Origin of the sequence: Nocardioides perillae, from assembly GCF_013409425.1 — a bacterium.
In the GTDB taxonomy this organism is placed as follows: domain Bacteria; phylum Actinomycetota; class Actinomycetes; order Propionibacteriales; family Nocardioidaceae; genus Nocardioides; species Nocardioides perillae.
On the sequence record NZ_JACCAC010000001.1, the window covers coordinates 799315 to 855673 of the forward strand.

Consider the following 56359-nt stretch of genomic DNA (forward strand, 5'->3'; position numbering starts at 1 on the left):
GGTCGAGAGCTTCCTGCTCGCCCTGCGCGCCATCGCCCGCGAGGGCGACGGCGGCAGCGCGGTCTCGCTGCTGCTGCTCGAGGTCTCGCAGGTGCTGCTGGCCGGGGCGCGGCTCGGGGTGCTGCGCGACTTCACCCCCGACGAGGAGTTCCAGCCCGACGCCGGCCCCGACCCCGACCTCGACGAGCTGCGGCTGCGGCTGGCCGAGACGCTCGACGGCGTCGACCTCTACGTCGAGGTGCTCGACCCCTACGGCGAGCCCGAGGTCGTGCCGAGCACGCTGTCCGACGACCTCGCCAGCACCGCGGCGGCCCTCGCCCACGGCCTGCGCCACCACCGCGCCGGGCGGGTGCTCGAGGCGCTGTGGTGGTGGCAGTTCAGCTACGTCGCGAGCTGGGGCACCGAGGCATCCGCGGCGCTGCGTGCGCTGCAGTCGGTCGTCGCCCACGACCGTCTCGACGACGACCGGATGCTCGACGCCGAGCAGGTCCTGGCCGCCGGTGAGATGCTCGCGGGGCAGCGGACGGCGCGCCGGTAGGATCGGCGGCGGCCGGCACCGCGCGACGAGGCGCGAGCACCACTCATCGCACACCCCGGAGGTCTCCGTGGGCATCGTCGTCCAGAAGTACGGCGGCTCGTCCGTGGCGGACGCGCAGGGCATCAAGCGCGTCGCCCAGCGCATCGTCAAGACGCGCAAGGCGGGCCACGACGTCGTCGTGGTCGTCTCCGCCATGGGCGACACGACCGACGAGCTGCGCGACCTCGCCGAGCAGGTGACGCCGCTGCCGCCGCCGCGCGAGCTCGACATGCTGCTCACCGCGGGCGAGCGCATCTCGATGGCGCTGGTCGCGATGGCGATCGCCCAGCTCGGACACAAGGCACAGTCCTTCACGGGCTCGCAGGCGGGCGTCATCACGGACTCCTCGCACGGCAAGGCCAAGATCATCGACATCTCGCCCGGCCGCATCGAGGCCGCGATCGCCGACGGCTCGATCGCGATCGTGGCCGGCTTCCAGGGCGTCTCCCAGGACACCAAGGACGTCACCACGCTCGGTCGCGGCGCCTCCGACACGACGGCGGTCGCGCTCGCCGCCGCCCTCGGCGCCGACGTGTGCGAGATCTACAGCGACGTCGACGGCGTCTTCACCGCCGACCCGCGGATCGTGCCGACGGCCCGCAAGCTCGACCGCGTCTCCACCGAGGAGATGCTCGAGATGGCCGCCTCCGGCGCGAAGATCCTGCACCTGCGGTGCGTCGAGTACGCCCGCCGCTACGACATGCCCGTCCACGTGCGCTCCTCCTTCTCCGAGAAGGAGGGCACCTGGATCCTCCCCGACCACTCGAAGGAGTCCGCCATGGAGCAGGCGATCATCGCCGGTGTCGCCCACGACCGCAGCGAGGCCAAGATCACCGTGGTCGGCGTGCCCGACAAGGTCGGCGAGGCCGCGCGCATCTTCGAGGCCCTCTCGGCCGCGGAGGTCAACATCGACATGGTCGTGCAGAACGTCTCCGCCGCCGCGACCGGCCGCACCGACATCTCCTTCACGCTGCCCCGCGAGGACGGGCAGGGCGCGATGACCGCCCTCGCCCGCCTGCAGGACGAGGTCGGCTACGACAAGCTCCTCTACGACGACCAGGTCGGCAAGGTCTCGCTCATCGGCGCGGGCATGCGCAGCCACCCCGGCATCACGGCGAAGTTCTTCGCCGCGCTGGCCTCGGCCGGCGTCAACATCGAGATGATCTCGACCTCCGAGATCCGCATCTCGGTGATCGTCGACGAGGCGCAGATCGACACCGCCGTGCGCGCCACCCACACCGCCTTCGACCTCGACGCCGACGAGGTCGAGGCGGTCGTCTACGGCGGGACCGGCCGATGAGCGCCCGCGACGGACTGCGCATCGGCATCGTCGGCGCCACCGGGCAGGTCGGCGTCGCCATGCGCCAGATCCTGCTCGAGCGCGGCTTCCCCGCCGCGGAGGTGCGCTTCTTCGCCTCGGCCCGCTCCGCCGGCACCGTCCTGCCCTTCGGCGACCGCGAGGTCACCGTGGAGGACGCTGCCACCGCCGACCCCTCCGGGCTCGACGTCGCCCTCTTCTCGGCGGGCGCCACGACCTCGCGCGCCCTCGCGCCGGCCTTCGCCGAGGCGGGGGTCATCGTGGTCGACAACTCCTCGGCCTTCCGTCGCGACCCGGCGATCCCGCTCGTCGTCTCGGAGGTCAACCCCGAGGCGGCGCGGCCGGTGGTCGAGGCCGGCCACGGCATCATCGCCAACCCCAACTGCACGACGATGGCCGCGATGCCGGTGCTCAAGCCGCTGCACGACGAGGCCGGCCTGGTGCGCCTGGTCGCCTCGACCTACCAGGCCGTCTCCGGCTCCGGCGTCGCCGGCGTCGAGGAGCTCGCCGGCCAGGTGGCCGCCGCGGGCGACAAGGCCCGCGAGCTGGCCTACGACGGCGCGGCCGTGGCGTTCCCCGAGCCCGCGACCTACGCCCGCACCATCGCCTACAACGTGCTGCCGCTGGCCGGCTCGATCGTCGACGACGGCCTCGGCGAGACCGACGAGGAGCAGAAGCTGCGCCACGAGTCGCGCAAGATCCTCGGTCTGCCCGAGCTGCGCGTCTCCGGCATCTGCGTGCGCGTCCCGGTCTTCACCGGCCACTCGCTGGCGGTCAACGCGGAGTTCTCGCGCTCCCTGCCGGTCGAGCGGGCCCGTGAGCTGCTCGCCGGTGCCCCCGGCGTCGAGCTCACCGACGTGCCCACGCCGCTGCAGGCGGCCGGCAACGACCCGTCGTACGTCGGTCGGATCCGGCAGGACGAGGGCGTCGACGACCAGCGCGGGCTGGCGCTCTTCATCAGCAACGACAACCTGCGCAAGGGCGCGGCGCTCAACACCGTGCAGATCGCGGAGCTGGTCGCCGCCGCCCGCTGACGGCCCTGCCGGAGTCACCGGCTGACCGGTGACTCCCTCACTGGTGGCCCGAGGACTCCGGGCACCGGTGCAGGACTCGGGTCCCCCGTGGCCGGCCGGCGGGGCCCGACGGCCGGTCGGCGCGGCTCAGGCGTCGGCGGACTCGGACTCGGACTCGGCCACCTTGGTCGTCACCCAGTGGGAGACGCCGAAGGCCGCCAGCGACACGAGCGGCACCACGACGACCATCGCCCAGCTGAGGATGACGTCGATCAGCACGGTCAGGGCGACGACCACGACGAGGCCGACCGCGAGGACGGCGGTCGACCCGGAGTCGCGCACCTGCCAGGCGTCGAGCAGGGCACGCCCGAGCAGCGCCATCACCAGCACGATCGCCCCGAGCACCAGGAAGCCCGCGTCGCCGCAGGACGAGGTGCCGCGGAGGGCCTCGCAGGTCGCGGTCGAGGCGAGGGTGAGCAGCACACCGACGACGCCGACGACGAGCCCCGTCACGAGCGCAGCGGCGCTGCCGCTCAGTGGCGGCAGCGCCGGCACTCCCGGCAGGGACAGGCGCGGGCGGGGTCGGCGAGGACGCGCCGGTGCGGTGGCGGCGGGCACGTCGGCGGCCGACGCCTCGGCGTGCGCTGGGTGCGCGGCCGGGTCAGCGACGACCGGCTCGGGCTGGGCAGGCGTGACCGGCGCTGACGCCACGGTGGGCGACGCGGGCCGGGCGGGCGCAGCCGCCGGCGGGGCTGGCGGCGCGGCCGGCGGCGGGGCTGCCGGGGTGCGCTGGCCGGTGGCGGGCTCGGCGGGCGGCTCGGCGGGCGGCTCGGTGGGCGGCTCGGCGGGTGCCGTCTCGGCCCGGGGGGCCTCGGTGGCAGGCGCCTGGCTCCGGCGTCGTCGGCGCAGCCCGAAGGAGGGCAGCTCGAGGGACGCCTCGGTCTCGCGGGCGTCGTCCGGGTGCGGCTCCCGGTGCTCGTCGGCCATGGGCGGGAGTCTGCCAGACCGGGCACGACGTCTCAGCCGGACGGCGCAGTCGGCGACCCGTCGGTGGGCGAGGACCGGCCCTGCAGGAACGGGGTCCGGGGCATGGGGGAGGGCGGCCCAGGGGTACCCGTCGGGGTGCGCTCCCCGACCGACCTCCTCCACGCGGCAGCCGCGCGCGGTCTCGACCGTGGGCGGGCCGCGCTGGCCGTGCGCGCCGCCGTGGCGGCGGCCGCCGCGTGGCTGGTGGTGTGGCCGCTGGGCGGCCTCGCCGACGAGTACCCCTACTACGCGCCCTTCGGCGCGGTCGTGGCGGTGACCGGGACCGTCGCGGTCTCGGCGCGGGCGAGCCTGGGGGCGGTGGCCGCCATCATGGTCGGGTCCGCCGTGGCGCTCGGCTTCGCGGCCGCGCCCCTGCCGGAGGCGGTGGCGCTGGCCGCGGCCGTCGGGGTCGGCACGCTGCTGGCCGGCTGGACACCGTTGCGGGCCTCGGCGAGCTGGGTGCCGATGGCGGCCGTCTTCGTGCTCGAGCTCGGCGGCCAGGAGCCCTGGGAGTTCGCGACCGCCTACTTCGCCCTGACCGCTCTCGGTGCCCTCGTCGGCACGGCGGTCGACCTCGCCTACCCCGCACTGCCGTGGCGCGAGACCGACGACTCGCTGCGCGGCCTGCGCCGCAGCCTCGCCGACCAGCTCGACGCGGTCGCCGACACCCTCGGCTCCGACGACCCGCCCGACCCCGACGTCTGGGTGCGCACCCGCACGCCCGTGGTCGACCGGTCGGTCACGGTCGACGCCACGGTCGCGGAGGCCGCGGTGGCGCGACGCGCGAACTGGCGCGCGCGGGGGTGGTGGCACGTGCCCGAGGCCCAGCAGCGGCGCGCCGAGACGTTGCGGCACCTCGCGATGCTGGTGCAGGACCTGCGCACCATGCTCGAGGCCCACGAGCACCGTGACGTCACCACGCCGGCGCTGGGGCCGTCGCTGCGCCGCCCTGCGGCCGAGGCGGCCCGGGCGGTGGCCGCGGCGCTGCGCTCCGCCACCCCGGCGAGCGAGGCCGGCGAGGGGGACGCCGACGAGCTCGACGACGAGCAGCGCCGCGACCTCGAGGTCGCCGTCGCCGCCCTGCGGGCGCTCGAGGAGGAGGTGCGGCGCAACCGTCGCGAGACGCAGGCCGACCTCTTCGCCGCAGCCAGCGCCGTCACGACGCTGTGGCGCGTGCTCGCGACGGTCGTGCCACCCGCGCTGCGCGAGGAGCTCGCCCCGGGCTGGTGACCGGCCGAGCCCGCCGGGCCGACCCCGCCCGCCGGTCGCAGGGCCGGCCCTGCCCGGCGGGCCCCGACGCCTTCACGCCCGACGGCTAGATCGTGTGCCCGCCGTTGACGGTGATGCGCTGACCCGTCACGAAGCCGCCGGCGTCGGAGACGAGGTGGGCGACGACCGCGGCGACGTCGTCGGGCGTGCCCATCCGGCCCAGCGGCACGTCGGCGACGTAGGACGCGGTGTCGAGGCCGGCGTGGCGCTCGACCGGGATCCACCCGGGCTGCACCAGGTTGACGGTGATCCCGTCACGGCCGAGCTCCTTGGCCCACACCTTGGTGAGCCCGACCTGGGCGCTCTTCGCCGCGACGTACGCCGAGGTGCCGGGCAGGGCGCGGTCGACCGAGTCCGACCCGATCAGCACCACCCTGCCGCCGCCGGCGGCGCGCATGGTCGGCAGCGCCGCCTGCACGAGCAGCGTGGGGCTCTTGACGAAGAAGTCGAGCTGGTCGAGGTGGGCTCGCCAGGTCAGCTCCTCCACCCCGGCCTCGGGCTGCGGCCCGGTCGCGTTGGCGACGACCACGGTGACCGGGCCCAGGGTGCGCGTGACGTCGGCGACGAGGCCGGCGACGCCGTCCTCGTCGACCACGTCGGCCCCGAAGGCCTCCGCCACCCCGCCCGCCGACCGGATGCCGTCGACGACGGTCTGGGCGGCGTCGTGCCCGTGGCGGTAGCCGACCGCGACGGCGAGCCCGTCGGCCGCGAGCCGGGTGGCGATGCCTGCGCCGAGCCCCCGGGAGGCCCCGGTGACCACCGCGACCCCCCGTCGGGCGGGCCTCGCCGCCTCAGACGCTGTCACGGCGCACCAGCTCCGGCACGAAGACGACCCGGCGCGGGGCGCCGCGCCCGCCGTGGTCGATGGCCTCGAGCAGGATCCGGACGGCCTCGGTGGCCATCTCGCCGATGGGGTTGCGCAGCGTGGTGAGGGGCGGGCGGGTGCGCTCGGCGACGCCGAGGTCGTCGTAGCCCACGATCGCCACGTCGTCGGGCACGCGGATGCCGCGGGACTCGAGCTCCCGCATGGCACCGAGGGCCATGAGGTCCGACGCGGCGAAGATCCCGTCGAGGTCGCCGGCGGCGTCGAGCAGCTGGGCGCACGCCGCGGCCCCGCTGTCCTCGGTGAAGTCGCCGAAGGCCACGAGGCTGCTGTCGAGGCCCGCCGCCTCGAGCTGCTGGCGCCACCCCTGGAGCCGGTCGTGGCCCGCGCGCATGTCGCCGGGGCCCGCGATCGTGGCGATCCGGCGCCGGCCGCTCTCGAGCAGGACGCGCACGGCCTGCGTCGCGGCGCCCGTGTTGTCGCTGTCGACCACGGAGACGCGCTCCCCGCCCGTCCAGGGCGCCCCGATGAAGACGCACGGCAGCCCGACGTCGGACAGGTGCTCGGCCAGGTGGTCGTCGCGGTGGTGCGACGCGACGACGGCGCCGTCGACGTAGCGCCCCCGCAGGTAGGTGAGCAGGCGGGTCTCGTCGCCCGGCTGGGCGAGCAGCAGCACCAGCTGCAGGTCGTGCTCGCGCAGCGAGCGGGCCACCTGGTGCAGCAGGCGGGCGAAGAACGGGTCGGTGAAGACGCGCTCGTCGGACTCGGGGAGGATCACCGCCACCGAGCCGGTCCGCCGCGTCACGAGCGAGCGGGCCGCCCCGTTCGGCGTGTAGCCGAGCTCGCGCACGGCGTCGAGCACCGCCGCCTGCGCCTGCGGGCTCACCTTGTGCCGGCCGTTGATGGCGCGCGAGGCGGTCGCCTTGCTCACGCCCGCGAGCGCGGCCACCTCACCGAGCGTCGAGGCGTGCCCGTTCGTTCCCACCCACGTCACGCTACTGGCAGACGGTTCTGGGTGATCACGTCCGCGTACCACCGCGCGCTGTCCTTCGGCGTGCGGACCTGGGTGTCGTAGTCGACGTGGACGATCCCGAAGCGGTGGGCGTAGCCGTAGCTCCACTCGAAGTTGTCCATCAGCGACCACACGAAGTAGCCGTCGACCTGGACGCCCTGCTCCAGCGCGTCGAGGGTCGCGTGGAGGTGCTGCTCGAGGAACTGCTGCCGTCCGACGTCGTGGACGGCGCCGTCCTCGAGCACGTCGTGGGCCATCGCGCCGTTCTCGGTGATGTAGATGGGGGGCGCGTCGTACTCCTCCCGGAGACGGACGAGCAGGCGGGTCAGCGCCGCGGGGTCGATCTCCCAGTCGCGGTCGGTGGTGGGGCGGCCCGTCCGCGGGAAGACGAAGCCGTCGCCGGGGTAGGGCGACTCGCGGTGGCGCGGCGAGTGCTCGATGCGGCTGCCGAGCAGCTCGTCGGGCTCGACGTCGAAGGGCACCGCGGCCGGCAGGTCGCCGTGGTAGAAGTTCACGCCCAGGAAGTCGGTCGGGGCGCTGATCAGCTCGAGGTCGCCGTCGAGGACGAACTCCTCCCACTGCCTGCACTGGAAGAGCATGCCCTCGGTGTCGCGGGAGAGGTCGTCGGCGTACTTGCCGTGGAAGAGCGGCTCGAGGAAGACCCGGTTGTGGAAGCCGTCGAGGCGGCGCGCCGCCTCGACGTCGGCCTCGCGCGCGGGGTCGAACGGGTCGGCCACCGTGGGGTTGAGGGTGATGCCCACCGCCTTGCCCTGCTCGGGCGTGCCGCCGCGGCGACGGAACTCGTCGACGAACAGGCCGTGGCCGAGCAGCAGGTGGTGCGCGGCGACGACGCCGGCGACCCCTTCGCTGCGCCCGGGCGCGTGGCCGCCGCTGGTGTAGCCCAGGAAGGCCGAGCACCACGGCTCGTTGTGGGTCGTCCACGCGTCGACGCGGTCACCCAGGGCGTCGTGCACCGCCAGGGCGTAGTCGAGGAAGCGGTAGGCGGTGTCGCGCTCGGTCCAGCCGCCGCGGTCCTCGAGCGCCTGGGGGAGGTCCCAGTGGTAGAGCGTCAGCCAGGGCTTGATCCCGGCCTCGAGCAGCTCGTCGGTCAGCCGGCTGTAGAAGTTCAGTCCGGCCGGGTTGACCGGTCCGCCGTCGGGGCACACGCGCGGCCAGGCCACCGAGAAGCGGTACGACGCGAGGTTGAGCTCCTTCATCATCGCGACGTCCTGCGGCATCCGGTGGTAGTGGTCGCACGCGACGTCACCGGTGTCACCGCCGAGGACCGCGCCGGGCTCGCGGCAGAAGGTGTCCCAGATGGACGGTGTGCGTCCGTCGGCCTCGACGGCGCCCTCGATCTGGTACGAGGCCGCAGCGGCTCCCCAGAGGAAGTCGGTGGGGAAGTGGCGGGTGGTCGTCATCCCTTGACGGCTCCTTGCATGATGCCGGCCACGAGCTGGCGGCCGGTCGCGATGAACAGGACGAGGAGCGGGATCGTCGCCAGCAACGTGCCTGCCTGCAGCAGGGCGATGTCGGCGATGCCACCCGCGGGGGCGATCTTGAGCTGGTCGAGCGCGGTCTGGAGGGTCTGGACGTCGGAGCCCTGCAGCACCAGCAGGGGCCACATGAACTCGGTCCAGGTCTGCATGAAGGTGAAGAGCGCGAGGATCGCCATGGCCGGTCGGGCGGCGGGCACCGCGACCGTCCAGAAGGTGCGCAGCTGCGAGCAGCCGTCGACCCGGGCGGCCTCGATGAGCTCGTCGGGCACCGCGTCCAGGAGGTACTGGCGCATGAAGAACACGCCGAACGCGGTGACGAGGAAAGGCAGGACCACCGCGGTGCGGGTGCCGTCGAGCCCGAGGTTGCTGAACTGCTTGAGCAGCGGCACGAAGGCCAGCTGGGTGGGCACCGCCATCGTGGCCACGACGAAGGCCATGGCGACGTTGCTGCCGCGGAAGCGGAGCTTGGCGAAGGAGTAGCCGGCGAGGGTGGCGAAGAAGACGACGGAGACCGCCGACACCGCCGAGATGATCACCGAGTTGCCGAGCGCCGCCCAGAAGTCGATCTGGTCGAACACGCGGCGGGCGTTGTCGAGGAAGTGGCCTCCGGGCCACAGCGGCAGGGGGCTCTGGATGGCGCGCTCCTTCGTCACCGAGCCGATGACGAACGACCAGTAGAGCGGGAAGGCCGAGCCCAGCACGAAGGCGGTCAGCAGGCCGTAGACGAGGAACCCCGGACGCCGGCTCACCGCTCGCTCCTGCGCTGGACCTGACGGGTGACGAGGTAGTTCACCAACGCGATGGCGACGATGATCAAGACGATGATCCACGTCGCGGCCGCCGCCCGCGGGTAGGGGTCGGTGCCGCTGTTGGAGGTGTTGAACACGTACATCGTGAGCGTGAGGTACTGGTAGTCGGCGCCGCCCTGGAACTGCAGGTTGGTGTCGAAGAGCCGCGGCTCGGTGAAGATCTGCATCCCGCCGATGGTCGCGGTGATGATGACGAAGAGCATCGTGGGCCGGATGGACGGCAGGGTGACGTGGAAGAACTGCTCCACCCGGCTGGCGCCGTCCATGGCCGCTGCTTCGTAGAGCTGGCGCGGGATGGCCTGGAGCGCGGCCAGGATGATCAAGGTGTTGTAGCCGGTCCAGCGGTAGTTGACCATCGTGGCGATCGCCGTCCAGCTGGCGAACCGGTCGGAGTGCCACTCGATGCCCGAGAGCCCGACGGCGCGCAGCAGCTCGTTGGCCAGGCCCGTCCGGTCGGCGAAGATGCTGCCGAAGATGAGGGCGGTCGCCGCCGGCGCGACGACGAAGGGCAGCAGGACGCTCATGCGCCACCAGGTGCGGCCCCGCAGCGGGGTGTCGAGCATCGCCGCGATCACGGTGGCGATGACCACCTGGGGCACCGACGAGAGCAGGAAGATGCCGACGGTGTTCCAGAAGGCCTTGTGGAACACCGGGTCGGTCAGCACGTGGGCGTAGTTGGCGAACCCGACGCCCTCGCCGTGGGTCACGCCGTAGCGGGGCCAGGAGAAGAACGAGAGGTAGCCCGAGTAGACCATCGGGTAGAGGCCGACGGCCGCGAAGAGCAGGAAGAACGGCAGGACGTAGAGGTAGGGCGACCAGCGGAAGTCCCACTGCGAGAGCCGCTGCCGCCACGTCGGCCCCGCCGGCGGGACCGGGGTGCCCGTCGGTCGGGGGGCGGTGTCAGCCGACCTGCTGGCCTGGATGGTCGTCATCGCGCTCCTCCTCTCGTCGCTCGGTCGGTGCCCCAGGGCCGGGGAGGTCACGTGGACCTCCCCGGCGGGGGCGGTGCGGGTCGCTCATCGCTCAGGAGAGGCTCTCGACGGCCTGGGTGAAGGTCTCCCAGGACTCGTCGGGCGCGGCACCCTCGTCGACCCGCTGGATCGCGGTCTGGAAGAGGCCGAGGATGTCGGAGTACTTGTCGCCCTTGTAGGGCCGGCCGGGCTCGACCGCGGCGGCGCGGTCGGCGAGGATCACCGCGGTCGGGGCGTCGTTGAAGTAGGGGTCGGTCGCACCCGCCTCGGCGAGGCTCTGCTGGGCCTCGACATTGGCGGGGTAGTTGCCGGCGGCCTCGAAGGCGGCGAGCTGCTGCTCGGCGTCGGTCAGCCAGTCGGCGAACTGCTTCGCCTCCTCCTGGTGCTGCGACGTGGCGGGCACGGCCAGGTAGGAGCCGCCCCAGTTGCCGCCCCCGCCGGGGAAGGCGTTGACGATGTCCCAGCCCTCCACCTCCGGCGCGTTCGACTTGATGTTGGAGAACATCCAGCCGGGGCAGGGCATGGTGGCGAACCCGTCGTTGGTGAAGTTGGCCGTCCAGTCCTCCTTCCACTGCACGACGCGCGGCGAGAGCGTGGAGGAGTAGGAGGTGACGGTGTCCCAGACCAGCTCGAGCTCGGGGTTCTCCACGTCGACCGTGCCGTCCTCGGTCTGGAAGGGGAACTCGGCCTGGTTCAGCATCGCCTGGGCGATGGAGCCGCTGGAGTCGTACCACTTCGTGCCGGGCAGCGCTGCCGTGAGCTCCTCGCCGGCGGCGAAGTAGGAGTCCCAGGTCTCGAAGATCGCCTCGACCTCCTCGCGGTCCGAGGGCAGCCCCGCCTCCTCGAAGAGGTCGGCGCGGTAGCAGAAGGCCTCCGGGCCGGCGTCGGTCGGGTAGCCGACCTGCTTGCCGTCGGCGGTCTGGCCGTTCTGGTAGGCGTACTCGACCCAGCGGTCCTCGACCGAGGGGTCGGCGAGGTCGACGAACTGGTCCGAGGCACCCTCGGAGAGGAACTGCGGCATCGCGTCGCCCTCGACGGCGACGATGTCGGTGAGCCCGGACCCCGCCTGCAGCTTCTGGGTCAGCGCCTGCTTCCACGGGTCCCAGTCGGCGATCTTGGTCATCTCGACGGTGAACGGACGCTCGGGGTCGGCGTTCCACTGCTCGATCAGCTGGTCGTAGCCGAAGTCGCTGAAGGTTGTGATGGTGAGGACGTCGTCCTGACCGAGCGGCGTCTGGGCGGCCTCCGACCCGCCGCCGCAGGCGGCGGTCAGGCCGGTGACGAGCGCCAGGGCGGCACCGACGGTGACCCCCCGTCGAGTGGTGAACTGTCGCATCTGGGTGCTCCTGCCGATCGAACCGTGGTGGAACCGTTTCCACCCCTGTGGCCGTCAACGTATGACCGGCGTCACAGCGGCGTCAAGGGTCTCGCTGAAAGTAGAGGACTCCGAGGGCTAGGGTGCGGTGCAAACGTTTCCACGAGAGAGCGTCGACGCGGGCGCTGCCGGACCGGATCGCAGGAGGTCGCCATCGACGCGCACCAGCTCACCGACGTCGTCACGCACCACGGGGAGGGCATCTGCTGGGACCCCGTGGCTGCCCGGCTGCGGCTCGTCGACGTCTTCGCCGGCGACCTGCTCACCCTCGGCAAGGGCAACAGCAACGGCAACGGCAACGGCAACGGCGACGTCGCGTCCCGCTGGCACGTCGGTGCCGTGGTCGGGGCGTGGCGGCCGCGCACCGGCGGCGGGGTGGTGGTCGCCGTCGACGCGGGCTTCCGCCTGCTCGACGCCACGGGACGGGTCGAGTGGGCCTCGTCCGCGGTCCTCGGCCCGGGCCTGCGCTGGAACGACGGGGGGTGCGACCGGGACGGCCGGTTCTGGTGCGGGTCGATGGATGTCGAGGCCCGCGCCGGGCGCGGCACGCTGTGGCGCCTCGACCCCGACCGCGAGGTCGCGCCGACGCTGACGCACCTCACCGTCCCCAACGGGCTCGTGTGGTCCGTCGACGGGAGCCGCGCCTTCCACGTCGACACCCCCCGGGGCACCGTCGACGTGCTGGCGCACGACCGGGGCGCCGGGACGCTCTCCGGCCGGCGCCCCCTCGCCCGGGTGTCCGGCGGGCACCCCGACGGCATGGCCCTGGACGCCGACGGCGGCCTCTGGGTGGCGCTCTGGGGCGGCGCGGCGGTGCACCGCTACGCCGCCGACGGCCGCCTCACCGCGGTGGTCGAGGTCGACGCCGTCCAGGTCTCCTCCTGCAGCTTCGGCGGCCCGGGCGACACCCGCCTCTACGTCACGACGTCGCGGCAGGGGCTGGGCGAGACCGAGGACCCCCGGGCGGGTGCGGTGTTCGTCGTCGACGTGGGCGTCGAAGGGGCCCCGGTCGCGACCTGCGGCTCCTGACCCTGCGGCTCGTGACCCTGCGACGGGTGACCCGGCGGCGGGCAGGAGCACGACAGCCGGACCCGAGGGGGTCCGGCTGCCGGTGACGCGAACGTCGTGGGTCGGGCTGACAGGATTTGAACCTGCGGCCTCCTCGTCCCGAACGAGGCGCGCTACCAAGCTGCGCCACAGCCCGATCGTGACCGTCCAGGCTCACGAGCACGGCGAGCATACCCGAGCGGTGCCGGGCCGCCACATCGGCCCCCGGTGCGTGGTCAGGCGTCGCGGGGCACCCAGGTCATCAGAGTGGCCTCGGGGCGGCAGGCCACCCGGAACCGCACGTAGGGGCTCGTGCCGAGGCCGGCCGAGACGTGCAGCCAGCTCGACCCCGGGGCGCCGGGCGGCGCGTCCGCCGGGTGCCGGTGCAGCCCCCTGGCGCGCGCGGTGTCGAGGTCGCAGTTGGTGGTGAGGGCACCGATCCCGGGCAGGCACACCTGGCCCCCGTGGGTGTGGCCCGCGACCACGACGTCGTAGCCGTCGCGCGCGAAGCCGTCGAGCACCCGCAGGTACGGCGCGTGCGCCACCGCCACGCGCACGTCGGCCGCCGCGTCGGCCGGGCCGGCGACGGCGGCGAGGTCGTCGTAGCCCAGGTGGGGGTCGTCGACCCCGGCCAGGGCGAGCTTCAGACCGCGCACGTCGAGGTGCCCGGTCGCGTTGGTCAGGTCGCACCAGCCCCCCTCGACCAGCGCGCGCGTGAGCGCGGGCCACGGCAGCTGCGGCACGTCGGTGTGGCGGGTGCCGTCGTCGGGCAGCAGGTAGCGCACGGGGTTGCGCAGCGTCGGGGTGAAGTAGTCGTTGGAGCCCAGCACGAAGACCCCGGGCACGTCGCGCAGCGGGCCGAGGCAGTCGAGCACCACCGGCACGGCGGCGGGGTGCGCGAGGTTGTCGCCCGTGCTGACGACGAGGTCGGGCGCGAGGTGGGCGAGTCCGCGCAGCCACTCCTGCTTCGCGCGCTGCCCGGGGGTCAGGTGCAGGTCGGAGAGGTGCAGGACCCGCAGCGGCTCCGCGCCAGGCGGGAGCAGCGGGACCTCCACCCGCCGCAGGACGAAGGCCCGCGCCTCCCACGCGGCGTACGCCGTCAGCGCGGCGCCGCCCGCGGCCGCCGCGCCGAGGGCGCCGAGGGTGCGGGAAACCGCGTGGGGGAGCACCCGCCCAGGCTGCCACAATGGCCGGCATGAGCGCCCTCAAGGACCGCATCCGCGCCGACCTCACCACCGCCATGAAGGCGCGTGACGACCTCACCTCCTCGACGCTGCGCATGGTGCTGACCGCCATCACCAACGCGGAGGTCGCCGGCAAGGAGGCGCGGGAGCTGAGCGACGACGACGTCGTGACGGTCCTCGCGAGCGAGGCGAAGAAGCGCCGCGAGGCCGCGACCGCCTTCGAGGACGCCGGCCGCGCCGAGATGGCCGAGCGCGAGCGGGCGGAGGCCGAGGTGCTCGCGGGCTACCTGCCCAGCCAGCTCTCCGAGACCGAGGTGGCCGACCTGGTCACCTCGACCATCACCGCCCTCGGCGTCCAGGGCGAGGGCATGAAGGCGATGGGCAAGGTCATGGGCGCGCTGCAGTCGCAGGTCAAGGGTCGCGCCGACGGCGGGGTCGTCGCGGCCGAGGTGCGGCGCCAGCTCGGCTGACCGGAGGGCGCCAGCTCGGCTGACCGGAGGCCGGGTCAGCCCCGGCCGCCCCCGTTGCCGCCCCCGTTGCCGCCGCCGTTGCCGCGGCCGCGACCCCGGCCGCCGTCGCGGTCACCGCCGCCGCCACCGCCGCCGGCACCGCCGCCCCCGCTGGGGGCGGGCTCGGGCTCGGGCACGGTGCCGGTGGACTGGTAGAGCAGGACGGTGTCGCCGCTGGAGAGCTCCTCGCCCGCCGACGGGAAGGTGAAGAGCACCAGGCCCTCGCCGAGGGTGGAGTTGCGGTAGCCGCCGAGGGAGGTGGTGAAGCCGGCCTCCTCGAGGCGGGCACGGGCCTCGTCGGCCGTCAGCCCGGCGACGTCCGGGATCGGGGTGAGCACGCCGGCGATGTCGGTGCCCGAGGGCTGCACGAAGTCCTCGTAGTCGAGCGAGTCGTCGATGGCCTGCATCGCCCCGGCCCACATCGGACCGGCGAAGCCGGAGCCCGAGGCCGAGGAGATGTAGTCGCCGCCGATGACCTGGCCCGCCAGCCCGATCGGCGAGCCGAGCTCGTTGGCGCCCGCGATCATCGCGGCCGCGGCCAGGTTGGGCGTGTAGCCGACGAACCACACGGACTTGCCGTCCTGGGTCGTGCCGGTCTTGCCGGCGGACGGCTGGTCGAGCTGCAGGCCGTTCTGCGCGCCGAAGCCGAACTCCTGCACCCCGCGCAGCACGTCGTTGACGGCGTCGGCGGTGGCCGACGGCATGACCTGCTTGCAGTCGGGGCGGTACTCCTTGAGCACGTTGCCGCGGGAGTCCTCGATCGAGGTCACGGGCTGGCTGGCGCAGTGCAGGCCGCGCCCGGCGAAGGTGGCGTAGGCCTCGGCCATCTCCAGCGGGCTCGCGTTGGCGACGCCGAGCGGGAAGCTGGGCACCAGCTCCGCGGCGTCCGGGTTGCGCGGCTGGGTGAGCTCGACGCCCATCGACTTCGCGAGCTGGAAGGGCTCGCAGATGCCGGTGCGCCGGATCAGCTCGATGTAGAAGGTGTTCACCGACTGCTGGGTGCCGCGGTAGAGGTCGAAGGTGCCCGCGCCGGTGCTGTTGCCGACGGGGTACTCGCCGAAGTAGGTGTCGCTGGGCCGGCAGCCCTCGAACTCGGTGAGGTCGAAGGTGCGCTCCTGCGGCGACTCGATCTGCGTGGTCAGCGGGATGCCCTGGTTGATCGCTGCGGCGAGCACGAACGCCTTGAAGGTCGAGCCGGCCTGGAAGCCGGCGGAGTCGCCGAGCCGCTCCGGCACGACGTAGTTGAGGAAGGTCTCGCCCTCGGCCTTCTTGCGACCCATCGGCCGCGACTGCGCGATCGCGCGGACCTCGCCGGTGCGGGGCTCGACGAGGGCCAGCCCGCCGATGGCCTGGTCACGCTGGAAGACCTGGGCGCTCACCGACTCGTCGGCCGCGCGCTGCATGCTCTGGTCGAGGGTGGTGCGGATCGTGAAGCCGCCGCGGCGCAGCAGGTCGCGGCGCTCGGCCTGCGTCTCGCCGAGCGCGGGGTCGCGCACCAGCGTCTCGATCACGTAGTCGCAGAAGAACGGCGCCACCGTGCCGACGCAGCCGTTGCTGGTCGCGGTGACGTCGAGCCCGAGGTTGCGGGCCTTCACCTTCTCGGCACGCTGCTCGGTGATGACGCCGAGCTGGGCCATCCGGTCGAGCACGACGTTGCGGCGGGCCATCGCGCGGTCGGGGGAGTTGGTGGGGTCGTAGCCGGTGGGGTTCTGCACCAGCCCCGCCAGCAGCGCGGCCTGGCGCAGGTCGAGCCGCTTCGCGTTGACCCCGAAGTAGTGGCGCGCGGCGGCCTGCACGCCGTAGACGCCGTCGCCGAAGTAGGCCGTGTTGAGGTAGCGCTCGAGGATCCAGTCCTTGGAGTAGCGCTCCTCGACGGCGATCGCGTAGCGCAGCTCGCGCAGCTTGCGGGCGTAGGTCTCCTCGGTGGCCGCCCGCCGCTCCTCCTCGGTGTCGGCCTGCTGGGCCAGCGTCAGCTTCACCATCTGCTGGGTGATCGACGACCCGCCCTGCACGACCTCGCCGCTGTTGGCCTGGTTGGTGATGAGCGCGCGCAGGGTGCCCTTGAGGTCGAGCGCGCCGTGCTCGTAGAAGCGGTAGTCCTCGATCGAGACGATCGCCTTCACCATGATCCGCGCGACCGAGCGCAGCGGCACGTTGACGCGGTTCTCGTCGTAGAGCGTGGCGATCACCTCGCCGTCGCGGTCGAGCACCTGGGTGCGCTGCGGCAGCGCCTCGGTCTCGAGCTCGGCCGGCAGCTCGTCCATGCTGCGCGCCACCTGCTGCGCGCCCAGGCCGAGCACGCCCACGAACGGGACGGCCAGGCCGGCCACGACGACGCCGAGGACGGCGGCGACGGCCAGCATGACGCCGAGGTGGGAGGCGATCCGGCCGGCGGGCAGCGGCGACGGGCCGCGGTCCGGGGAGGGGGTCGACATGCTCTCCACTGTACGAGGCGGCGGCGCGGAGTAGTCATTTGTGACTACGTCGATGCGTCCGACAAGCCGTGCCAGCAGGGGTGGCGCCGTCACTACCGTCGTCCGCAGGGGTCACCCGGGACCGGCGACATGGGGTCGCACGAGTCCCACCGGATGGATGTGGGGACATCATGTGGGTCGAGGATTGGGCCAGTGCGGCCGCGTGCCGTGAGCAGTCGCCGGACCAGCTGTTCGTGCGCGGAGCCGAGCAGAACAAGGCCAAGACGGTCTGCGCGGGCTGCCCCGTGCGCACCGAGTGCCTCGCCGAGGCGCTCGACAACCAGATCGAGTGGGGCGTCTGGGGCGGCATGACCGAGCGCGAGCGCCGGGCCCTGCTGCGTCGTCACCCCGACCGCTCGTGGCGCCGGGTCCTCGAGACCGCCCGCGAGCAGCACGCCGAGCTCAGCGTCTCCTGACGCCGACCTGAGGCGGGCGCCCTCAGGTGCCGGCGAGCAGGTCGCCGACGCGGCGCAGCCCGTCGAGGTCGTGCACGTCGCTCGCCAGCGCCGGCACGACCGCCGTCGGCACCGTCGGGTGCGCGGCGGCGAAGCGCTCGCAGAGCCGGCGCTCCCGCTCCACCGTGCGGGTGGCGTCGGCGTGCAGCCGCAGCAGCGCGGCCGCGACCGACCCCGGGTCGTCGCGCCGCAGCCGCGACGCAGCGGCGGTCGCCTCGTCGGCCGGCAGCGCGACCGCCGGTGCCGGCGTCGCCCGGTTGACCACCATGCCGGCGAGCGGCATCGCGTCGTCGTCGAGGCGCTCCACGAAGTACGCCGCCTCCCGCAGCGCGTCGGGCTCCGGCGCCGCCACCACCACGAAGGCCGTGCCGTCGGCCTGCAGCAGCTCGTAGGTCGACTGCGCGCGGGCCCGGAAGCCGCCGAAGAGGGTGTCGAAGGCGGCCACGAAGGTCTGCAGGTCGCGCAGCACCTGCGCGCCGACGATCTTGGTCAGCGCGTTGGTCACGAGCCCGAGCCCGGCGCTCACCACCCGCGCCGGCCCGCGGGCGGGGGCGAGCAGCAGCTTCAGGAAGCGGCCGTCGAGGAAGCTCGACAGCCGCTCGGGGGCGTCGAGGAAGTCCAGCGCCGAGCGCGAGGGCGGGGTGTCGACCACGATCAGGTCGTAGGTGCCGGCCACGCGCGCGTCGCGGTGCACCTGCCCCAGCTTCTCCATCGCCATGTACTCCTGCGTGCCCGCGAACGAGCTCGACAGCGCGACGTAGAACGGGTTCTGCAGGATCTGCTGCGCCTTCTCGGGGCTGGCCTGGCTCTCGACCACCTCGTCGAAGGTGCGCTTCATGTCGAGCATCATCGCGGCCAGCGAGCCGCCGGCGGCCGGGTCGACCCCGGCGACGGGACGCGGGGTGTTGTCGAGCTGCTCGATGCCCATCGACTGCGCCAGCCGGCGCGCCGGGTCGATGGTGAGCACGACGACCTTGCGCCCCCGCTCCGCGGCGCGCAGGGCGAGCGCGGCGGACGTGGTGGTCTTGCCGACGCCGCCCGAGCCGCAGCACACCACGATGCCGGTCGCGGGGTCGTCGAGCAGGGCGTCGACGTCGAGCACCGGCGCGGTGCCGGTGCCGGCGCCCGTGCCGCTGCGCACGTGCGCGCGCCGCGGCGTACGCACGCCGTCGCCGCTGCCGGAGCCCCTCGCGCGCTGCCTCACGCCATCCCCTGCTCCCGCAGCGCGGCCGCGAGCTCGTAGAGCCCGCCGAGGTCCACGCCGCCGACGAGGCGGGGCAGCTCGTACGACGGCACCCCGAGGTCGGCGACCAGCCGGCGCTGGGCGTCCTCGAGCGCCCGACGCTCCGCGTGGTCGCGGGCCGCGGACACGAGGTCGTCGACGAGGAGGTCGGGGCCACCGTCGGGCGCGAGACCGGCGCTGCGCAGCTCGGCGCCGAGGGCGTCGCGGTCGAGCGTGCCGGCGCGCGCGGCCGCCAGGGCGGACCCGGCGAGGTCGCCGGGGCGCACCAGGTTGACCACCACGCCGCCGACCGGCAGGCCCGCGACGCGCAGCTCGGCGATGCCGTCGCCGGTCTCCTGCACGGGCATCTCCTCGAGGACGGTCACGAGGTGCACCACCGTACGGCCGCCGCGGAAGAGCGCCATGACGTTGTCGGCCTGGCCCTTGATGGGGCCGACCCGCGCGAGGCCGGCGAGCTCGCCGTTGACGCCGAGGAACTGCGTGATCCGGCCGGTGGGCGGCGCGTCGAGCACGACGGCGTCGTAGTGCTGCGCGCCCTTGTTGCGCGCGTTGCGCTGGGCGGCCTCGTAGACCTTGCCGGTGAGCAGCACGTCGCGGACGCCGGGCGCGATGGTGGTGGCGAACTCGACCACGCCGAAGCGGTCCAGCGCACGGCCGGCACGACCCAGCTTGTAGTACATCGCGAGGTACTCGAGCAGCGCCGACTCCGCGTCGACGTGCAGCGCGTGCACCGTGCCCGCGCGGCCCTCGGGCCCCGGCAGGCCGGTCGCCAGGCGCCGCTCCTCGTAGGGCAGCGGGTCGACGTCGAACATCCGGGCGATGCCTTGGCGCCCCTCGACCTCGCACAGCAGCACGTGGCGGCCGTGGCGGGCGAGCGCGAGCGCCAGCGCGGCGGCCACCGTCGACTTGCCGGTGCCGCCCTTGCCGGTGACCACGTGCACCTGCGCCTTCGGCCAGTCGCTCACGGTCGCGAGACTAGCGAGCCGGTGCGCGGTCGGGTTGACCGCGGCTCGCGCGCTGGCTTGGATCGGGGGGCCCCGGCGCCGGCCGCGGGAGGGACGAGGAGGGCTCGTGGACAAGGTGGTGGCCAGCGCCGCCGAGGCGGTCGCGGACGTGCCGGACGGCGCGACGCTCGCGGTCGGCGGCTTCGGGCTGTGCGGCATCCCGTCGGTGCTGATCGAGGCGCTGCTCGCGCAGGGCGCGCGCGACCTCGAGGCGGTCTCCAACAACTGCGGTGTGGACGACTGGGGTCTCGGGCGGCTGCTGGCGGCGAAGCGGATCCGCCGGATGGTGTCGTCCTACGTCGGGGAGAACAAGGAGTTCGCCCGGCAGTACCTCGCCGGCGAGCTCGAGGTCGAGCTGACCCCCCAGGGCACCCTGGCCGAGCGGATGCGGGCCGGCGGGTCGGGGATCGCCGCCTTCTTCACCCGCACCGGCGTCGGCACGCAGGTCGCCGAGGGGGGCCTGCCGTGGCGCTACGACGACGCCGGCGGGGTCGTGGTGGCCTCGCCGCCGAAGGAGGTGCGGACCTTCCAGACGGCCGACGGGCCGCAGGAGTTCGTGATGGAGGAGGCGATCACCGCCGACGTCGCGCTCGTGCGGGCCTGGCGCGGCGACCGGCACGGCAACCTCGTCTACCGCGACTCGGCGCGCAACTTCAACCCGCTCGCCGCGATGTGCGGGCGGGTCACGGTCGCGGAGGTCGAGGAGCTCGTCGAGCCCGGTGAGCTCGACCCCAACCTCGTGCACACCCCCGGCGTCTTCGTGCAGCGGGTGGTCGCGCTCACCCCCGAGCAGGCGGCCGACAAGAGGATCGAGAAGCGCACCGTGCGCCCGCGTCCCGACACGGCCGGCGCTGCCGCGGCCGGGGCCGGCACGAGCGGGCAGGAGGCCTGAGATGGCGTGGACGCGTGAGCAGATGGCGGCCCGGGCCGCCCAGGAGCTGACCGACGGCTCCTACGTCAACCTCGGCATCGGCTTGCCGACGCTGGTGCCCAACTACGTCGCCGACGACGTCGAGCTGGTGCTGCAGAGCGAGAACGGCATCCTCGGCGTCGGCGCCTACCCGGTGGAGGGGGAGGAGGACCCCGACCTCATCAACGCCGGCAAGGAGACCGTCACGCTGCGGCGCGGGGCGTCGTTCTTCGACTCGGCCACGAGCTTCGGGATGATCCGCGGCGGCAAGGTCGACGCCGCGATCCTCGGCGCGATGCAGGTGAGCCGGGCCGGCGACATCGCCAACTGGATGATCCCCGGCAAGATGGTCAAGGGCATGGGCGGCGCGATGGACCTCGTCCACGGCGCCAAGAAGGTCGTCGTGCTGATGGAGCACGTGGCGCGCGACGGGTCGTACAAGATCGTCGAGGAGTGCTCGCTGCCCTACACCGGCAAGCGGGTGGTGCAGCGCATCATCACCGACCTGGCGGTCGTCGACGTGCTGCCCGACGACGGGGGCCTGCGCCTCGTCGAGCTCGCGCCCGACGTCACCGAGGACGAGGTGCGAGCGAAGACGGAGCCCGAGCTGGCCTGAGCCGCTGCTTGCGGGCGGCGCGCCCCCTCTGGTGGGGTGGGCGGATGGCCGACCTCGGGACCGACAGCACCAGCGACCCCGTCCGCCCCGGCGGGCCGGCCGAGGGGCCGCCGCCGCGGTGGAAGGTGGTGGGGCCCGGCCTGGTGGTCGCCGCGACCGGCGTCGGCGCCGCCGACCTGGTCTCGACGCTGGTGGCGGGCTCGCAGTACGGCTACACCCTGCTGTGGGTGGCCGTCCTCGGCACGCTGCTGAAGGTGGTGCTCGTCGAGGGCGCCGGGCGCTACTCCCTCGCCACCGGCCGCACCGTCTTCGAGGGCTGGCGCAGCCTGGGGCGGTGGACGGCGTTCTACTTCGCGCCCTACATCGTCGTCTGGGGGCTGGTGTACGGCGCGACCGCGATGTCGTCGACCGCGCTGCCGCTGGTGGCGCTCTTCCCGGACCTGTCGCTGCGCTGGACCGCGGTCGTCGCCGGGCTCGTGGGCCTGGCCCTGGTGTGGTTCGGCAGCTACCGCGCGGTCGAGGTGCTCATGGCCGTGCTGGTCGGCACGATGTTCGTCGCCGTCGTCGGCGCGGCGCTGGTGACGACGCCGAACCTCGGCGAGGTCCTCGCCGGCTTGCGTCCGGTCGTGCCCGACGGCGGGCTGGTCTACGTGCTCGGCATCGCCGGCGGCGTCGGCGGCACGATCACGCTGGCGGCCTACGGCTACTGGCTGCGCGAGCGCGGCTGGGACACCCCGCGCTTCATGCGGGTGATGCGCATCGACAACGGCGTGTGGCCTACGCCCTCACCGGCCTCTTCGTGGTCGCCATGCTCGTCGTCGGCGCGGAGCTGCTCTACTCCGCCGGCATCGCGATCGACTCCGGCGACCAGGGCCTGGTGCAGCTGAGCGACGTGCTGGACGAGCGTTACGGCCAGGTCTTCGGCACGGTCTTCCTCGTCGGCTTCTTCGCCGCGTCGCTGTCGTCGCTCATCGGCGTGTGGAGCGGGGTGAGCCTGATGTTCGCCGACTTCGTCGGCAACCTGCGGGGCCTGCCGTCGGGCCACCCCGACACCCGCACCGGCGGCCGGTGGTTCCGGGCCTACCTGCTGTGGCTCACCTTCCCGCCCATGCTGCTGCTCCTGCTCGACCGGCCCGTCGGGCTGATCCTCGCCTACGGCGCGCTCGGCGCGATCTTCATGCCGTTCCTCGCCGTCACGCTGCTGATCCTGCTCAACCGCAGCGGCGGCGGGGCGACGGCGGCCACGGAGACCTCGGTCGTGCCGCCGCAGTGGCGCAACGGCTGGGTCTCCAACGCTGGTCTGGCGCTGTGCGCCGTGCTCTTCGTCGCGCTCGCCGTCAACGAGCTGCGCGAGCTGCTGACGCCCTACGTCTGAGGCCCGCGCACGGGGTCGGGGTCGGGGTCGGGGAGGTTGCCGGAGAAGCGCTCGACGGCAACCCGGACGGCGACGCGGTCGGGGTTGGGGCGCGGCTGGCGGTAGCGGGCGGCGTAGCGCTGCTCGGCCTCGGCCACGACGGCGGGGTCGTCGCTCACCGTGCCGAGACCCTCGAGCGACGACCACCACCGGCCGTCGACCTGGCAGACCGCGACCCGGTGCTCGCCGGGGGAGGCGAGCACGCGTGCCTTCACCGAGGTGCGCGAGGTGACGCCCCACGCGAGGCCGCCCTCGGGGTCGAGCACGATGCCCATCGGCGTCACGTGCAGCGAGCCGTCGCGGCGCACCACGGTGACGGTGCACAGGTGGCGCGCGCGCCAGAAGGCGAGGTGGGCGGGGTCGTCGAGCGCGGTCGGTCGGCGGGGCACGCCCTCCAGTCTGGCGTGTGGCCTGGCACACCACCCCGCTGGTGCGGTTTCGCGACCGGGGCGCGTCCCGTTAACGTCGAAGGTCGGTCGCCGCCCCCGTCCCCTGGTGGGGTGCGCGGCCCGGCGCGCCGCCTCGACGCGACGACCTCGCCGTCCCGCCGGTGCGCCACCTCCCCTGCGACCGCACGACGGAAAGGGACACCGTGACGACCAGTCCGCCGACCAGCCCGCCCACGCCGCCCGCGCCGGGCGACCCCGGCCGCCGCCCCGCCGAGGGCGGCTCGCCCGCCGACCGCCCCTCCCGCCGTACGCCGGGGGGTGCCGGGCTGATCCGGGCACCGCGCGTCTTCGTCCCCGCCGCCGTGCTGCTGGTGGCCTTCGTGGCGGTCGCCCTCGCCATGCCGGGCCGGCTCGGCGAGGCGTTGACCGCGGCCAACACCACGGTCGTCACCGACCTCGGGTGGTACTACGTCCTGCTGGTCACGGGGTTCGTCGCCTTCGCGGCCTACGTCGCGCTCTCGCCGCTCGGCAACGTGACGCTGGGCAAGGACGACGAGGAGCCGGAGTTCGGGCTGAAGTCGTGGTTCGCGATGCTCTTCGCGGCCGGCATGGGCATCGGCCTGGTCTTCTGGGGCGTCGCCGAGCCGCTCAACCACTTCACCTCCCCGCCCCCGGGCACGCCCGCCGGCGAGCCGGCGGCCGCGCGCGCCGCGATGGACGTGACCTTCCTGCACTGGGGCCTGCACGCCTGGGCCATCTACGTCGTCGTCGGCCTCGCGATCGCCTACGCCGTGCACCGCAAGGGCCGGCCGGTGTCGATCCGGTGGGCGCTCGAGCCGCTGCTCGGCAAGCGCGTCGACGGCTTCTGGGGCGACGCGATCGACGTCGTCGCGATCGTCGGCACGCTCTTCGGCGTCGCCACCTCGCTCGGCTTCGGCGTCACCCAGGTCGCCGCCGGCCTCGGCTACCTCGACGTCGTCGACGAGCCCACCGACACGCTGCTCGTCGGCTTGGTCATCGCGATCACGGCGATCGCGATGGTCTCGGTGCTCAGCGGCGTCGACCGCGGCATCAAGTGGCTCTCGAACCTCAACATGGGCCTCGCCGCGCTGCTGGTCGGCGCCGTGCTGCTGCTCGGCCCGACGGTCTTCCTGCTCAGCGACTTCGTGCAGCAGATCGGCTCCTACCTGCAGGGCTTCCTGCGGCTGTCGTTCAACACCTACTCGTTCCAGGGCCAGGCGGGCGAGGACTTCCTCGCCGGCTGGACGACCTACTACTGGGGCTGGTGGATGAGCTGGGCGCCCTTCGTCGGCGTCTTCATCGCGCGCATCTCGCGCGGTCGCACCGTGCGGCAGTTCGTCGCCGGCGTGATGCTCGTGCCGACGCTGGTGACGATGCTGTGGTTCGCCGTCATGGGCGGCACGGCCCTGCACCGCGAGATCTTCGGCGGCGGCGGCCTCGTGGGCGAGGAGGGGGTCGACACGAACCTCGCTCTCTTCCAGATGCTCGACGGACTCCCGCTCGGCACGCTGCTGAGCGTGGTCGCGATCTTCCTGGTGGTCGTCTTCTTCGTCACCAGCTCCGACTCGGGCTCGTTCGTGGTCGACATGATCGCCTCCGGCGGCGACCTCGACCCGCCGCGGTGGAGCCGCGCCTTCTGGGCCTCGCTGCAGGGCGTCATCGCCATCGCGCTGCTGCTCGCCGGAGGGCTGTCGGCGCTGCAGACGATGGCGATCCTCGTCGCGCTGCCCTTCAGCGTCGTGATGGTGCTGATGGTGGTCTCGACGACCAAGGCGCTCAACGCCGAGCACCGGGCGGTCAAGCGCCTGGTGCGCCGTCAGCTGGTGGCCGACGTGGCCGACCGGGTCGCGGAGGAGGGCGCCGCCGACGCCGCCGCGAAGGGTGCGGCGCGCACCGGCACCCGTGCGGGCTTCCGGGCGGGCTCGGGCGGCACCGGCCCGCGCTGAGGGCCACCCGGGTCGGGCGGCGCCGCCGCGACGTGCGTCGGCGTCGCCCGGCCCGAGCAGGTCGCCCGGCCCGAGTAGGGTGCCGGGCATGCAGAAGTGGGAATACCTGACCGCCCCGATCCTCACGCACGCCGCGAAGCAGATCCTGGACAACTTCGGCTCCGACGGGTGGGAGCTGGTGCAGATCGCGCCCGGCATGAACCCCGAGAACCTCGTCGGCTACTTCAAGCGCCCGGTGGCGTGAGGCAGCCGTGAGCACCCACCCCGGCACCCACCCCGGCACCCACCCCGGCACCCACCCCGAGGAGCGGCTCGCCGCTCTCGGGCTCGCCGTGCCCGAGGTCGCCGCCCCTGTCGCCGCCTACGTCCCCGCCGTCCGCAGCGGCGACCACGTCTTCACCTCGGGCCAACTGCCCGTGCGCGAGGGCGAGCTGCTGCTGACGGGCAAGGTCGGCGGCGAGGTCAGCGAGGAGGAGGCGGTGGCCTGCGCGCGCCAGTGCGCCCTCAACGCCCTGGCCGCGGTCAAGTCGCAGCTCGGTGACCTCGCCCGCGTGCGCCGGGTGGTCAAGGTCGTCGTCTTCGTCGCCTCCACCCCCGACTTCACGGGCCAGCCGCGGGTCGCCAACGGCGTCTCCGAGCTGCTCGGCGAGGTCTTCGGCGAGGCCGGCGTGCACGCCCGCTCGGCGGTCGGTGTGCCGGTGCTCCCGCTGGACGCGCCCGTCGAGGTCGAGCTGCTGGTCGAGGTCGACCCGGCCCCGGCCGGCTGAGCCACGTGCAGATCCCGCTGCCGCCGGTGCCGCTGCCCGAGGAGGTCGCCCTCCTCGCCCAGGAGTACGCCGCGGGGCGGCGCGAGCCGGTCGAGCCCCGCGACGCCGCGACGGTGGTGCTGCTGCGCCCCGGCCGCCCGGGCGCCGCGACGCCCGGCCCCGAGGTCTACCTGCTGCGCCGCCAGCGCTCGATGGCCTTCGCCGGGGGCATGTGCGTCTTCCCCGGCGGCGGTGTCGACCGCCGCGACTTCGACCGCACGGTCGCCTGGGCCGGGCCCGGTCCCGCAGAGTGGGCCGGCGCGCTCGGCACCGACGAGGAGACCGCCCGGGCGCTGGTGTGCGCCGCGGTCCGGGAGACCTTCGAGGAGTCCGGCGTGCTGCTGGCTGGCGCCTCGCCCGACGAGGTCGTCGCCGACACCACCGGCGACGACTGGGAGGCCGACCGGGTCGCGCTCGAGTCGAGGGAGCTGGCGATGACCGACTTCCTCACCCGCCGCGGGCTGGTGCTGCGCACCGACCTGCTCGGGGTGTGGAGCGGGTGGCTGACGCCCGTCTTCGAGCCCCGGCGCTACCGCACCTGGTTCTTCATCGCGCGCCTGCCCGAGGGCCAGCGCACCCGCGACGTGTCGAGCGAGTCCTCCGAGGTGCTGTGGCTGCCGGCCCGGGAGGCCGCCGACCGCGCCGACGCCGGCGAGCTCGCCATGCTGCCCCCGACCTACCTCACCTGCCTCGAGGTCGGCCAGGCCGCCGGCGTCGACGAGGCGCTGGCGCTCGCCCACGGCCGGGCGGTCGAGATGTTCACGCCGACGGCGGAGCCGGTCGAGGGAGGCTGGACCCTCACCGTGCCCCCCGACCTGCAGGCGCTGGTCGCCGCACGGCGGGCCTGACCCGGTGGCCGGCGAGGTCGCGGCTCCGGGCGCGTGGCACGGCGGTGCCTTCGGCGAGCGCGGCCGGTGCGTGCTGGCCCCCAACGCCGACGTGATGACGCTCGACGGCACCAACACCTGGGTGCTGCGCGAGCCCGGCGCCCGCCGCTCGGTCGTCGTCGACCCCGGCCCGCGCATCCTCGCCCACCTCGACGCGGTGGCCGAGGAGGCCGGCGACGTCGCGGCCGTGCTGCTGACGCACCACCACGCCGACCACGCCGAGGCGGCGCGGGAGTTCGCCGAGCGGGTCGGCTGCGGCGTGCGCGCGCTGGACCCGGCGTACCGCCTGGGCGACGAGGGCCTCGGCGACGGCGACGTCGTCGAGGTCGACGGCCTCGAGGTGCACGTCGTGGCGACCCCGGGCCACACGGCCGACTCGCTGTCGTTCCTGCTGCCGGCCGAGGGGGCGCTGCTGACCGGCGACACCGTGCTCGGGCGCGGCACCACCGTCGTCGCGCACCCCGACGGGCAGCTGGGTGCCTACCTCGACTCCCTCGAGCGGCTGCACGCGCTGGCCGAGGCCCGGGAGGCCCGGTGGGTGTGGCCCGGGCACGGGCCGGTGCTGCCCGACGCGCTCGGGGTGCTCGAGCTCTACCGCGCCCACCGCCGCGACCGGCTCGCCCAGGTCGAGGCCGCGCTCGGCGCGCTGCAGGACGCCGCCGGCGGTGTCGAGGCGCTCGACGAGGAGACGCTGCCGCGGCGCGTCGTCGAGGTCGTCTACGCCGACGTCGACCCGGTGCTGTGGGGGGCGGCCGAGCTGTCCGTGCGGGCCCAGCTCGCCTACCTGCGCGGGCGCTGACGCGGGGCTCGACCGCCGCGGATAGCGTGCGGCCCATGTGGAACGCCACCCCGCCGCCGCCCCAGCCCAGCCTGCCGAGCGAGACCGGCTTCCTGCTGCGCGGCGCCCGGCTCGTGCCGGTCGGTGCGGGCGACGTCGTGCCCGACGCGCCGGTCGACGTGCGGGTGGTCGGTGGTGTCGTCGAGGAGGTCGGCCCGGAGCTGGAGCGGCGCCCCGGCCTGCCCGAGCTGCACGCCGAGGGCCGCTGGCTGGTGCCGGGGTTGTGGGACCAGCACGTGCACTTCGGGCAGTGGACGCTCGCCTCGCAGCGCCTCGACCTCGCCGGCGTCCGGTCGCCGGAGGAGGCCGTCGCGCTCGTCGCCGCGCGGATCGCGGAGCAGCCGGACGCACCCGTCGTCGGCTGGGGCCACCGGGCCGGCGGCTGGGAGCGCGACATGACCGTCAGCGAGCTCGACGCCGTCTCCGGCGAGGTGCCGGTCGTGCTGATCAGCGGCGACGGGCACCACGGCTGGCTCAACACCACCGCGCTCATGCACCTGGCGCTGCCGGTGCGCGACTCGGTGGTGCGCGAGACCGAGTGGTTCGCGGCCTACCCGCGCCTGGCGAGCATCGTCGGCGGCGACGGCACCTCGCCCGAGGCCTACCGTCGCGCGCTCGACGCGGCAGCCGCGCTGGGGGTCGTCGGCATCACCGACTTCGAGTTCGGCGCCGGGTGGCAGGAGTGGACCGGTCGCTGGCACGACGGCTGCGACCGGCTGCGGGTGCGCGTCGCGGAGTACGCCGCCGGCCTCGACGCCGTGCTCGACGCCGGCCTGCGCACCGGCGACGTGCTGCCCGGCGGCGACGAGCGCCTCACCATGGGGCCGCTCAAGATCATCAGCGACGGCTCCCTCAACACCCGCACCGCCTGGTGCTGCGAGCCCTACGCCGACGCCCACCGCCTCGAGCACCCGCGCGGCCTGCCCAACCTCAGCGGCGGCGAGCTGCGCGACCTGCTCGCCCGCGCGCACGCCCACGGGCTCGCGGTGGCGACCCACGCCATCGGCGACGCGGCCACCCGCGAGGCGCTGGCGGCGTACGCCGAGACGGGCGCCCGCGGCTCCGTCGAGCACGCGCAGATGGTCGGCCGCGACGACGTGCGGCGGATGGCCGAGCTCGGCATCACCGCCAGCGTGCAGCCCGCCCACCTGCTCGACGACCGCGACCTGACCGACAAGATCTGGGGCGAGCGCTCGGAGCGGTGCTTCGCCTTCCGGTGGATGCTCGACGACGGCGTGCGCCTCGCCCTCGGCTCCGACGCCCCCGTCTCGCCGCTCGACCCGTGGCTCGCGATGGCCGCCGCGGTCCACCGCAGCGCCGACGAGCGCGAGGCCTGGCACCCCGAGCAGGCGCTCACCCCGGCGGAAGCGCTGCGGGCGTCGGTCGACGGCCAGCCGACCGTGCAGGCCGGCTCGCGCGGCGACCTCGCGCTGCTCGACCGCGACCCGCTCGCGCCCGCCGACTCGGCGGCGGACGCCGCCGCGCACCTGCGCGGGACCCGCGTCGCCGCCACCTGGGTCGCGGGGCGGCTCGTGCACGAGGCGTTCTAGGGGGCCTCGCCCCGGGTCGCCGTCGCTGCGTCATGCGGAGGTGACGCGGTCGCGGGCGGACCGCATGACGCTGCATCGGGGAGGCGTGGGGGCACCGGCGTGAGCGTCATGCGGAAGCGACGTGATGGCGTGCGGAGCGCATGACGCAGGCGAGGGCGACCACCGGCGTACGGCGGCTTGCAGGTGGTGCCCGGCGCCGCGGTGGCGCTGGGGCACCGGCGTGAGCGTCATGCGGAGGCGACGCAGTGGCGTGGGAGGCGCATGACGCTGCATCGGGGAGGCGCGGGAGCACCGGCGTGAGCGTCATGCGGAAGCGACGTGATGGCGTGCGGAGCGCATGACGCAGGCGAGGGCGACCACCGGCGTACGGCGGGCCCTCAGGCGGTGGCGCCTTCGCCCTCGAGGCGGGTGAGGGTCTCGAGCACCAGCTCCGCGACGGCCCGCTGGCCCTCGGCGGTCGGGTGGTAGGCGAGCGCACGCTCCTGGTCGGTGTCGTCGCCGTTGACCCAGGGGTCCTCGGCGCAGACGTCGTGGCCCTCGCTGGCCGTGCCGACGTCGACGAAGGGGGTGTCGGTGGCGCGCGCGGCGCGGCGCAGCGCGTCGTTCAGGGCGAGGTTGACCTCGCGCACGTAGTCGTAGTCGTCCTCGGCCAGGGGCAGCCGGTCGGGGCAGGTGCCGTCCTCGGGCACGAGGACGGGGTAGCCGACGAGCAGCACGGTGGCCTCGGGGAGCCGGTCCTCGATGCCGCGCAGCACGGAGGCGACCCGGTCGCTCGTGCGGCGCAGGTCGGCGAGGAGGGCGTCACCCCCGCCGCGCTGCTGCGCGTCACGGCACGGCGACCCCTCGGGGTCGGCGTCGGCGCGGCGCACGCAGCCGGCCAGGAGGCGCGAGAACACGTCGAAGTCGTTGCCGCCGATGCCCACCGTCACCAGGTCGGTGCCGGGGGTGAGCGCGTCGAACTGCGGCAGGTTGAAGCTGCCGTTGACCGTCGGCTGCGCCCCGATCATCGAGGTGACGTCGGCGCCGGTGCAGCTGACGTCCTGCAGCTCCGCAGCGTCCACCGCCTCCGCCACGAGGCTGGGGTAGTTGCCGCTCGAGCGCAGGCACCCGCTCTGCGTCTCGGTCTCGGGCACCAGGGGTGCGGCGGTGAAGGAGTCGCCGAGCGAGACGTAGCGCTCGACGTCGAGGCCCGGCACCTCCGGGAGCGCGCCGGCGCCCTCTCCGCTGTCCCCGCCGTCCTCGCCCTCCCCGTCGCCGGGGGCGGACGGGTCCGCCGAAGGCGTGCTCGTCGTGGGCGTGGGGGAGGCGGCGGGCTCGTCGGCGCCGCCGCCGCATGCCGAGGCGAGCAGGCCGAGGGCGAGGAGGGGGGCGAGCAGAGCGAGGCGTCGCGGCGACGTCGTGGCAGGGGCGGTCACCCCGTCGAGGCTACGGCGCGGCGGGTGACGCCGCCCGCCCCGCCGCAGCCCGCCCCGCGGCCCCCGCCGTCGCGGACCCCGCCGCCGCGGCCCCGCCGCCGCGGCCGCCGCACTGCTCAGCGCGGCAGCGCGAGCGCGACGGTCAGCTCCAGCACGGTGCGCGGGTCCTCGAGCCGGTCGCCGTACACCTCGCGCAGCTGCCCCATCCGGTAGCGCACCGTCTGCGGGTGCACGAAGAGGTCGGCCGCGACCTCCTCGCGCCGGCCGTGGTGCAGCACCCAGCTGCGCAGGGTGGCCTCGAGCTTCTCCGCGGTGCTCGGGCGCAGGTCGGCGAGCGGCGCCAGGACCCGGGCGCGCAGGTCGGCGAGCGCCTCCGGGTCGGCACCGAGCACGAGCTCGACGAGGTGGTCCTCGGTGTCGACCGGCTCGCCAGGGGCGTCCTCGTGCAGGCCGGCCGCGCGCGCCTGCACGGCACGTGCGCAGGACGTGCGCGCCTCGCGCCACGGCCGCGACGGGCCGACGACGGCGTCGCGCCCGCGCAGCGCGCGTCGCAGCGCGACCCGGCCCGGGCCGTCGGCGTCGGGCACGAGCAGCACCGTCGCCTCCGCGGCGTCCGACCCGAGCGCGGCCCGCACGGCGTCGTCCTGCGTGGCGAGCGTGCGCTGGTCGACGACGCCGAGCACGCCGCCGGCCTGCGCGCGCGGCAGCACCACCGCGGTCAGCGTCCGCGGCGGCGCCCAGTCGGCCTCCTCCGCCTGCCGGTCGAGCACGACCGGGTCGGGGTCGGTCAGGAGCGTGACCGCGAGCCGGTCGAGGCGGCGCTGCCGCGCGCGACCGGTGGTGGCGAGCTCGTCGGCGTGCCCGGAGACGCTCACGGCCGAGAGCTGGTCGATGTAGTCGAAGACCAGCTCGGCGAAGCGGGCGAGGTCGGCCGCCGGCAGGCCGCCGGCCACCGCGAGGGCGGCGAGGTCGCGCCACGCCGTGCGGGCGCCGACGCGGTAGGCCGAGGCGAGCGCGTCCATCGACCGCCCGCTGCGCGCCTCGCCCTGCCCGAGGGCGTACGCCGCCTCGAAGACCGACTCGACGCGGGTGCCGGGGTCGAAGCCCCGGCGGCTCGAGGCGAGGTCGAGGAAGCCGCCCAGCGCGATGCGCACCGCGCTCTCGATCGTGCGGCCCATGCGGCCACGGAAAGGCTCGGAGTAGCTCGGGACCTCGGCGATGATGGTCTCCACGACCCGCTCGGCCACCGCCGGCAGCTGCTCCTGCAGCGTGGAGGTGACGTCGCGGGGGAGCCGGAGCCCGTCGGGTGCGGTGGGGCGTGCGCGGGCCACCTGTGCCTCCTCTTGTGCGCTGAGGACAAGAACGTAGCGCAGGTTCACGCTTGCGGGTCAGGTTGTTGCGCCTCAGGTCGGGGAACCTGGAGTCATGACCACCACCGCCGACCGACCCGCCGCGGTCGCCCCCCGGGTCGGCGCACCGGACCCCTCGCGCCGGCCGCTGGCCCGGCGCCTGGCCGAGCGCGTGCCGCCGACCGTGTCGCGCCGCGCCTGGCGGCTCGCCGAGCTGGCCGTGACGCCGCTCGTGCCCGCCGACTACCTCGACCTCGTCTCGCCGCTGCGCGCCGGCGCCGACCTGCGCGGCCGCATCGAGGAGATCACCCACGAGACCGCCGACGCGGCCACCGTCGTCATCCGCCCCGGCGCCGACTGGCAGGGCCACGTGCCCGGGCAGTACCTCCGCCTCGGCATCGACGTCGACGGCGTGCGCCACTGGCGCGCCTACTCGCTCACCCACGGTCCGCGCGCCGACGGTCGCATCTCGATCACGGTCAAGGCCGTGCCCGACGGCGTCGTCAGCACCCACCTCGTGCGCGAGGCGCGACCCGGCACGCTCGTGCACCTCGAGCAGGCCGCCGGCGAGTTCGTGCTGCCGGTCGAGGGCGGCCGCTTCCTCTTCGTCACCGCCGGCTCCGGCATCACCCCGGTGATCGGCATGCTGCGCAACCTCTTCCCGAGCACCGACGAGGGCGTCCTGCGCCCCGAGCGCAGCGCGGTGCACGACGTCGTCGTCGTCCACGTCGCGCCGACCCGGCCCGACTCGATCTTCATCCGCGACCTCGAGGCGCTCGACGCCGCTGGCGCGATCCGCCTCGTCGCGAGGTACGACGACCAGCACGGCCTGCTCGACGTCGACCGCCTCGACGAGCTGGTGCCCGACCTGGCGGAGCGCCGCACCCTGGCGTGCGGCCCGGCCGGGCTGCTGGACGCCCTCGCGGCCCACCACGAGGCCCGCGGCCTGGAGCTCGTCACCGAGCAGTTCCGCACCGCGCGCGTCGAGGCCGGCGAGGGCGGCACCGTCACCTTCGCCGACGGCACCGTCGTCGAGGCCGACGGCGCCACGCCGATCCTCGACGCCGCCGAGGCCGAGGGCGTGCTCATGCCGTCGGGGTGCCGCATGGGCATCTGCTTCGGCTGCGTCCTGCCGATGACCTCCGGCGCCGTGCGCGACCTGCGCAACGGCGCCGTCACCACCGCCGTGCCGGGGGAGACGAATCCCGACGGCGTGCCCGTCCAGACCTGCGTCAGCGCGCCCGCCGGCGCCTGCGAGATCGCGCACTAGGTCTCGACACGGGCCTGGCGGCCCTGCTCGACCACCGAACCTCTCGACCCCCGCCGCACCGCGACGAACGGAGACACCGATGACCGTCATCACGAAGAAGCCCGAGAACCCGATCGCCCACCTCACCGACGCCGACGTCGAGGCGATCGGCGCGGAGCTCGACGCGATCCGCCAGCGCGTGCTCGACTCGCGCGGCGCGTCGGACGCGGCGTACATCCGGAAGGTCGTCAAGGTGCAGCGCGGCCTCGAGCTCGGCTCGCGCGCGGTGCTGCTCGGCAGCGCCTTCCCGCCGGCGTGGGTGCTCGGCACCGTCGGCCTGAGCGTGGCGAAGATCCTCGAGAACATGGAGATCGGCCACAACGTCATGCACGGCCAGTGGGACTGGATGCGCGACCCCAAGATCCACTCCACCACGTGGGAGTGGGACAACGCCTCGACGGCGGAGGGCTGGAAGCACAGCCACAACCAGGTCCACCACACCTACACCAACATCGTCGGCAAGGACAACGACCTCGGCTACGGCATCATGCGCGTCGACGAGGACCAGCGCTGGCACCCGATGTACCTCGGCCAGCCGCTGTGGAACTTCCTCAACGCGTGCTTCTTCGAGTACGGCATCGCGGCCTACGACCTCGAGCTCGGCAAGAACCTGCGGGTGCCGAAGGAGAAGCGCTCCGAGGAGTTCCGCACCGGCGTCCGCAAGACGCTGCGGAAGATCCGCGGCCAGGCCACGAAGGACTACGTCGTGCACCCGCTGCTGTCGCTGCCGACCGGCTCCTTCCTGCCCACGCTCGCCGCGAACTTCACCGCCAACCTGGTGCGCAACGTCTGGTCGCACTCGGTGATCATGTGCGGCCACTTCCCCGAGGGCGTCGAGACCTTCGAGCGCAAGGCGATCCCGGCCGACGAGACCCGTGGGCAGTGGTACGTCCGCCAGATGCTCGGCTCGGCCAACATCTCCGGGTCGAAGGCGATGCACCTCATGACCGGCAACCTGTCGCACCAGATCGAGCACCACCTCTTCCCCGACCTGCCGAGCAACCGCTACGCCGAGGTCGCGCCGCAGGTGAAGGACCTCTTCGAGCGCTACGGCCTGCGCTACCACGAGGCGCCGCTGCCGCAGCAGGTCGCGAGCGCCTGGCACAAGGTCGTGCGCCTCTCGCTGCCGAACGGCTGGCTCGAGGAGACGACGGTCAAGAACGCGCCGCAGCAGTTGGCGAAGCTGTGGAAGATGACCACCGGCGGCCCCAAGGTCCGCCGTGCGATCGAGGCCCGCGCCCGTCAGGAGGCGCGCCGCGCCGCCCAGGCCGAGCCGGTCCGCGCCGCCTGACCCACGGCGTACGCCCGGCGCGTTGCACGGGTCCGGGCGCGCTCACCCCCCGAGGGCGGCGCTGACGAGCGCCTGGGCCTCCTGCTGCACCTCGGCGAGGTGGTCGGGGCCGCGGAAGGACTCGGCGTAGACCTTGTAGACGTCCTCGGTGCCGCTCGGGCGCGCGGCGAACCAGGCCGACGCGGTGGTCACCTTGAGACCGCCGATGGCAGCGCCGTTGCCGGGAGCCTCGGTGAGCGTCGCGGTGATCGGCTCGCCCGCGAGCTCGGTGGCAGTGACGTCGGAGGGCGACAGGGCGGCGAGGCGCGCCTTCTGCTCGCGGTCGGCGGGGGCGTCGGTGCGGGCGTACGCCGGCTCGCCGTGGCGCGCGGTCAGGTCGCGGTAGTGCTCCGAGGGCGTCCGGCCGGTGCGGCCGGTGATCTCGGCGGCGAGCAGGCACAGCAGCAGGCCGTCCTTGTCGGTGGTCCACACCGAGCCGTCGCGGCGCAGGAAGGACGCGCCGGCCGACTCCTCGCCGCCGAAGCCGAAGGAGCCGTCGAGCAGCCCGGGCACGAACCACTTGAAGCCCACCGGCACCTCCACCAGCGGCTTGCCGACGTCGGCGGCGACCCGGTCGACCATCGACGACGACACGAGCGTCTTGCCGATCGCCGCGGACCCCGGCCAGTCGGGGCGCGCCCCGCCGAAGAGGTGGCCGATCGCGACGGCGAGGTAGTGGTTGGGGTTCATCAGCCCCCCGTCGGGCGTGACGATGCCGTGGCGGTCGGCGTCGGCGTCGTTGCCGGTCGACAGGTCGTAGGCCGCCCGCTGCTCGACCAGCGAGGCCATCGCCGACGGCGAGGAGCAGTCCATCCGGATCTTGCCGTCCCAGTCGAGCGTCATGAAGCGCCACGTCGGGTCGACGAGCGGGTTGACGACGGTGAGGTCGAGCCGGTGCCGCTCGGCGACCTCGCCCCAGTAGTGCACCGCCGCGCCGCCCATCGGGTCGGCGCCGATCCGCACGCCGGCCTCGCGCACGGCGTCGAGGTCGACGACGGAGGGCAGGTCGTCGACGTAGGTGCCGAGGAAGTCGTACGCCGTCGCGGCGGCACGCGCGCGGGTGAAGGGCACGCGGCGGACCGCGCCCAGCCCGTCGCGCAGCAGCTCGTTGGCGCGTGCGGCGATCGCCGTCGTCGCGTCGGTGTCGGCGGGACCGCCGTGGGGCGGGTTGTACTTGAACCCGCCGTCGGCCGGTGGGTTGTGCGAGGGCGTGACCACGATGCCGTCGGCGAGGCCCGCGCCGGTGGTCCGGCCGCCGTTGGCGCGCAGGATCGCGTGGGAGACCGCCGGCGTCGGGGTGTAGCCGTCGCGGTCGTCGACGCGCACGTCGACCTCGTGGGCGACGAGCACCTCGAGCGCGGTGGCCCACGCCGGCTCGGAGAGCGCGTGGGTGTCGCGGCCGAGGAAGAGCGGGCCGTCGACGCCCTGCGCGCGGCGGTGCTCGCAGATCGCCTGGGTGGTGGCGGCGATGTGGGCCTCGTTGAACGACGCCTTCAGCGCGCTGCCCCGGTGGCCGCTGGTGCCGAAGGCGACCTGCTGGTCGACGTCGTCGGGGTCGGGCTGCGTCGTGAAGTAGGCCGTCACCAGGTGGGCGACGTCGACGAGGTCGTCGGGGCGGGCGGGCTGGCCGGCTCTCGGGTGCGCCATGGCGCCATGGTGCCGTCCGGACGGGTGGCGCGCACCTAACCTGTCCGGGTGCTCGCCCGCTCGCTGCCCGTCCTGCTGGGGCTCGCGGCCGTCGGGGTGCTCGTCCTGACGTGGGTAGCGGTCGGGCCGTGGGGCCTGGCCGCGCTGGTCGCCGTGGCCCTGCTGCCGCGCCTGCGCCCGGTGTGGTCGCGGCTGCGGCCGCACCGCCCGTGGCGCGCCGGCGGCCTCGGAGTCGTGGCGGCCGCGCTCGTCGCCGGCGGCCTCGCGCTGCTGCCGCACGCCTGGGTGCCCGCCGTGCCCGGGCCCGGCCTGCTGGTCACCCCGGCCTACGACGGCCGGCCGGCGCGCGAGCAGCCGCTGACCGGGCCCACCGCCGAGCCGGGTCGACCCGACCTGCCCCTCGACCGCTCCGGGCCGGTCGGTGACCTGCCGCGCACCGACGCTGCCGCGCTGGGCCGGCCCGGGCGCTCCTGCGCGCCGGTCGCGACCGACCTGCGACCGCTGGTGCTGCTGTGCGAGCCCGACGAGGAGGGTCCCGAGCTCGCGCTCCTGGACCCGGCTGCGGGACCGGGTCCCGTCGCCTGGGCCGACCTGGGGCCGCTCGTGGGCTGCGCGCCGGTGGCCGCCGCGACCTCGGCCACCACCGTCGTGGTCGTGGCGGGCACGCGGTCGCTGCCGGTGCGGGTCGAGGGGCGGCGGCTGGTCGTCGGCTCCCCCGTGCGCCTGGCGTCGGCGGTCTCTGGGGGCGACTGCGCCGTGGACGTGCAGGCCGCCGACGGTGTCGTCTGGGTGCGGACCCGCTCGGGGCGCCTGGTGCGGGTGCCGCCCGGCGCCCGGCGGGCCCGCGTCGGGCTCGACCTGCGGCCGCGGGGCGGTGACGCCGTCGGTGGGGGCCTGCTGGCGACCGGCGGCGGGGTCGGGTCCGGCCCCGGTCCCGGGTCGCTGGTGGTGGCCGCGCACGCCGGCCGGGTCACGGCCGTCGAGACGACCGGCCCGGGTGCGCCGCGCCGCCGGTGGGAGCACGACCTCGGCGGTGGGCCGGGCGGTGGGCCGGGCGCCCCGGCGCTGGTGGACGGGCGGTGGCTCGTGGTGGGGCTCGGCGACGGCCCGCGCGCGGCGGTGGTCGCCCTCGACCTGCGCACCGGCCGGGAGGTCTGCCGCGCCGCGGTCTTCGAGGACGGCGCGGGCCGGGTGTCGGGCCGCCCGGTCGCGCTCCCGGGTGCCGCGCTGCTGCGCAACGACCACCCCGACGCGGCCGACGGCGACGGGCTGGCGCTCCTGCGGCTGCCCGGCTGCGAGGTCGCGTGGACCGACGGTGCCCCGAGCGTCGCGCCCGTGACCGTGGCCGCCGCGACCGGTCTGGCCTACGTCGTGCAGCGCGCGTGGAGCCCGTGGCTCGTGCCGGTCACGCGCCTCGCCGCGCTCGACCCGTGGACCGGGCGGCAGGCCTTCGCGACCCGCGTGGCCACCGGCCTGCTGGGTGCGCCGGTCGGCGCGGGCGCGGCGCTGGGGCCGCACGCCGCGGCGTACGTCGTCGTGCGCGGTGGGCTCGTCCGCGTCGCGGACCGCGAGGCGGGCGGCCTCAGGGCCAGGTGAGCCCCACGGTGCGCTCGCTCAGCTCCCACAGGGCGCGCGCGGCCTCGGCGTCCTGGGCGAGCGCCGAGCGACCCACGAGTCGGGGTGGGCCGGCGAGCTCGCGCGGGCCCGAGGGTCCGCAGAAGCTGTCGCCGGGCAGGTCGGCCGTGGCCGCCATCAGGGTCGGCAGGGCGCCCGCGGCCGGGGACTGCGACACCGCCCCGACCGCCGCGTGGAGCACCGAGGCCCGCACGCCGTGGGTGGTGCCGTAGCGGCCGTTGGCGGCGAGGTGGGTGGCCGCGATGCCCGGGTGGGCAGCGGTGGCGGTCAGCGGCAGGCCGGCCGCGCGGGCGCGGCGCTCGAGCTCGGCGGTGAAGAGCAGGTTGGCCAGCTTGGTGCGGGCGTAGACGGGCCAGCGCTGGTAGCGCGCGCGGGCGGCGCGGGGCTCGTCGAGCGGGGCACGGCGGGCCAGGCGGTGCATGAGCGAGGAGACGGTGACGACGCGGGCACCCGTGCCGGCCACCAGGTGGGGCAGCAGCAGACCGGTCAGCAGGAACGGCCCCAGGTGGTTGGTGGCCAGCTGCAGCTCGAGCCCGTCGGCCGTGCGCCGGTGGGGCGGGGCCATCACCCCGGCGTTGTGGACGAGCAGGTCGAGCGCGCCGAGCCGGGGCACCTCCGCGGCCGCCGACCGCACGGAGGTGAGGTCGGCGAGGTCGACCACGACCTGCTCGAGGTCGGCAGCGGGCACCTCCGCCCGGATCGCCGCGCGGGCCTCCGCCAGCTTGGCGGGCGTGCGGCCGGCCAGCACGACCGTCGCGCCGCGGCGCGCCAGCTCGAGCGCGGTGTGGTGGCCGAGCCCGCCGACGCTGACCCCCGTCACCACGACGCGGCGGCCCGACTGGTCGGGCACGTCGTCGAGGGACCAGGCGGCGTCGGCGGCGTCGGCGGCGCCGGCGGGCGAGGTCACGGGGTGACCGCCAGCTCCCCGACGAGGCGGTGGGCCAGGTCGAGGTCGCCCGCGAGGCGCACGGCGCCCTCGGGCGGGATGCGACGGCCGCCGGCGAGGAGCACGAAGGACTCCCGGTCGGTCGCGACGGTCGCCGTCACGTCGCCGCCGGCGTCGGGCAGCCGCCGCCCGCGGCCCTCCGCCGTCACCTCGAAGGCCACCGGAGCGTGGCCCTCGACCTCGAGCCGCACGGTCGTGCCGGGAGCGGCGCGGACCTTCTTGGCCAGCACATAGCCCAGGCTCTCGGAGAGGTAGTCGGTCGTGTGCGCCGCGGCGGGCGAGTCGAGCCCGCCGGGCCGCCCGACCGCCCGGCGGACGTCCTGCTCGTGCATCCACACGTCGAGGGGCCGGTTGCGCAGCAGGGTGCGCCAGTCCCACGGCACGCCGCCGGGCGTGACCGGGGGGCGCGCGGTGCCGTCGGTGGGCGGGTCGGCGAGCAGCGCGGTGTGCCGGCTCGTCGCCGCGGTGCGGATCTCGGCCACGAGCTCGTCGGGGGAGCGGTCGCGGCGCGCCACGACCCCTTGCTCGCAGTAGAGCCCGAGGAGGCCGCGCACGTGCGGCGGCTCGCCGACGTCGACGGTCTCCTCCGGCCCGCCGGCGAGCACGGCCTCGAGGTGGGCGACGTGGGCGGCGACCGCGTGCACGTCCCACCCGGCCAGGTCGGTCGGCGTCGCCCAGGCCTCGACCGGCAGCTCCTCCAGCAGCGTGGTCAGGTCGTCGACCGCCTGCCACCACGTCGCCACGACGCCGGCGAGCTCGTCGCGGTCGTCGGCCCTCGGGGTCGCCTCGTCGGTCGTCATGCGCGGCAGCCTAGGGCCGAGGTGCGACCTCGTCCTGGCACACCCGCAGGGCGAGCAGGGCCACGTCGTCGCGGTGGTCGGGGTCGAGCACCTCGGCGAGCAGGGCGTCGACGAAGTCGTCCACCGGCAGCCCCGCGTGCCGCTCCGCCGCCGCGGCGAGGCGCAGCAGCCCGGCGTCGAGGTGCTCGCGGCGACGCTCCACCAACCCGTCGGTGTAGAGCAGCACGGTCGCGCCGGGACGCAGCCGCACCTGGCGGTCTCGACGCTCGCTGCGCGCCGCGATCCCGATCATCGGCTCGTGGGCGGCGTCGGCCAGCAGCGCCACCGCGCCGTCGGGCGTCACCACCACCGGCGGCGGGTGCCCCGCGTTGGCCCAGGTCAGCAGCGCGCCGTCGGGCGCCGGGTCGAGGTGGGCGAAGACCAGCGACGCCAGGCCCGGGACCTGCAGGTCGCAGGCCGCCCGGTCCAGGCGCTCGACGGTCGCGGCAGGCGCCTCGTCAGGGGTCGCCCAGGCGAGCGCGCGCAGCATGCTGCGGAGCTGCCCCATCGTCGCCGCGGCGCGCATGTCGTGGCCGGCCACGTCGCCGACGGTCAGGGCCGTGCGGCCGGCGGGCAGCGACACCGCGTCGTACCAGTCGCCGCCGACCTGCTCGACGCTCGACGCCGGCCGGTAGCGGGCTGCGAGCGCGTGCCCGGCGACCCGGGGGAGCGTGCTGGTCATCGCCGACTGCAGGGTGACGAGGGCGTCCACACGGTCGTGCACCGCGAGCGCGCGCTGCGTGGCCTGCGCGGCGTAGCTCGCGAGCGCCGCCAGCGTCACCCGGTGCTCGGCGGAGACCTCGCCGGCGTCCTCCCACACGAGCGCGAGCACGCCGACGGTCCTCCCGTGGACCGTCAGCGGGAGGAAGGCCCGGGCCTCCCCGACCTGGTCGGGGCTGGCCAGGTGGGGCCACCGCGCGTTCTGGGCGGCCCGGTCGGGCAGGAAGGACGGGAGGCCGGTGCCGAGCACCTCGCCGAGCGGGTTCGTGGCGTCGGGGCGCAGGTCGGCGTGGCGGCGGGCCTGCGCCCACGGCAGGCCGCCGGAGGCGAAGGCGGTGGAGTCGACCCACCGCAGCACCGTCGTGGTGTACGACGTCGCGCGCGGCAGGTCCGCGGCCGGCCGGTCGTCGCCGTCCCCGCACAGCCAGATCCCCGCCCGGAGGCAGCCGATCTGGTCGCGGGCGGTGCGCTCGACGGCGGCAGCGACCTGCGGCAGCGTGGCGGCCGTGGCCAGACCCTCGCTGAGGCTGAGGAGCACCCGGCTGCGGCGCTCGAGCTCGGTGGCGTCCCGCGCGCGGTCGACCGCCTCGCGGCGCAGGCCACGCTGGGCGAGCTCCGCGCTGCAGGCGGCGGCGAGGTCCTCGAGCAGCCCGACCTGGTCGTCGTCCCACGCCCGCGGCTCGTGGTCGATGGCGCACAGCGACCCCACCACCTGCCCGGTGTGGTCGGTGAGCGGCCACCCGGCGTAGGCCACGACCCCGAGGTCGGGGACGGCGAGGTTGTCGCGCAGCGAGAGGTGCTCCCGGGCGTCGCCGACCAGGAGCGGTCGACCGCCGGCCACCACGTGCTGGCAGAAGGAGTGCGTCAGGGGCGTCTCGCGACGCTCCGCGGCCAGCACCGGCGTCCCGAGCGGCAGGCCCGCCATGCCGACGAAGGACTGCCGGTGCGCCTCGACGAGCGAGACCAGGGCCACCGGCACGCCGAGGGCGCGCCGCACCAGCCGGGCGTAGCGGTCGAACGAGGTGTCGCTGCCGCCGTCGGGTGCGCCGGGGTCGTCGCCCGTCCCGTCCCCTGGTGGTGGCGCGGGCGCGTCGGTGCGGTGCGTCCCTGCGGTCGGTCGATCGTCGGCTGCGTCTGGTTGCACAGCCGGGCACGTGGCCGTCATGGCCGTCCCCTCTCGGTCCCCCACGGCGCAGCGTACGGTCGGAGCCGTGCCTGCTCGGACCCCCTCCCTTCACCTGGACCAGACCACCGACCGCCCGGCGCCGCGCGGCGGGGGCAACCGCCCCCGTGTGCGCGCCCCCGAGCTGGTGGGCCGCGGCTGGCTCGGCACGGGCGGCGAGACCCTGTCCCTCGCCGACCTGCGCGGCCGTTTCCTGCTGCTCGACTTCTGGACCTTCTGCTGCGTCAACTGCCTGCACGTCCTCGACGAGCTGCGCCCGCTCGAGGAGCGGTGGGCCGAGGAGCTCGTGGTCGTCGGGGTGCACTCGCCGAAGTTCGAGCACGAGGCCGACCCGGTGGCGCTCGCCCAGGCGGTCGAGCGCTACGGCGTGCACCACCCCGTGCTCGACGACCCCGAGCTGGTGACCTGGCAGGCCTACACCGCCCGCGCCTGGCCGACGCTGGTGCTGGTGGACCCCGAGGGCTACGTCGTCGCGCAGTACGCCGGCGAGGGCCACGCCCACGCGATCGACGCGCTGCTGCGCGAGCTGGTCGAGGAGCACCGCGCGCGCGGGACCCTGCAGCCCGCGGGCACGCCGTACGTCGCCCCCGAGGTCGAGCCGTCGGACCTGCGCTTCCCGGCGAAGGCGGTGCCGCTCCCCGGCGGGGGTGCGCTGGTCGCGGACGCCGGCCACGACGAGGTCGTCGAGCTGTCGCCGGCGGGCGAGGTCGTGCGGCGGGTCGGCGGCTTCCGCGAGCCCAACGGGCTCTGCCTGCTGCCGGGCGACGTGGCCGCCGAGGTGGGCTACGACGTGGTGGTCGCCGACACCGTCGGGCACCGGCTGGCCGGGCTCGCGCTCGCGACCGGGGAGGTGCGCACCCTCGCCGGCGACGGCGCGCAGTGGATGCAGGGCGACGGCACGGCGCGGTTGTCGAGCCCGTGGGACGTCGCATGGTGGCGCGACCGGGTGTGGGTGGCGATGGCCGGGATCCACCAGCTGTGGACCCTCGACCCGCGCAGCGGCGCCGTCGAGGTCGCGGCCGGCACGACCAACGAGGGCCTGCTCGACGGGCCGCCGGCCGAGGCGTGGTTCGCGCAGACCTCGGGCCTCGCGGCCGACGGCGACCGGTTGTGGCTGGCCGACAGCGAGACCTCCTCGGTGCGCGTCGTCGAGGCGAGGCCGGGCGGCGAGCTCGCCGTGCGGACGGTGGTGGGCACGGGGCTCTTCGACTTCGGCTTCCGCGACGGGGCGCCGGCGCAGGCACTGCTGCAGCACCCGCTCGGCGTGACCGTGCTCCCCGACGGGTCGCTCGCGGTGTGCGACACCTACAACGGCGCCGTGCGACGGGTCGACCCGGCCGCTCACGACGGCGCGGGGGAGGTGACCACGCTCGCGACCGGGCTGCGCGAGCCGAGCGGCGCCTACGTCGACGGCGACCAGCTCGTCGTGGTCGAGTCCGGCGCCCACGCGCTCGTGCGGCTGCCCCTCGGCGCCGCCGGCACCCGCACCGACGGCTTCGCCCGCACCACGAGCCGCCCGGTCACCGAGGTCGGCGCCGAGCTCGACCTGGTGGTCTCCTTCGCCCCGCCGCCGGGGCAGAAGGTCGACACGCGCTTCGGGCCCGCCAGCCAGCTGCTCGTCACCGCCACCCCGCCCGCGCTGCTGCGCGACGGTGAGGGCCGCGGCACGGACCTGCGACGCCGCCTGGTGCTGGATCCGGCGGTCGGCGACGGGGTCCTGCACGTCGCGGCCCGCGCGGCGACCTGCGACGTGGTGGGCGACGGCCCCGACGCCGAGGTGCCCGAGGGCGCCGCCTGCCGGATGCACCAGCAGGACTGGGGCGTCCCCGTGCACGTCGCGCCCGACGGCGGCCTCGAGCTCGTGCTCCCCCTCGGCGGCGCGACCTCCTGAGGGGTCTGCCTGCCTGACGGAGTCCCCGGCTGACCGGGGACTCCTGCACTTGTGGCCCGAGAACTCGGGCCACAAGTGCAGGACTTGGCCCACAAGTCGGGCGGTGTACGCCGGCCCCGCGCGCCGCGTCGACCCACCCGGTCCCGGACCCGGGCCCCCGGGGTGCCGCGACCGTCATGCGCTCAGCCGCGGGCCAGCGCGACCGCGAGGGCGGCCATGGTGAGGCCGACGACGGTGTCGAGCACACGCCAGGCACCGGGTCGGGCGAAGACGGGCGACAGCAGGCGCGCGCCGAAGCCCAGACCGGCGAACCACAGCAGGGAGGCCGCGACCGCTCCGGCCGCGAACCCCCACCGCACCGGCTGCTGCTGGGCCAGGGACCCGAGGAGCAGCACCGTGTCGAGGTAGACGTGCGGGTTGAGCCACGTCAGCGCCACGGCCTGGCCGACGACCACGGCGAGGGTCCGGCCGCTGCGTGGCGCCGGACCGGCGTCCAGCACCCCGCCACCGCGCCAGGCGCGCCGCAGCGACAGCACGGCGTACGCCGCGAGGAAGGCGACGCCGCCCCACCGGACCACCTCGACGGCGCCGGGGTAGCGCTCGACGACCGCGCCGGTGCCTGCCACGCCGGCGACGATCAGGGCGGCGTCGGAGAGGGCGCACACGGCGACCACCGCGCCCACGTGGTGGCGGGCCAACCCCTGTCGCAGCACGAAGGCGTTCTGCGCGCCGATCGCGACGATGAGGGTGAGGCCGGCGGCGAGGCCTGCCAGGAGCGAGGTGGTCACGGGGAGACGGTAGGCGTGCTGCGCCTCCTCAGCCCAGCGAAGGTTTCTGGACATTGCTTAGCATCGCTTCATGCGAGACCACGACCCGTCGACGGTGGCCCCGGATGCCCTCCCGGCCCACCAGCTGGCAGCGCTGGTCGCCGTCGTCGACACCGGCACGTTCGAGGCGGCTGCTCGCGCCCTCCACGTGACGCCGTCCGCGGTCAGCCAGCGCGTGCGGGCGCTGGAGTCGGCCGTCGGTCGCGTGCTGGTGCGCCGGTCGACGCCGTGCGCCCCGACCGGCGCGGGCGAGGTGCTCGTCCGGCTGGGGCGGGCGCACGCGCTGCTGCAGGCCGAGGCGTACGCCGCGCTGGACGGCGCCGCGTCCGGCGTCCTCGAGCTGGGGGTCGCGGTCAACGCCGACTCGCTGGCCACCTGGTTCCCGCTCGTGGTGGCGGGTCTCGCAGAGTGGGAGGGCCTGGCGCTGACCGTGCGCGTGCAGGACCAGGAGCGCACCGCCGACCTGCTCCGCTCCGGCGCCGTGCTCGCCGCGGTGACGGCCGAGCCCGCCGCGGTCCAGGGGTGCTCCGTCGAGCCGCTCGGCTCGCTGCGCTACCGGGCAGCGGCCGCGCCCCACCTGCTCGAGCGGCACCGCCACGGCGGGCGCCTGCGGTGGGCGGACCTGCCGCTCGTCGCCTTCGACGAGACCGACGACCTGCAGCACCGCATGCTCGCCGCCCGGGGCCATGCGGAGGCCCGCGTCGTGCACCGCGTGCCGACCACCGAGGGGTTCCTGGCCGCGGTCACCGCCGGGCTCGGCTGGGGGCTCGTGCCGGAGCCGCAGCTGGCGCCCCTGGTGGCGGCCGGCCGGCTGGTCGAGGTGGGCCCGCGCGAGCGGGTCGACGTCGCGCTGCACTGGCAGCGGTGGCGCCTGACCTCGCCGGTCCTGGACCGGCTCACCGGCCTCGTGCGCGAGGCCGCGCGAGCGCACCTGCGGCGACGCTGACGGGCCGCCGGCCGGCCGGCTGCCGGCCCGACCTCGTCCGACGACGAGGGGCCGCCCCGCAGCAGCGGAGCGGCCCCTCGGGCAGGCCCGGGGTGAGGGGGCCCGTCAGGGCGAGGTCGAGGACCTCACGGGGTGGACCTCAGAAGGCCGCCTCGTCGAGCTCCATCACCGACAGGTCGGTGGCCTGGGCGATGGCGAGCTCGGCGCTGATCTTCGGCAGCACGGTCTGGGCGAAGAACTGCGCCGCGGCGACCTTGCCCTCGTAGAACGCCTGGTCCTTGCCGGCGTCGCCGCCGAGCTTCTGCAGCGCGACGTCGGCGCCGCGGAGCAGCAGCCAGCCGCAGACCACGTCGCCGAGCACCATGAGCAGGCGGGTGGTGTTGAGGGCCACCTTGTAGACGTTGCGCACGTCGCCGCCCTCGGCGTTGACGTCGGCGCTCATCAGGTCGTTGATCATGTGGCCGACCAGCGCGTTGGTGTCCTCCAGCGCCTTGGCGAGCAGACCGCGCTCGACCTTGAGGCGACCGTTGCCGGCCTCGGACTCGAGGAACGCCTGCACCTCGCCCGCGAGGTGGCCCAGCGCGACGGCCTGGTTCTTCACGATCTTGCGGAAGAAGAGGTCCTGGCCCTGGATCGCGGTGGTGCCCTCGTAGAGGGTGTCGATCTTGGCGTCGCGGACGTACTGCTCGACGGGGTAGTCCTGCAGGAAGCCGGACCCGCCGAAGGTCTGCAGCGACTCGGTGCCGAGCAGCACCCACGAGCGCTCCGAGCCGTAGCCCTTGACGATCGGCAGCAGCAGGTCGTTGACGGCCTCGGCGAGCTCGTCGCGCTCGCCGGCGTGCTCGGCCAGCATGACCCTGTCCTGCCAGGACGCGGTGTAGAGGACGAGCGCGCGCATCGCCTCGGCGTACGCCTTCTGCGTCATCAGCGACCGGCGGACGTCGGGGTGGTGAGTGATGGTGACGCGCGGCGCGGTCTTGGCGGCGTTGGTCAGGTCGGCGCCCTGCACGCGGCTCTTCGCGAACTCGAGGGCGTTGAGGTAGCCGGTCGACAGCGTCGCGATGGCCTTCGTGCCGACCATCATGCGGGCGTTCTCGATGACCTGGAACATCTGCGCGATGCCGTCGTGCACCTCGCCGAGCAGCCAGCCCTTGGCCGGCTCTCCGCCGCCGACCTGCGGGTCGCCGAAGGTGACCTCGCAGGTGTTGGAGACCTTGATGCCCATCTTGTGCTCGACGCCGGTGACGTAGACGCCGTTGCGCTCGCCCGTGAGCTCGCCGGTCTCGTGGTCGAAGTGGTGGGTGGGCATCCAGAACAGCGAGAGGCCCTTGGTGCCGGGGCCGCCGACGCCCTCGACGCCCTCGGGGCGCGCGAGCACGAGGTGCATGATGTTCTCGCTCATGTCGTGCTCGGCCGAGGTGATGAAGCGCTTGACGCCGGTGATGTTCCACGAGCCGTCGGCGTTGGGGGTGGCCTTGGTGCGGCCGGCGCCCACGTCGGAGCCGGCGTCGGGCTCGGTGAGGACCATGGTGCAGCCCCACTCGCGCTCGACCATGATCTGCGCGACGCGCTTGTCGCGCTCGTTGCCGTTGGCGTAGACGACGCCCGCGAACGGCGCGCCCGCGGCGTACATGTGCACCGGCGCGTTGGAGCCGAGCACCATCTCGCCGATGGCCCAGTTCAGGCTGGAGGGGGCGGGGGTGCCGCCGAGCTCCTCGCGGATCTGCAGGCGCCAGAACTCCGCGTCCATCCACGCGCGGTAGCTCTTCTTGAAGGACTCGGGCACCGGCGCGGTGTGGGTCGCGGGGTCGAAGACCGGCGGGTTGCGGTCGCTGTCCTCGAAGGAGGCGGCGAGGTCTTCGCGGGCGAGGCGGTCGACCTCGGCCAGCACCTCGCGGGCCGTCTCGCCGTCGATCTCCGCGAAGGGACCCTGCCCGAGGACCTCGTCCCGGCCGAGCACCTCGAAGAGGTTGAACTCGATGTCGCGCAGGTTGCTCTTGTAGTGGCTCACGGAAGGCACCTTCTGTTGCTCGGGACCGGGCTGGGGCCGGTCGTCGGTCGGCCAGGGGGCCGGGTCGCAGGACGAGCGCCCTACTGACCAGTAACAAGATTGTGCCTGGCAGGTGGTGACAGTGCAAGACGCGCTCACCTGGAGAGGTGCGCGGCGGGGGGCACGGCGGGGCGCGGCGACTTGCGCCGAAGCCCCTGTATGTCTACTGTCCTGCTATCCATACTGTCTTGGTCGACTTCGTCCAGTACGGCCTGAGCAGGTCCCACCGGGAGGTCCCCCCTGATGCGCAAGCTCCTCGTCCTCGGCTTCGTCGGGCTCCTCGCCCAGCTCGTCGACGGCTCCCTCGGCATGGCGTACGGCGTGACGTCGTCGACCCTGCTCCTCGCGGCTGGCGTCGCCCCGGCTGCCGCCTCCGCCGCCGTCCACTTCTCCGAGATCGGCACCTCGCTGGTCTCCGGGGCCTCGCACGCCAAGTTCGGCAACGTCGACTGGCGCACCGTCTCGATCCTGGCCGTGCCCGGCTTCGTCGGCGCCTTCGCCGGGGCGACCTTCCTCGTCAGCCTCGACGGCGACACCGCCAAGCCCTGGGTCGCCGGCATCCTGCTGGCGCTCGGCGTCTACGTGGTGTGGCGCTTCCTCGCGCTGGGCGGTCGCCGCCCCCAGTTCAAGGGCCGCCCGTCGGCGTGGTTCCTCGCGCCCATGGGCGTCTTCGGCGGCGCGCTCGACGCGGTCGGTGGCGGCGGCTGGGGCCCCGTCGGCACGACCACCCTGCTCTCCTCGGGCCGGCTCGAGCCCCGCAAGGTCGTCGGTTCGATCGACACCTCGGAGTTCGTCGTCGCGGTCGGCGGCTCGCTCGGCTTCCTCGTCGGCCTCGGCTCGGCGGGCATCGAGTGGGGCTACGCCCTCGCCCTGCTGGTCGGCGGCGTGGTCGCCGCGCCGATCGCGGCCTACCTCGTGCGGATCCTGCCGGCCCGGGTGCTCGGCGTCGGCGCGGGCGGCCTGATCATCCTCACCAACTCGAAGACCATCGCGGAGACGCTCGGGGCCACCGGTGCGCAGGTCGTCGCCCTCGCCGCGGTCCTCTTCGTCACCTGGGTGAGCGGCATCGTGTGGGCGGTGCGCCAGGAGCGCGCCGCACGCGCGGCCGCGCAGACCGAGGAGCTCGAGGCCGCGTACGCCGCGAGCTGAGGCACCCCGTCGACCCTCGGGTCGGCCCACGTCGGTCGCGAGGTCGGCGTCGCCGTCGTCGGACCGACCGCGGCGGCGCCGATCTCGCCGCGTCTGCTGCCGCGCTGCGCGGCGTCTGGGACACTGCCCGCATGCGCGTCTCCGCGAAGTCCGACTACGCCCTGCGGGCGCTCATCGAGATGGCCGGGGTCTCCGACGGCTCGCCCGTCAGTGCTGAGGCGCTGGGGCGCCGCCAGGAGATCCCGCACGGGTTCCTGCAGGCCATCCTGGCCGACATGCGGCGCGCCGGCATCGTGGTGTCGCAGCGCGGCCAGTCCGGCGGGTGGCGCCTCGCGAGGCCGGCGGGCGAGGTGTCGGTGGCCGACGTCATCCGCGCCGTCGACGGCCCCCTCGTCTCGGTCTACGGGCTGCGGCCCGAGGCCGTGTCCTACCAGGGGTCGGCGGAGGTCCTGCAGCACGTCTGGATCGCGGCCCGACGGTCGCTGCGCGACGTCTTCGAGCAGACGAGCATCCAGGCGCTGGCCGACGGGGAGCTGCCGGCCGCCGTCACCTCGCGGACGGCAGACGAGGACGCCTGGCAGCCCCACTGACGCGTCCCTCGAGCGCCGCGTCGTGGCGGCGCAGGCGCGCGACCTCGACGAGGACGTCGGCGAGCGCCTCGGTGGCGCTGGCCAGCCGCGCCTCGACCGGCACGTCGTCGGGCAGCGGGGCCGTCGGGTCGGGCGGGGCGGGCAGCAGGTCGTCGAGGTCGCCGTGCACCGGGTGGCCGGCGGCGACCACCTGCGCCCGCCAGTCGAGTGCGAGCCGCGCCAGGACGTCGTGCAGCTCGTCGGGCAGACGCGGGCGGAGCGCTCCCGAGCCGCGCTCGACGACCTCCGGCAGCGCGGAGACGAGGGAGGGTGCCACCTCCCGCCGGTGCACGCCCGTCGTCACCCGCCCGTCGACGGCCCGGTTGACCTCGCGGACGACGGCGGCGCCGACCGGGTCGAGCGTGCGGTGGCCCCCGGGTGCCGACCGGCGCGTGGGCAGCGCCACCGTGGCGGGGTCGAGGCCGACGACCTGCGCCAGGCCCGCCCAGGCCGCGGGCGCGGGGTCGGTGTCCTGGGGCAGGACCACGACGTGCACGTGCTCGGGGCCGACGGCCCGGCTCCAGCGGTCGAGCACGTCGCCGACGTGCTGGTCGGCCCAGAAGCGGCGCGCCTGGGTGTGCTCGCGCTCGGGATCGAGCAGCCGGTCGGCGTAGCCGGCGAACGACACGGTGCGGCCGAGCCGCACGGTGTCCGCCCAGGCGGCGAGGACCTGCGTGGCCGGGTCGCGCATCGTGACGACGACCTCGGTGCGCAGCGGCGCGAGACCGTCGAGCAGCAGCGCGACGGCGTCGTCGTCGCAGGCGGCGAGCAGCTCGGACACGATCAGCGGGTGCCGCCGGCCCCGGTGGGCGCGCCGGCAGACCTCGGCCCACGACCCCTCGACCTCGCGTCGGCGGTAGCCCCAGCCTTGGTGCTCGTGCCGCAGCTCGAGCGCCGCGCGCAGCAGCTGCTCCTCCGACACGGCCGGCAGTCGGAAGCCTTGGTCCTCGACGCGGTCGGCGTGGTCGGACAGGGCTGCGGCGACGGCGGGCGCGCCGGTCCCGGGGAGTCCGACGTGGAGCCAGGCGGTGCGCTTCGGCATGGGGGCAGCGTGGCGCCGGCGGGTGGCGGCCCGGTGAGCAGCGGGCGGACGCCGGGCGAGCGCCGGGCGAGCGGTGGGCGCCGTCGGGGCTCAGCGCTCGAGCTCGTCAGGGGGCAGCTCGTCGAGCCAGTCGAGCAGCGGGCGCAGGGCACGCCAGTCGGCGCGCACGACCTCGAGCAGCCCGGGGGTGTGGATCACCGGCTCGAAGCCGTGGTGGCGACCGACGGTCAGCGACCGGTGGCGCAGCAGGTCGATACGGGGGTGGTCGGCCGACCAGCCGCGCGGGGAGGTCTTGAGCCGGTCGCCGCCGACCTCCCACCCGTCGGCGCGCAGCGCGTCGAGCACGGCCTGCAGGCGAGGGCCGTGCTCGTCGTGCGCCGCCGCCTCGCGGAAGGCGGCCAGCCGCTGGCGGCCCGCGTCGTAGAACCCGCCGCCGGTGCGGACCCCGCGCGCCGACACCTCGACGTACCACCCCGTGGCCGGGCCGGTGGCCACGAAGGCGCCCTGGTGGGTCTTGTAGGGCGTCTTGTCCTTCGCGAAGCGCACGTCGCGGTAGGGGCGGAAGACCTTGGCGGCGCCGAACTCCGGCGCGAGGGCGGCGGTGAGCGCGTCCATCGGCGCCTTGACGCAGCTGCGCCACGTCTCGACGTGGGCCTCCCAGAAGGTGCGGGAGTTGTCGACCTCGAGGTCGTCGTAGAAGTCGAGCGCCGCGACCGGGAAGCCGGTGAACGCGGGCGCCTCACCGGCTGCCGGTCCTGCTGCTCCTGCCATGGAGCGGATGACGAGACTCGAACTCGCGACATCGACCTTGGGAAGGTCGCGCTCTACCAACTGAGCTACATCCGCACGACCGGGCCGTGGCCCGGTCGGGGTGATGCTAGCCGACGGCGGTGGCGGGCGGCTCGACCGGGGCGAGGGCGGGTCGGCGGGGCGCGAGGCCGTCGCCCGAGCTGCGGCCGGTGAGGCGTCGCTGCACCCACGGCCCGGCGTGGCCGCGGGCCCAGGCGGCGTCGGCGCGCAGCCGGTCGAGGCGGCTGACCGCCGCGACGTCGACGAGGGCGAGCGGCTCGAGGTCGTGGGGGACACCGAGGGTGTCGAGCACCTCGATGGCCATCCGCTGGTGCCCGGCGCTGCTCATGTGCATGCGGTCGTCGTCCCACAGCCGCCAGTCGCGGTAGTCGCGCAGCCGCCAGAAGTCGACGAGCGTCGCCCCGTGGCGGTCGGCGACCTCCCGCACGAGCTCGTTGTAGAGCGCGAAGCGGGCCCGCACCGGTCGGTAGACCGCCGACCCGCCCGGGTCGAAGGCCGTCCACACCAGGACGCGCGCGCCGGTCGCGGCGAGCTCGCCCACCGCGACGTCGTACGCCGCCACGAGGGCGTCGAGGTCGACCCGCGGCCGCAGCACGTCGTTGGCGCCGGCGTAGACGGTGACGAGGTCGGGCTGCAGGGCGAGCGCGGGCTCGAGCTGCTCGTCGAGGATCGCGCGCAGCTTGCGGCCCCGGATCGCGAGGTTGGCGTAGCCGAAGTCGTCGCTGCGGGTCGCGAGCACCTCCGCGACGCGGTCGGCCCACCCGCGCAGGCCGTTCGGGCGCGTGGGGTCGGGGTCGCCGACACCCTCGGTGAAGGAGTCGCCCAGCGCGACGAAGCGGGAGAAGGTCACCGCCCCATCCTCGCCGGTGGCCCGGCGTCCCGTGCGGACGGCCCTGCCCCGCGACCCGACCGGCGGCTAGGGTGCGCCTCGTGCTGCTCTCCGACCGAGACGTGATGGCCGAGATCGAGGCCGGGCGGGTCCAGGTGGACCCCTTCGACCCCGCGATGATGCAGCCGTCGTCGATCGACGTCCGCCTCGACCGCTACTTCCGGGTCTTCGAGAACCACCGCTACCCGCACATCGACCCGGCGGCCGACCAGTCCGACCTGACCCGTGAGGTCGAGCCGGTCGGTGACGAGCCGTTCATCCTTCACCCCGGGGAGTTCGTGCTCGGCTCGACCTACGAGGTCGTCACGCTCCCCGACGACGTCGCGGCCCGGGTGGAGGGCAAGTCGTCGCTGGGTCGCCTCGGCCTGCTCACCCACGCCACCGCCGGCTTCGTGGACCCCGGCTTCTCCGGCCACGTGACGCTGGAGCTGGCCAACGTCGCCACGCTGCCGATCAAGCTCTACCCCGGCATGAAGATCGGGCAGTTCTGCTTCTTCCGGCTCTCCTCGCCCTCCGAGCACCCCTACGGCTCTGAGAAGTACGGCTCGCGCTACCAGGGGCAGCGCGGCCCGACGCCGTCGCGGTCGTTCCAGAACTTCCACCGCACGCCGATCTGAGGTCGCCTGATGCCGCGACGGGTGACAAACTGTAGTATCCCGCTATTGTTCGTCCGGAATGGTGTCGACCCGGCGTGAGGAGCCCGCGTGAGCAACCAGCCGCCCGGCCCGCCCCCCGCTGTCGCGTCCGAGTCGGCCCGGCCCGGTCGCGACGTGGTGCCCCTGTGGGAGGCGACCCGTGCGTGGTTCGCCATCTCGCTGCAGACCTTCGGCGGCCCGGCGGGGCAGATCGCGGTCATGCAGCGCACCCTGGTCGAGGAGAAGCGGTGGATCGGCCAGCAGCGCTTCCTCTTCGCGCTGTCCTACTGCACCTTGCTGCCCGGTCCCGAGGCACAGCAGCTCGCCACCTACGTGGGGTGGCTCCTCAACGGCCTGCGAGGCGCGCTGGTGGCCGGCACGCTCTTCGTCCTGCCGGGGGTCCTCGCCCTGCTGGTGCTCTCGGGAGTCTACGTCGCCTACGGCGACACCACCGTGGTCGAGGCCCTCTTCGTCGGGCTGTCGGCGGCGGTGCTGGCGATCGTCGCGCAGGCCGTCGTCCGCGTGGCGCGCACGGGTCTGGCCCACCCTGCCCTGGTGGCGCTCGCCGTCGGGTCCTTCGTGGCGCTGAGCGTCTTCGGCGTGCCCTTCCCGGCGGTCGTGGCCGCGGCCGCCGCGGCCGGCTGGTGGCTGGGGCGGCGCGTCCCCGCGCTCGGCGCCGCGCGGCCGGCGTCGGTCGACGACGGCCCGGCCCCGCTCGTGCCCGACGACGCGCTGCACGAGGAGCGTCCCTCGCTCCAGCGCAGCACCGCGGTCCTCGTGGTGGGTCTCCTGCTCTGGGCGGCGCCGGTGGTGGCGGCCGCTCTGCTGCTGGGGCGCAGCAGCACCTTCGTCGACCAGGGCCTGTTCTTCGCCGGCACGGCCCTGGTCACCTTCGGCGGGGCCTACGCCGTCCTGGCCTTCGTCGCGCAGCAGGCCGTGCAGGTCTACGGCTGGCTCGCGCCCGGCGAGATGGTGCGCGGCCTCGCCCTGGCCGAGACCACCCCCGGCCCGCTCATCATGGTGGTGCAGTACGTCGCGTTCCTCGGTGCCTACCGCGCCCCCGGGCCGCTGGACCCGTGGGTCGCCGCCGTGGTGGCGAGCCTGCTCGTGACGTGGGTGACCTTCGTTCCGTGCTTCCTGTTCATCCTGCTGGGAGCGCCCTACGTCGAGCGGTTGCGCCACAACCGCGCCTTGGCCTCGGCCCTCGCGGGCATCACCGCCGCCGTCGTCGGGGTGATCGCCAACCTCGCGGTCTACTTCGCGCTCCACACGCTCTTCGCCGAGACCCGTCGCACCGACGCCGGTCCGCTGGCGCTGGAACTCCCGGTCGTCGCGACGTGGCAGCCCGTCGCCGCCGCGATCGCCCTGGTGGCGTTCGTCCTGATGTTCCGGCTCCGGTGGTCGGTGCTGCGCACCTTGGGCGCGTGCGCAGTCCTGGGTCTTGTCGGGGTGCTGACGTTCCCGGGGGCCGTAGGTTAGGCTCACCTAACATCAACCGCGCCACCCGCGCGGCCGCGAGGAGGGGGAGCCGATGACCGCGACGCTGGAGAGCCCGAGCCTGCCGATGCTGCTGGAGCAGGTCGAGGTGGTCCGGGCGGACCGCGTGTCCCCGAGCTTCGTGCGCCTCGAGCTCGGCAGCCCCGCCCTCGCCGACTTCGGCGTCGACGGCCCGCTGCACGACCAGCGGATCAAGCTGGTCTTCCCCAACGCCGCGGGCGAGCTGTCCTCCTTCGACGGCGCTGACGAGACCTGGATGCGCACCTGGCTGGACCGCCCGGTCGCGGAGCGGGGCCCGATGCGCACCTACACCGTGCGCGAGGTGCGCGGTCACGGCACCGACACCCGACTGGTGGTCGACGTGGTGCTCCACGACGACCACGGTGACTGCGGACCGGGCGCCTCCTGGGCCGCGGCTGCTGCGCCCGGTGACCGGGTCGTGCTGCTCGCCCCGCGTCGCGGTGTGCCCTTCGGCGGCATCGAGTTCGCCCCGGGCGAGGCGCGCGAGCTGCTGCTGGTCGGCGACGAGACCGCCGTCCCCGCGATCGCGGGCATCCTGCGCGGGCTGCCCGCCGACGCCGCGGGCGCGGCGTACCTCGAGGTGCCGGTGAGCGCCGACGTGCAGGAGCTGGCCGCCCCCGCCGGGGTCCGGGTGACCTGGCTGCCGCGCGACGGCGCCGCACGGGGGGCGCTGCTGACCGCGGCGGTCGTCGAGCACCTCGGCACCGGCGCCCACGACCTGCTGGCCCGCGTCGCTGATGACGACGTCGACCCCGACCTGTGGGAGACCCCGGTGCACTCCTCCTCGGGCGAGGAGGTCGCGCCGGGCAGCGTCGTCTGCGACGGTCCGGAGGGGCGCGACGCACGGCTGGCGGGGCTCTACGCCTGGATCGCGGGGGAGTCGAAGGTGGTGACGGGGCTGCGGCGCCACCTCGTGCGCGAGGTGGGTCTGCACCGCTCGCAGGTGTGCTTCATGGGCTACTGGCGCGAGGGCGTGTCGATGCGCTCCTGACCTCGCGGTCGCGGGCCCGCTGCGCCCGGGCGTCGCGTGCAGGAACGACTGAGGGCGCCACCCCGGTGGGGTGGCGCCCTCGGCGCTGTCCGGCAGCGGGCCGGTCAGAGGTCGAACAGCGAGCTGCTCCCGGCGATGTCGGCGTCGGTGCGCGGCGTGTGCGCCGGGCCGGCGTCGGCGGGCGCCGTGCCGTCCTGCGACGCGCCGTTCTGGGCAGCGGTGTCCACCGGGTCGGCGCTCACCTGCTCGGCGGCGGCCACCTCGGCGTCGGCCTCCGCTGCAGCGGCCGGGGTCGGCCCGGCGGACTCCTCCTCCGCCTGGGCCTCGGCCTCGGCCGGGGCGGCGGTGGGCTGCTCGGCGGGGGCGGGTGCCCCCACGGAGTCGTCCCCGAGGGACGTCGCGGCGCTGCTGACGTCGGCGCCCGACGGCACGTTGTCGCCGGCCTCGGTGGCCCCGGTGGCCTCGGTGGCCTCGGCGATCTCGCTAGAAGCGGCTGCGTCGCCGGACGTGGCCAGCTCCGGCTCCGGCTCCGGCTCCGGCGTCGCCGCCGCGGCTGCGGGAGCTGCCGGGGCCGCCGACGACGCCGCCCGCGGGGCGGCGATGTCGAACAACGAACCGGTCGTGCCGCGGACAGGCGTGCCGGCCGCCTGCCGCGGTGCCGCCGACTGCTCCTCGGCCGGGGCGGCGTCGGTCGGGTCGAGCGCGTCGCCGGCGCCCTCCTCGGGCTGGCCGTCGGCGGGCCGGTCGGCGGCCTCGCTGGCCGCAGGTGCGCCGTCGGCCTCCTCGTCGGTGGTGCTCGCCTTCTCGGCGACCGGAGCCGAGGCCGGGGGAGCGGCCGGCTCGGCCGGAGCCTCGAGGTCGAAGAGAGAGCCACCGCTGCTCAGGTCGACCGACTGCGCAGGTGCCGCCGCCGGGGCCGTGGTCGATGCCTCGGTCTCGGTCGGTGCCTCGGCAGCCGCCTCGCTCGGGGCCTCGGACCCGCCCTCCTCGGGCGACGCGGGTGCGGTCGCAGCCGCCGGCTCGGCCGGCGCTTCGAGGTCGAAGAGCGAGCCGCCGCTCCCGAGGTCGGCCGACGCGGCAGGCTCGGAGGAAGCGGGCTCGGAGGGAGCGGGCTCGGACGGAGCGGGCTCGGACGGGGTGGACGCGGGTGCCTCGGCCGCCGGGGCGTCGTCGCCCCCGAGGTCGAAGAGCGAGCCGCCGCCGCCCAGGTCGCCGGAGCCCGACGCGGCGGCGGGAGCCGGGGCGGCCTCCGCTGCCGGAGCTGCGTCGTCACCGGAGTCTGCGCTGGAGTCCGCGCTGGAGTCCGCGTCATCGCCGCCCAGGTCGAAGAGCGACCCGCCGGACGACGCGGGCTTCGCGGCCTGCGCCTCCTCGGCCGGGGCCTTGGCGGGGTCGGTCGTCTCGGCCGCACCGGCGGGGTCGTCGAAGAGCGAGGACCCGCCCGACGCCTTCGCCAGCGGGCCAGCGTCCTCGGTCGCGGTGACAGTGTCCTCGGTCTGGGTGACGTCGCCGTCCTGCGGCTCGGCCTTCAGCGCCTCGTCGTCGGTGACGGCGGCGGTGCCGCCGGCGGACGTGCCGGCCGCGGTGCCCGCGGTCGACGCCTCGGCGGCGGCCGGCTGCTTCG

The 56359-nt window shown here is 75.0% G+C and carries 51 protein-coding genes and 2 tRNA genes (2 of these 53 running past the window's edge); 27 read left to right on the forward strand and 26 right to left on the reverse strand.

What is annotated here, in order from left to right; genetic code table 11:
* From BJ989_RS03740 to BJ989_RS03750, 3 genes are all read left to right on the forward strand, one after another.
* Positions 1 to 538, forward strand: partial view of a DUF5063 domain-containing protein gene (locus tag BJ989_RS03740; RefSeq protein ID WP_179517050.1) — the 3' portion only. It extends 134 nt beyond the left edge of the window; 538 of the gene's 672 nt are visible here — the last part of the coding sequence; its start codon lies off the left edge, out of view; its stop codon occupies positions 536 to 538.
* A gap of 67 nt (positions 539 to 605) precedes the next feature.
* Positions 606 to 1877, forward strand: coding sequence for an aspartate kinase (locus BJ989_RS03745; RefSeq protein WP_179517051.1), 1272 nt, complete (start codon positions 606 to 608; stop codon positions 1875 to 1877).
* A complete protein-coding gene (locus BJ989_RS03750; protein WP_179517052.1) occupies positions 1874 to 2929 on the forward strand; it encodes an aspartate-semialdehyde dehydrogenase in 1056 nt (351 codons plus the stop codon). Before BJ989_RS03745 ends, BJ989_RS03750 begins: the two co-directional genes overlap by 4 nt.
* 126 nt (positions 2930 to 3055) lie before the next feature.
* On the opposite strand, the gene BJ989_RS03755 is transcribed toward BJ989_RS03750, so the two are convergent.
* Positions 3056 to 3895 carry a hypothetical protein gene (locus tag BJ989_RS03755; protein WP_179517053.1) on the reverse strand — a complete coding sequence of 280 codons (840 nt, stop codon included), beginning with the start codon at positions 3893 to 3895 and terminating at the stop codon, positions 3056 to 3058.
* Positions 3896 to 4030: 135 nt separating this feature from the next.
* On the opposite strand from BJ989_RS03755, the gene BJ989_RS03760 reads away from it, so the two are divergent.
* Positions 4031 to 5164, forward strand: a complete 1134-nt coding sequence (locus tag BJ989_RS03760) for an aromatic acid exporter family protein (RefSeq protein WP_179517054.1) — start codon at positions 4031 to 4033, stop codon at positions 5162 to 5164.
* An 85-nt stretch (positions 5165 to 5249) separates the two neighbouring features.
* Here the strand turns inward: BJ989_RS03760 and BJ989_RS03765 are convergent, their stop codons facing one another.
* The 6 genes from BJ989_RS03765 to BJ989_RS03790 all read right to left on the reverse strand — a co-directional run bounded on the left by BJ989_RS03765 (position 5250) and on the right by BJ989_RS03790 (position 11653).
* On the reverse strand, positions 5250 to 5963 hold the full coding sequence (locus tag BJ989_RS03765; RefSeq protein WP_343049068.1) for an SDR family NAD(P)-dependent oxidoreductase: 714 nt from the start codon (positions 5961 to 5963) through the stop codon (positions 5250 to 5252).
* Between the two features lie 31 nt (positions 5964 to 5994).
* The gene (locus BJ989_RS03770) at positions 5995 to 7011 is read right to left on the reverse strand and encodes a LacI family DNA-binding transcriptional regulator (RefSeq protein ID WP_343049069.1); all 1017 of its coding nucleotides are present in this window, start codon (positions 7009 to 7011) and stop codon (positions 5995 to 5997) included.
* 5 nt (positions 7012 to 7016) lie between these two features.
* Positions 7017 to 8459, reverse strand: coding sequence for a glycoside hydrolase family 1 protein (locus BJ989_RS03775; protein WP_179517057.1), 1443 nt, complete (start codon positions 8457 to 8459; stop codon positions 7017 to 7019).
* A complete protein-coding gene (locus BJ989_RS03780) occupies positions 8456 to 9286 on the reverse strand; it encodes an ABC transporter permease subunit (RefSeq protein WP_179517058.1) in 831 nt (276 codons plus the stop codon). The genes BJ989_RS03775 and BJ989_RS03780 overlap by 4 nt, the downstream gene beginning before the upstream one ends.
* A complete protein-coding gene (locus BJ989_RS03785; protein WP_179517059.1) occupies positions 9283 to 10278 on the reverse strand; it encodes a carbohydrate ABC transporter permease in 996 nt (331 codons plus the stop codon). Before BJ989_RS03785 ends, BJ989_RS03780 begins: the two co-directional genes overlap by 4 nt.
* A gap of 91 nt (positions 10279 to 10369) precedes the next feature.
* Positions 10370 to 11653: an ABC transporter substrate-binding protein gene (locus tag BJ989_RS03790; protein ID WP_179517060.1), complete on the reverse strand. Its 1284-nt coding sequence runs from the start codon at positions 11651 to 11653 to the stop codon at positions 10370 to 10372.
* Positions 11654 to 11680: 27 nt separating this feature from the next.
* On the opposite strand from BJ989_RS03790, the gene BJ989_RS03795 reads away from it, so the two are divergent.
* Positions 11681 to 12721, forward strand: a complete 1041-nt coding sequence (locus BJ989_RS03795) for an SMP-30/gluconolactonase/LRE family protein (RefSeq protein WP_343049486.1) — start codon at positions 11681 to 11683, stop codon at positions 12719 to 12721.
* 101 nt (positions 12722 to 12822) lie between these two features.
* On the opposite strand, the gene BJ989_RS03800 is transcribed toward BJ989_RS03795, so the two are convergent.
* Positions 12823 to 12896, reverse strand: a tRNA-Pro gene (locus BJ989_RS03800).
* 79 nt (positions 12897 to 12975) lie between these two features.
* Entirely contained in the window at positions 12976 to 13908 is a 933-nt protein-coding gene (locus tag BJ989_RS03805; protein ID WP_179517061.1) for a metallophosphoesterase, read from the reverse strand.
* Positions 13909 to 13934: 26 nt separating this feature from the next.
* On the opposite strand from BJ989_RS03805, the gene BJ989_RS03810 reads away from it, so the two are divergent.
* Positions 13935 to 14393: a GatB/YqeY domain-containing protein gene (locus BJ989_RS03810; RefSeq protein ID WP_179517062.1), complete on the forward strand. Its 459-nt coding sequence runs from the start codon at positions 13935 to 13937 to the stop codon at positions 14391 to 14393.
* A 35-nt stretch (positions 14394 to 14428) separates the two neighbouring features.
* Here BJ989_RS03810 and BJ989_RS03815 read toward each other — a convergent pair whose 3' ends face one another.
* Entirely contained in the window at positions 14429 to 16867 is a 2439-nt protein-coding gene (locus BJ989_RS03815) for a transglycosylase domain-containing protein (RefSeq protein ID WP_179517063.1), read from the reverse strand.
* Between the two features lie 170 nt (positions 16868 to 17037).
* Here BJ989_RS03815 and BJ989_RS03820 point away from each other — a divergent pair, with 170 nt between their 5' ends.
* Positions 17038 to 17322: a WhiB family transcriptional regulator gene (locus BJ989_RS03820; RefSeq protein ID WP_179517064.1), complete on the forward strand. Its 285-nt coding sequence runs from the start codon at positions 17038 to 17040 to the stop codon at positions 17320 to 17322.
* Positions 17323 to 17344: 22 nt separating this feature from the next.
* Here the strand turns inward: BJ989_RS03820 and bagB are convergent, their stop codons facing one another.
* Both bagB and bagA read right to left on the reverse strand, forming a co-directional pair.
* Positions 17345 to 18502 (reverse strand): ArsA family ATPase, encoded by a 1158-nt coding sequence (bagB, locus tag BJ989_RS03825; protein ID WP_343049487.1) that lies wholly within the window; start codon positions 18500 to 18502, stop codon positions 17345 to 17347.
* Between the two features lie 59 nt (positions 18503 to 18561).
* The gene (gene bagA, locus BJ989_RS03830) at positions 18562 to 19569 is read right to left on the reverse strand and encodes an ATPase BagA (protein WP_343049071.1); all 1008 of its coding nucleotides are present in this window, start codon (positions 19567 to 19569) and stop codon (positions 18562 to 18564) included.
* Between the two features lie 106 nt (positions 19570 to 19675).
* Here bagA and BJ989_RS03835 point away from each other — a divergent pair, with 106 nt between their 5' ends.
* The 4 genes from BJ989_RS03835 to BJ989_RS18140 are packed head-to-tail and all read left to right on the forward strand — an operon-like array spanning position 19676 to position 22509.
* Entirely contained in the window at positions 19676 to 20500 is an 825-nt protein-coding gene (locus tag BJ989_RS03835) for a 3-oxoacid CoA-transferase subunit A (RefSeq protein ID WP_179517066.1), read from the forward strand.
* A 1-nt stretch (position 20501) separates the two neighbouring features.
* Complete coding sequence (locus tag BJ989_RS03840) at positions 20502 to 21134, forward strand: CoA transferase subunit B (protein ID WP_179517067.1); 633 nt, start codon at positions 20502 to 20504, stop codon at positions 21132 to 21134.
* Positions 21135 to 21178: 44 nt separating this feature from the next.
* A complete protein-coding gene (locus BJ989_RS18135; RefSeq protein WP_281363154.1) occupies positions 21179 to 22021 on the forward strand; it encodes an Nramp family divalent metal transporter in 843 nt (280 codons plus the stop codon).
* A complete protein-coding gene (locus BJ989_RS18140) occupies positions 21943 to 22509 on the forward strand; it encodes an Nramp family divalent metal transporter (RefSeq protein WP_281363155.1) in 567 nt (188 codons plus the stop codon). The genes BJ989_RS18135 and BJ989_RS18140 overlap by 79 nt, the downstream gene beginning before the upstream one ends.
* Here BJ989_RS18140 and BJ989_RS03850 read toward each other — a convergent pair.
* On the reverse strand, positions 22500 to 22937 hold the full coding sequence (locus BJ989_RS03850; RefSeq protein WP_179517068.1) for a pyridoxamine 5'-phosphate oxidase family protein: 438 nt from the start codon (positions 22935 to 22937) through the stop codon (positions 22500 to 22502). The genes BJ989_RS18140 and BJ989_RS03850 overlap by 10 nt on opposite strands.
* A 203-nt stretch (positions 22938 to 23140) precedes the next feature.
* Between BJ989_RS03850 and BJ989_RS03855 the strand changes: the two genes are divergently transcribed.
* From BJ989_RS03855 to BJ989_RS03880, 6 genes are all read left to right on the forward strand, one after another.
* Entirely contained in the window at positions 23141 to 24904 is a 1764-nt protein-coding gene (locus tag BJ989_RS03855) for a BCCT family transporter (RefSeq protein ID WP_343049072.1), read from the forward strand.
* An 88-nt stretch (positions 24905 to 24992) separates the two neighbouring features.
* Positions 24993 to 25148, forward strand: coding sequence for a Sp36 family protein (gene sp36 / locus BJ989_RS03860; protein WP_179517069.1), 156 nt, complete (start codon positions 24993 to 24995; stop codon positions 25146 to 25148).
* Positions 25149 to 25155: 7 nt separating this feature from the next.
* The gene (locus BJ989_RS03865; RefSeq protein ID WP_179517070.1) at positions 25156 to 25671 is read left to right on the forward strand and encodes an Atu1372/SO_1960 family protein; all 516 of its coding nucleotides are present in this window, start codon (positions 25156 to 25158) and stop codon (positions 25669 to 25671) included.
* Positions 25672 to 25676: 5 nt separating this feature from the next.
* Entirely contained in the window at positions 25677 to 26558 is an 882-nt protein-coding gene (locus tag BJ989_RS03870) for an NUDIX hydrolase (RefSeq protein WP_179517071.1), read from the forward strand.
* A gap of 4 nt (positions 26559 to 26562) precedes the next feature.
* Complete coding sequence (locus tag BJ989_RS03875; RefSeq protein ID WP_343049073.1) at positions 26563 to 27396, forward strand: MBL fold metallo-hydrolase; 834 nt, start codon at positions 26563 to 26565, stop codon at positions 27394 to 27396.
* A 35-nt stretch (positions 27397 to 27431) separates the two neighbouring features.
* Positions 27432 to 28985, forward strand: coding sequence for an amidohydrolase (locus BJ989_RS03880; RefSeq protein ID WP_179517072.1), 1554 nt, complete (start codon positions 27432 to 27434; stop codon positions 28983 to 28985).
* Positions 28986 to 29362: 377 nt separating this feature from the next.
* On the opposite strand, the gene BJ989_RS03885 is transcribed toward BJ989_RS03880, so the two are convergent.
* Entirely contained in the window at positions 29363 to 30400 is a 1038-nt protein-coding gene (locus BJ989_RS03885; RefSeq protein ID WP_179517073.1) for a GDSL-type esterase/lipase family protein, read from the reverse strand.
* 116 nt (positions 30401 to 30516) lie between these two features.
* Positions 30517 to 31731 (reverse strand): PucR-like N-terminal domain-containing protein, encoded by a 1215-nt coding sequence (locus tag BJ989_RS03890; RefSeq protein ID WP_179517074.1) that lies wholly within the window; start codon positions 31729 to 31731, stop codon positions 30517 to 30519.
* Positions 31732 to 31825: 94 nt separating this feature from the next.
* Here BJ989_RS03890 and BJ989_RS03895 point away from each other — a divergent pair, with 94 nt between their 5' ends.
* On the forward strand, positions 31826 to 33019 hold the full coding sequence (locus BJ989_RS03895; RefSeq protein ID WP_179517075.1) for a ferredoxin reductase: 1194 nt from the start codon (positions 31826 to 31828) through the stop codon (positions 33017 to 33019).
* A 79-nt stretch (positions 33020 to 33098) separates the two neighbouring features.
* Complete coding sequence (locus tag BJ989_RS03900) at positions 33099 to 34349, forward strand: fatty acid desaturase family protein (protein ID WP_179517076.1); 1251 nt, start codon at positions 33099 to 33101, stop codon at positions 34347 to 34349.
* A gap of 42 nt (positions 34350 to 34391) precedes the next feature.
* Here the strand turns inward: BJ989_RS03900 and pgm are convergent, their stop codons facing one another.
* The gene (pgm, locus tag BJ989_RS03905; RefSeq protein ID WP_179517077.1) at positions 34392 to 36035 is read right to left on the reverse strand and encodes a phosphoglucomutase (alpha-D-glucose-1,6-bisphosphate-dependent); all 1644 of its coding nucleotides are present in this window, start codon (positions 36033 to 36035) and stop codon (positions 34392 to 34394) included.
* 48 nt (positions 36036 to 36083) lie between these two features.
* Here pgm and BJ989_RS03910 point away from each other — a divergent pair, with 48 nt between their 5' ends.
* On the forward strand, positions 36084 to 37631 hold the full coding sequence (locus BJ989_RS03910; protein ID WP_179517078.1) for a hypothetical protein: 1548 nt from the start codon (positions 36084 to 36086) through the stop codon (positions 37629 to 37631).
* Here the strand turns inward: BJ989_RS03910 and BJ989_RS03915 are convergent.
* The 3 genes from BJ989_RS03915 to BJ989_RS03925 are packed head-to-tail and all read right to left on the reverse strand — an operon-like array spanning position 37618 to position 41340.
* Positions 37618 to 38577, reverse strand: coding sequence for an oxidoreductase (locus BJ989_RS03915; protein ID WP_179517079.1), 960 nt, complete (start codon positions 38575 to 38577; stop codon positions 37618 to 37620). The two genes, BJ989_RS03910 and BJ989_RS03915, sit on opposite strands and share 14 nt — an antisense overlap.
* Positions 38574 to 39416 carry a maleylpyruvate isomerase family mycothiol-dependent enzyme gene (locus BJ989_RS03920; RefSeq protein WP_179517080.1) on the reverse strand — a complete coding sequence of 281 codons (843 nt, stop codon included), beginning with the start codon at positions 39414 to 39416 and terminating at the stop codon, positions 38574 to 38576. Before BJ989_RS03920 ends, BJ989_RS03915 begins: the two co-directional genes overlap by 4 nt.
* A gap of 10 nt (positions 39417 to 39426) precedes the next feature.
* Positions 39427 to 41340: a GAF domain-containing SpoIIE family protein phosphatase gene (locus tag BJ989_RS03925; protein WP_179517081.1), complete on the reverse strand. Its 1914-nt coding sequence runs from the start codon at positions 41338 to 41340 to the stop codon at positions 39427 to 39429.
* A gap of 46 nt (positions 41341 to 41386) precedes the next feature.
* On the opposite strand from BJ989_RS03925, the gene BJ989_RS03930 reads away from it, so the two are divergent.
* Positions 41387 to 43249, forward strand: a complete 1863-nt coding sequence (locus BJ989_RS03930; protein ID WP_343049074.1) for an NHL domain-containing thioredoxin family protein — start codon at positions 41387 to 41389, stop codon at positions 43247 to 43249.
* Between the two features lie 182 nt (positions 43250 to 43431).
* Here the strand turns inward: BJ989_RS03930 and BJ989_RS03935 are convergent, their stop codons facing one another.
* On the reverse strand, positions 43432 to 44037 hold the full coding sequence (locus BJ989_RS03935; RefSeq protein ID WP_343049075.1) for a LysE/ArgO family amino acid transporter: 606 nt from the start codon (positions 44035 to 44037) through the stop codon (positions 43432 to 43434).
* A 70-nt stretch (positions 44038 to 44107) separates the two neighbouring features.
* Here BJ989_RS03935 and BJ989_RS03940 point away from each other — a divergent pair, with 70 nt between their 5' ends.
* Positions 44108 to 45022 (forward strand): LysR family transcriptional regulator ArgP, encoded by a 915-nt coding sequence (locus BJ989_RS03940; RefSeq protein WP_179517084.1) that lies wholly within the window; start codon positions 44108 to 44110, stop codon positions 45020 to 45022.
* A gap of 139 nt (positions 45023 to 45161) precedes the next feature.
* On the opposite strand, the gene BJ989_RS03945 is transcribed toward BJ989_RS03940, so the two are convergent.
* On the reverse strand, positions 45162 to 47033 hold the full coding sequence (locus BJ989_RS03945; RefSeq protein ID WP_179517085.1) for an acyl-CoA dehydrogenase C-terminal domain-containing protein: 1872 nt from the start codon (positions 47031 to 47033) through the stop codon (positions 45162 to 45164).
* Between the two features lie 282 nt (positions 47034 to 47315).
* Between BJ989_RS03945 and BJ989_RS03950 the strand changes: the two genes are divergently transcribed.
* Positions 47316 to 48221, forward strand: a complete 906-nt coding sequence (locus BJ989_RS03950) for a sulfite exporter TauE/SafE family protein (protein WP_179517086.1) — start codon at positions 47316 to 47318, stop codon at positions 48219 to 48221.
* Between the two features lie 131 nt (positions 48222 to 48352).
* Positions 48353 to 48811 (forward strand): RrF2 family transcriptional regulator, encoded by a 459-nt coding sequence (locus BJ989_RS03955; RefSeq protein WP_179517087.1) that lies wholly within the window; start codon positions 48353 to 48355, stop codon positions 48809 to 48811.
* Here the strand turns inward: BJ989_RS03955 and BJ989_RS03960 are convergent.
* From BJ989_RS03960 to BJ989_RS03975, 4 genes are all read right to left on the reverse strand, one after another.
* Positions 48768 to 49892 carry a hypothetical protein gene (locus tag BJ989_RS03960; RefSeq protein WP_179517088.1) on the reverse strand — a complete coding sequence of 375 codons (1125 nt, stop codon included), beginning with the start codon at positions 49890 to 49892 and terminating at the stop codon, positions 48768 to 48770. The genes BJ989_RS03955 and BJ989_RS03960 overlap by 44 nt on opposite strands.
* Positions 49893 to 49982: 90 nt before the next feature.
* Positions 49983 to 50663, reverse strand: coding sequence for a DUF2461 domain-containing protein (locus tag BJ989_RS03965; RefSeq protein ID WP_179517089.1), 681 nt, complete (start codon positions 50661 to 50663; stop codon positions 49983 to 49985).
* Positions 50663 to 50738, reverse strand: a tRNA-Gly gene (locus BJ989_RS03970). Before BJ989_RS03970 ends, BJ989_RS03965 begins: the two co-directional genes overlap by 1 nt.
* Positions 50739 to 50769: 31 nt before the next feature.
* Positions 50770 to 51552, reverse strand: coding sequence for a GDSL-type esterase/lipase family protein (locus BJ989_RS03975; protein ID WP_179517090.1), 783 nt, complete (start codon positions 51550 to 51552; stop codon positions 50770 to 50772).
* Positions 51553 to 51632: 80 nt separating this feature from the next.
* On the opposite strand from BJ989_RS03975, the gene dcd reads away from it, so the two are divergent.
* The 3 genes from dcd (at position 51633) to BJ989_RS03990 (ending at position 54735) form a co-directional block, all read left to right on the forward strand.
* Positions 51633 to 52208, forward strand: coding sequence for a dCTP deaminase (dcd, locus tag BJ989_RS03980; protein WP_179517091.1), 576 nt, complete (start codon positions 51633 to 51635; stop codon positions 52206 to 52208).
* An 87-nt stretch (positions 52209 to 52295) separates the two neighbouring features.
* Positions 52296 to 53705: a chromate efflux transporter gene (gene chrA / locus BJ989_RS03985; protein ID WP_179517092.1), complete on the forward strand. Its 1410-nt coding sequence runs from the start codon at positions 52296 to 52298 to the stop codon at positions 53703 to 53705.
* Positions 53706 to 53757: 52 nt separating this feature from the next.
* Positions 53758 to 54735, forward strand: a complete 978-nt coding sequence (locus tag BJ989_RS03990; protein ID WP_179517093.1) for a siderophore-interacting protein — start codon at positions 53758 to 53760, stop codon at positions 54733 to 54735.
* Between the two features lie 104 nt (positions 54736 to 54839).
* Here the strand turns inward: BJ989_RS03990 and BJ989_RS03995 are convergent, their stop codons facing one another.
* Positions 54840 to 56359 carry the 3' portion of a (Fe-S)-binding protein gene (locus tag BJ989_RS03995; RefSeq protein WP_343049076.1) on the reverse strand. The gene runs 2290 nt beyond the window's last position, so only the last 1520 of its 3810 coding nucleotides appear in the window; its start codon lies beyond the right edge, outside the window; its stop codon occupies positions 54840 to 54842.

What these genes read in the sequence shown, in the direction of transcription:
- BJ989_RS03810 (WP_179517062.1), top strand. Translation starts at nt 13,935, where the DNA reads ATGAGCGCCCTCAAGGACCGCATCCGCGCCGACCTCACCACCGCCATG.
- BJ989_RS03925 (WP_179517081.1), bottom strand. Translation starts at nt 41,340, where the DNA reads ATGACGGCCACGTGCCCGGCTGTGCAACCAGACGCAGCCGACGATCGA.
- BJ989_RS03965 (WP_179517089.1), bottom strand. Translation starts at nt 50,663, where the DNA reads ATGGCAGGAGCAGCAGGACCGGCAGCCGGTGAGGCGCCCGCGTTCACC.
- BJ989_RS03785 (WP_179517059.1), bottom strand. Translation starts at nt 10,278, where the DNA reads ATGACGACCATCCAGGCCAGCAGGTCGGCTGACACCGCCCCCCGACCG.
- BJ989_RS03820 (WP_179517064.1), top strand. Translation starts at nt 17,038, where the DNA reads ATGTGGGTCGAGGATTGGGCCAGTGCGGCCGCGTGCCGTGAGCAGTCG.
- BJ989_RS03895 (WP_179517075.1), top strand. Translation starts at nt 31,826, where the DNA reads ATGACCACCACCGCCGACCGACCCGCCGCGGTCGCCCCCCGGGTCGGC.
- BJ989_RS03750 (WP_179517052.1), top strand. Translation starts at nt 1,874, where the DNA reads ATGAGCGCCCGCGACGGACTGCGCATCGGCATCGTCGGCGCCACCGGG.
- BJ989_RS03960 (WP_179517088.1), bottom strand. Translation starts at nt 49,892, where the DNA reads ATGCCGAAGCGCACCGCCTGGCTCCACGTCGGACTCCCCGGGACCGGC.
- BJ989_RS03880 (WP_179517072.1), top strand. Translation starts at nt 27,432, where the DNA reads ATGTGGAACGCCACCCCGCCGCCGCCCCAGCCCAGCCTGCCGAGCGAG.
- BJ989_RS03815 (WP_179517063.1), bottom strand. Translation starts at nt 16,867, where the DNA reads ATGTCGACCCCCTCCCCGGACCGCGGCCCGTCGCCGCTGCCCGCCGGC.
- sp36 (WP_179517069.1), top strand. Translation starts at nt 24,993, where the DNA reads ATGCAGAAGTGGGAATACCTGACCGCCCCGATCCTCACGCACGCCGCG.
- BJ989_RS03900 (WP_179517076.1), top strand. Translation starts at nt 33,099, where the DNA reads ATGACCGTCATCACGAAGAAGCCCGAGAACCCGATCGCCCACCTCACC.
- BJ989_RS03790 (WP_179517060.1), bottom strand. Translation starts at nt 11,653, where the DNA reads ATGCGACAGTTCACCACTCGACGGGGGGTCACCGTCGGTGCCGCCCTG.
- BJ989_RS03775 (WP_179517057.1), bottom strand. Translation starts at nt 8,459, where the DNA reads ATGACGACCACCCGCCACTTCCCCACCGACTTCCTCTGGGGAGCCGCT.
- BJ989_RS18135 (WP_281363154.1), top strand. Translation starts at nt 21,179, where the DNA reads ATGGCCGACCTCGGGACCGACAGCACCAGCGACCCCGTCCGCCCCGGC.
- BJ989_RS03940 (WP_179517084.1), top strand. Translation starts at nt 44,108, where the DNA reads ATGCGAGACCACGACCCGTCGACGGTGGCCCCGGATGCCCTCCCGGCC.
- BJ989_RS03755 (WP_179517053.1), bottom strand. Translation starts at nt 3,895, where the DNA reads ATGGCCGACGAGCACCGGGAGCCGCACCCGGACGACGCCCGCGAGACC.
- BJ989_RS03840 (WP_179517067.1), top strand. Translation starts at nt 20,502, where the DNA reads ATGGCGTGGACGCGTGAGCAGATGGCGGCCCGGGCCGCCCAGGAGCTG.
- BJ989_RS03950 (WP_179517086.1), top strand. Translation starts at nt 47,316, where the DNA reads ATGCGCAAGCTCCTCGTCCTCGGCTTCGTCGGGCTCCTCGCCCAGCTC.
- BJ989_RS03955 (WP_179517087.1), top strand. Translation starts at nt 48,353, where the DNA reads ATGCGCGTCTCCGCGAAGTCCGACTACGCCCTGCGGGCGCTCATCGAG.
- BJ989_RS18140 (WP_281363155.1), top strand. Translation starts at nt 21,943, where the DNA reads ATGCTCGTCGTCGGCGCGGAGCTGCTCTACTCCGCCGGCATCGCGATC.
- BJ989_RS03920 (WP_179517080.1), bottom strand. Translation starts at nt 39,416, where the DNA reads ATGACGACCGACGAGGCGACCCCGAGGGCCGACGACCGCGACGAGCTC.
- pgm (WP_179517077.1), bottom strand. Translation starts at nt 36,035, where the DNA reads ATGGCGCACCCGAGAGCCGGCCAGCCCGCCCGCCCCGACGACCTCGTC.
- BJ989_RS03990 (WP_179517093.1), top strand. Translation starts at nt 53,758, where the DNA reads ATGACCGCGACGCTGGAGAGCCCGAGCCTGCCGATGCTGCTGGAGCAG.